This window comes from Leisingera caerulea DSM 24564 (assembly GCF_000473325.1).
GTDB classification, from domain to species: domain Bacteria; phylum Pseudomonadota; class Alphaproteobacteria; order Rhodobacterales; family Rhodobacteraceae; genus Leisingera; species Leisingera caerulea.
In genome coordinates, this window is the sequence record NZ_KI421513.1 from 1,993,217 (window position 1) to 2,048,508 (window position 55,292).

The following is a 55,292-nucleotide window of genomic DNA, read 5'->3' on the forward strand; positions in this document are numbered from 1 at the left end:
GGGGCACAAACCAGGGGGTGGCGACTGTTTATTAAAAACACAGGGCTCTGCGAAGCCGCAAGGCGACGTATAGGGTCTGACGCCTGCCCGGTGCCTGAAGGTTAAAAGGAGGGGTGAGAGCTCCGAATTGAAGCCCAGGTAAACGGCGGCCGTAACTATAACGGTCCTAAGGTAGCGAAATTCCTTGTCGGGTAAGTTCCGACCTGCACGAATGGCGTAACGACTTCCCCGCTGTCTCCAACATCGACTCAGCGAAATTGAATTGCCTGTCAAGATGCAGGCTTCCCGCGGTTAGACGGAAAGACCCCGTGCACCTTTACTACAGCTTCGCACTGGCATCAGGATTGTGATGTGCAGGATAGGTGGTAGGCATCGAAGCCGGAACGCAAGTTCCGGTGGAGCCTCCCTTGAGATACCACCCTTCGCACTCTTGATGTCTAACCGCGGTCCGTTATCCGGATCCGGGACCCTGCGTGGCGGGTAGTTTGACTGGGGCGGTCGCCTCCTAAAGAGTAACGGAGGCGCGCGAAGGTTGGCTCAGAGCGGTCGGAAATCGCTCGTTGAGTGCAATGGCAGAAGCCAGCCTGACTGCAAGACTGACAAGTCGAGCAGAGACGAAAGTCGGCCATAGTGATCCGGTGGTCCCGCGTGGAAGGGCCATCGCTCAACGGATAAAAGGTACGCCGGGGATAACAGGCTGATACTGCCCAAGAGTCCATATCGACGGCAGTGTTTGGCACCTCGATGTCGGCTCATCTCATCCTGGGGCTGGAGCAGGTCCCAAGGGTACGGCTGTTCGCCGTTTAAAGAGGTACGTGAGCTGGGTTTAGAACGTCGTGAGACAGTTCGGTCCCTATCTGCCGTGGGTGCAGGATACTTGAGAGGAGTTGCCCCTAGTACGAGAGGACCGGGGTGAACGATCCACTGGTGGACCAGTTGTTATGCCAATAGCAGTGCTGGGTAGCTATGATCGGACAGGATAACCGCTGAAGGCATCTAAGCGGGAAGCCCCCCTCAAAACAAGGTATCCCTGAGGGCCGTGGAAGACCACCACGCCGATAGGCCGGAGGTGTAAGCGCAGCAATGCGTTCAGCTGACCGGTACTAATCGCCCGATAGGCTTGATTTGATCCAGTAACAGACAGTGTTACTCGAACCAAATAAAGCAAACCATCCAAAACAAAAAACTTGGACAAACGTTGATTGTATTGCCTTCCGCTTGTGGAAACGTCCTGTGACGTAACTCAGGTGCGGCAACGCGCATTTGCTTTGCAAATACGCTGCCTGCCGCTAACCGAGAAAAATCCACCTGCCGAAGGCATCTGGATTTTTCTCGGTTTGGTGGCCACAGCACAAGTGAAACACCCGGTCCCATCCCGAACCCGGAAGTTAAGCACTGTCGCGCCGATGGTACTTGGGCTCAAGCCCTGGGAGAGTAGGTCACCGCCAAACCTAGTAAAATCCAAATAACTCTCTTAAACGGGTCAATAACACCTGTCGCGGGATGGAGCAGCCAGGTAGCTCGTCAGGCTCATAACCTGAAGGTCGCAGGTTCAAATCCTGCTCCCGCAACCAACACTAATTCCTCAGAAATATCAAAGGCTTCGGATAAACCGTCCGGGGCCTTCTTCGTGTCCGGGCCTTGCGCACCCGACGCAAGCCGCAGCAGCCCGGCCAGATCCCCCTCCAGCGTCAGATCCAGGCCAGAGCCCTCCGACGCTGGCGTCAGCACGATCCGCTCCACCAATGCGCGCAGCGCCTCCTTGGCGTCTTCCATGCCTTCGGCGGAGCCAAGGGTCCGGATCAGCCGTGACACCCGTTCGCGGTAGGCCTCTGCCATCGACGGGTGAAACACCACCGTGTCCGGGGCAGGGGTCTGCTCCAGCTCCCGTTCCAGCTGCTGGCGCCGGGTGTCGAGCTCGATCATCCGGTCCTTCACCTGGTCTGCGGGAATGCCCGCAATGATCGCATCCACCAGCTTCTGGTGGTCCCGTTTGGCGCGGGCCAGTGCCTGTTCCTTTTCCTTGCGGTTCCCGGCGGCTGCGGCCTTCAGCCGGTTGCGCTCGGCAGTGTATTCCTCGCAGAAGATCTGCACCGCGTCCGGATCCATCAGGTGGTTGGCCAGCGCATCCAGCACCCGGGCTTCCAAGTCGGCCTGTTTGATGGTGCGCTTGTTGCTGCAGACCGCGGCCCCCTTGTTCCGGGCCGGGGAGCAGCCAAAGCTGTCCTTGGAGATCTTGGCAAAGCCGCCGCCGCAGCAGCCGCAGGCCATCAGGCCGGAGAACAGCGTCTTCGGGCGGCGCCGGTCCCAGACCGGCACATTGGTGCCCGCGGTCTTTAGTTCGCCCTGGCGGGCCCGGACCGCATCCCAGAGATCCTGTTCGACGATCCGCAAATACGGGACGTCGGTGACCGTCCAGTCGCTTTCCGGGTTCAGCCGCGAGATGCGCTTGCCGGTCTGCGGATCCTTCACGTAGCGAAGCCGGTTCCAGACTTGCCGGCCGATGTAGAGCTCATTGTTCAGGATGCCGGTGCCGCGCTGGCGGTTGCCGTGAATGGTGGAGGCACCCCAGTGGCGGCCGGACGGGGCAGGCACGCGCTCCTTGTTGAGCGCTTCGGCGATCTTCTTGGGGGACAGGCCACTGGCATAATCCTGGAAGATCCTGCGCACGATCTTGGCCTCTTCAGGATTGATCTCGCGCTCGCCGCGGATCGGTTCACCATCCTCTCCGACCTGGTTCCTGATACTATAGCCGTAGGACTTTCCCCCGGCGGACTTCCCTTTCAGTGCCCTTCCCTTGAGGCCGCGGCGGGTTTTGTCGGCGAGATCCTTGATGAAGAGAGAGTTCATTGTCCCTTTGAAGCCGACATGGAGGAGATCAATCTCGCCTTCCGAGACCGTAAAGATCGGCACATCCAGGAAGTTCATCTGCTTGTAGAAACTAGCCGTATGTTCGAGGTCCCGCGCAAGACGATCCAGGAACTCGGTCACGATCACGTCGAAGGCGCCGCCACTTGCGTCTTGCTGCAAGCGCTGAAACTCGGGCCGGTGCTGTGTTTGGCCAGAGACCGCGTGGTCAGAATAGATGCCTTCAACACTCCAGCCACGTGCTTCGATCATGCTGCGGCAGAGGCGAATTTGATCCTCGATCGAAGTGTCGCGCTGCAATTGCGTTGAATAGCGGGTGTAGATGGCAGCTCTGAGCTTGGGCTGGGACATGGCGGTGTTCTCCGGTGGTTTGATGTTAACCGGGAGTTTTGCCGTCCCGGTGGTCGGCGCGGGCTGCCTCGCGGGCGAGGGCGCGCAGGAGTTCGTGAAGTGACGCGCGGGTGCTGGCGTCCTGCCGGCAGGAGCCGTTTTGCGGGCGGCCGGGTGTTTCCGGCGCCTGCTGGCATTCGGCATGTCTCTTCCGGTCCCGTGCCATTGGCCGAGGTCTCCTGTCTCCGGTGGGCGGTGGCCGCCCGCGTGTGCTGATGGAGACAGTTTACTGCGCCGGATTGGGTTGGAGCGACCCGGGTTGTAACCCTGCGGAGACGGAAATTGTGGATAAGGGCCTCGAAATACGGAACTTTCCCTCTGCAGAGGGAGCTGGGCAGGGATGCGGGGCATAGACCGCTCCGGCGGGGCTTTGGGACAAAGTATTTCCGGAAGGGAATTATCCGGATTTTGGATCAACCGGAGCCTGCACCGCGGAAGTTTGCGCATAAGAATTGTGCAAACCTCGCGGCGGTGCGGCTTGGTTGGCGGGCGCATCTACTGGTCCAGGACCGGGTCTGGGCCATTTTTGCGCGGCACATCGCGCAGCCAGGACCGGACCGCCTTGGTATCGAGCTCTCGCTCACGGACCAAAGCTTTAGCCATGTCCTGCAGCAGCTGCTGATGGGGGTACAGCAATGCACGGGCGTGGTCCTCGGCGTAGTCGAGCCGCTCCTGCAGGCGCTGGCGTTCGCAGGCCGTCAGGCGGGAGGGATCCTGCGGCCCAAACCAGCCGTTGCCGTAGGCGCCGAGTCCCAGCTCGTGGTCCACTGCCAACGCAATCCGCGCAGCCTGTGCCAAGTCGGACGTGGCGCCCCCGCCGGCCCCGGCAGAAACAGTATTGAAGACGAGCCGCTCCGCTGCCCGCCCTGACAAGTGGATATACAGCTGGCGTTCAAAGTCCGCCGGCAGACCTGCGTTCGGGGGAACATCCCGCTCAATTGTGCCGCCAGATGGAGACAGGCTGATCCTCGTGATCGTCTCGCCGTAGCTCCACGAGGTGATGGCGTGACCGACTTCATGAATGGCGATGCGGTACAAGAGGTCTTGGTTCTCCTCCTGCGCCATGACCCCGAGATGGCGGCGCAGAAGCTGCAGATCGAGCGCGCAGCCGCTGTGCCGGGCTTCACTGCGAGCAGAGCGCACCGCGGCGTCCACGTCGGCGGCGGTCTTGCCAATGCAGTCCCGCGCCAGCTGCTGCAGATCCCCCTCTTGGATTGCGTCCTGCAGCCGCTCAGCAAGGAGGTGCTGCAGCATCGCCATGTTTGGCAGCGGCATCTCGATCTTGATGTCAAACCGCCCGGCTCTCAGCACCGCGGGGTCGATGTGCTGCGGGTGGTTGCAGGCACCAACCACCATGATCCCTTCCTCCAGACCGATGCGGTCCATCTGCTCCAGGAGACCAGCGATCACCTGCGATCCATATCTGCTGCCGTGGGTGTCGCCGCTGGTGCGCGAGCTGATCGCGTCGATCTCATCGATGAACAGGATACAAGGCGCATTCTTCCGGGCTTCATCGAAGCTTCTTCGCATCGCGAGCAGCAGGTTGCCCAAATGACCTGCGCTTTGCCATTCCGCGCAGCTTGTTTGGACGTAATTGACCCCGGCGCTCCGGCCCATCGCGCGGGCGAGATGGCTTTTGCCTGTGCCGGGTACGCCGTGCAACAGCAAAGAATGGGGGATCTGGTCCCAGGCAATGCTGCCTTCGGCCCACATGTGCAGGTCTGCAACCAGTTGCCGGGCGGTGTCATAGGACCGGCCAATGCCTGTGATCTCCTCCCTCGGCGCGTGGGCTTCGGGTGGTGAAGCGGCAGCGGCAGCAAGCGCCTGGGACAGGCGTTGCGCCATCTTCTTCGCTGTGGGCGCACGCAGGGCAAAAGAGAGTGCGGGGGTGGAGAGCTCTTGCAACTGGCCGTTCGGGGGCAGCGCGGCGCGGGCGGCGGCTTCATCAATGCGGCCCGTGCGGCTGTGGGTCCGACGCAGCAGGGCGATCAGAAAATCTGCGTCCACCTGTGGCACTGTCAGCTGATGGCAGTGCTCCGCCACCAGCGGCGCCGGCAGTGCCATCTCATCCGGCAGGCAGATCCACAAAGGCTGGCTGTGCGCCAGACCCTTGATGATCAGATCCTGCAGCTCATCAATGTGTTGCTGTTCAATCGCACCATCGCGGGCACTGGGGACAGCGAGGGTCACGCGCTGAGGCAGCTGCACCTGGCGCCGGGCGTCATAGGCCTGCCAGCCCGGCGGCAGCAGGGCGTGGTTGAGGAGATTTTCCATGTTTGCAAAGTCGCGGGGAGGAATGTTGCGCAGGATCAGCACGGTGCCACGGGCAAGCTGCGCATCCACTGCAGCCGGGGAGCCGAAGGTCGCGGCGATCCGCAGCAGCAGAAGCAGCTTGTCTGCCGGCAGGTCTGTGCCCGGCAGCCAGCGGCCCGTGTCATCACAGGCATATGGGTCGGCACCTTCCTGCTCCAGCGCTTCCCAGAGTTCCGGCGGCAGATGCCGCGCGTCCGGCTGCTCGCTCAGATGCTGCAGCAAAGAATGGGGGTGATCCGGTGCAGGGGGCACAAGGGGCTCCTCGGCGCCAGCACTGTCGTCTGGCGCGTCTTCTTTGAGTGTCTTGCGCCGAGTTTGCTGCAGCTCTCTGTGATAGAGATGATAGCGGCGGGCGCAGTCTTCGGCGAACTGCCACCAATCGGGGCGCGCGGGGGAGTGGTTGAATTGGTTCATGGCAAACCTCCAGTGAACAGGCAAAGAGGATCGGGCGCCTGGCAGAGCCGGGCGTGAAACAGTTCGGAAATTGAAGAGGGGGCGCTTAGCTGTCTTCTTCTGCCTCGATGGCGTCGAGCATCGCGAAGATCACCTGGGCCGCATCGGCGAAATAGACCTCACTTTTGACCCTCAATTCATGGGCGTAGAGGTCTGGCGGCGCGACGCTGTCGGGGTGCTCTGCCTTCAACCGCGCATGCAGGCCTTTTTCAATTTGCACAGCTGTGTGGCCGGAGCTGATGGGAACCGTCCGCAGGACCTGCGCTTCCGTCTCTTTGGTCTTCAAGAGCTGATGGTAAAGGCGGGAGACGGGATCGCGGCTGTAGCCGAGTTTGATCAGCTTGGCACCTTTGGCGAGTTTGAGCTGCATGACGTAGAGAAAGCTTGGCGCACTGCTCCAGCCCTCACTGCAATTGCTGCATTGAAACCGGCCAGTCTGCATGTTGGCTCGTGCGATCCGCTGAACATGGCCGCAGGACGCATGCCGGTACAGACGGTAGTTCTGGTTCCTGTTCGGATCCGGTCCAATCAGCTCCCAACCCTGCGCGGAGGCTTCTTCTTGCTCCTTATGCTGCTGGCAGAGTTCGCAGCGTACGTCGCAGACGCCTTCGGCGGCACGCTTCACCATCTCAAATTGCCGGCGCAAGTTATGGCCGCAGGGGGCGATATAGTGGGCATAGTGACGGTCTTCCGGATCGCGGCCTGCCCACTTCAAACCTGCGGCCACAGCGTCGGCCTGCCACCGGTTTTGAATGCAGTGCGGGCACTGCGGCTGGCTGTTCATAAGAACAAAGATCTTGCTGGCATGTGCCCGTCGGCAGGTGTGGCAGGATAGGAGCAGGTGATAGCGGTCCTTGATGCGCTGCAGGATGCCGAAGCCCTTGGCTTCGGCGGCGGCGCGCCAATGGGGATGGACCGTTTGCGGGAAATGTTCGCAGGTTGAGTGGGGCATGGCAGCCTCCGCATGGCAAAATTGGGCAGGGCAGGCGCCGGGACTGGCGCTTGCTGAAACTTCAGACATGGCATGGCTGAGCCGGGCGCAGCGGCGTGTCCGCCGCGGGCCGGGGTCAGAAGAATGCTGGGATGGTGGGCTTAGTTGGGCAGGAAGTTCTGCGCTTCAGCCGCTAAGGAGAGTTCGACGAGTGCGTTCATCTGACGTGCGGCTGTCTGCAGCAGGGCCTGGCAATCACCATCTTCGACGGTGAACAGCTCCTGGTTCTCATGGAATAGCTGCTGAAATCTGAGAGCCTCTTCCGGCCCCGTGGACTCGATGAGGAAGTGCAGCAGCATGCTCATGCGCTGCATTGGCAAATCTTCGGCACTGACCACCGGCGCAGTCAGGATGTCACCGCTGAGTTTAAGGCAATCCTGCCATTTGGCTTCTACGGCCTCTTGGATATCGGTGGATGCCGGATCCCAGGACAGTGCGTGCGACAGATCACGCTCCAGTTCGAGGGCTTCGTCCACTGCCTTGGTCAGTGTGTCGAAGGTGCAGGTGATGAAGGTGGGGCTGTCATCTGCGGCTGATGCGGACCACAGGGCTTTTGCCGCGCCGGGGCGCGTGATAACGGGAGTGGTAGTCATGCTGGTCTCCTAGTCGAGGTCAGTGTGGTTAGGGCGAGGTAAGAGGTTCCAGCTCTTGCCTCGCCTGAACAATGTGCGATAATGCCATCATGATGTCAACATCAAAATGGTAATATCGGAATGGCCCCTCCCAAGAAAGACACAGAAGCGCTAACGCTCAGATTGCCGCGAGAACTCATAAATGCAATCGATGACCGACGTCGTCTTGAACCTGATCTCCCAACCCGTCCGGAAATGATTAGGCGCGCATTGATTGACTGGCTGGAGAAAACAAGCTGATCGGCAACAGGCTACGGAAGCGAAACAACCTTCACCCCTTCCAGATTATCGAAAAACAACAAGTCATCCCAAGCCCCCGGCAGGGCGGGTCCAGCAAGCTGCTGGCCGCAGGAAGCATGTTTGGGCGGAGCCTGGACTGCGACCGAGGAGGGGATCGAAGGGTGTAGGGTAAGCATCGGACATTACAGGGTGGTGATTGCCCGCTCGCGCTAAGCTGTGCGGACGGGGTTGACTGACCGATTTCTATAGATCTGCAGGTTGCCGATCTCTATCTCCAAGCTTGTATGTATCCAAAGACCAGCAAATCTGTGAAGCCGCCGTTCGTCTTTTCTTCAGCATCCGTCGCTGCGAGCTCTGACCGGGCATTCGCCGTGCCAGGCGTGAATGACGGTAGACAGCCCAAGCACTAAATCGCTCCGCGATAGGGGTTCTGTGTGGCAGGCGTCGCGCTGAACCGGGATTTGTTTCGCGGTTTTCGATGTCGGGTGTGTGCTGTTGGTCGAGGTGATTTTACCTCGATTGACAGAGGGTTTTGCCATGACCATTCAGCATCCTACACCGACGACACCGCTTCGTGGCCGCATGATCGCGGATATGTCCGCACGCAATCTCGGACCTGCGTCGCAGACCAGCCACCTGCGGGCCTGCAAGCGGTTTGCCTCCTGGCTCGGGCGATCTCCGGAGACAGCTTCACCGGATGACGTGAAGCATTTCCAGCTGCATCTGATCGAGAGCGGGACCAGTATCTGCACCCGCAACCAGACCATGACCGGGCTGAAGTTCCTGTTCCGGGTCACCCTGCGCCGGCATGACCTTGCGGCCGAAGTGTTCCACCTCAAAAAGCCCGTGAAGGTTCCCCTCGTGCTGAGCCGCAACGAGGTCAAACGCGTTCTGGCCATGGCGCCCGGCCTGAAGGCGCGCGTAATGCTGTCACTCGCCTATGGATGCGGCCTGCGGGCAAGCGAGGTCGTCCGGCTGAAGGTCGGCGACATCGACGGGGAACAGAACATTATCCGCATTGTGCAGTCGAAGGGACGCAAGGACCGCAACGTGATGCTGCCCGTTGATATTCTGAGCCTGTTGCGAGTCTGGTGGACCGAACGCCCGACCGTCAACGACAGGGGGGTGTCCGGGCCTGATCGCGCGCTCTTTCCCGGCTATTGCGGGCGGCATCTTTCGGCCAGACAGATCTCGCGGCTGTTCAAGCAGGCAGTGCTGGCCGCCGGGATCACCAAGCCGGTCACTCTGCACACCTTGCGTCACAGCTTCGCGACGCACCTGCTGGAACGCGGCGTGGATATCCGGATCATTCAGGCGCTGCTCGGGCATGCCAAACTCACCACGACGGCGCACTATGCCAGCGTTGCCACCGGCATGATCTCGGCGGTGGAGAGCCCGCTGGACGGCCTGACCGCGGCGAAGCGCAGGAAAGGCGCCTCATAGACTGCGTTGTCCCGGCCGAAGCTGGAGGTTGCGGATATCTTCCGGGTCCATGGTTCTGCCTGGCGGGCGGCCAATGCAGGCCATATCAGCCTCGACCAGTTGAAAGTGATGCACGCCATCACGCGCTGCCGCACGGCAGCGCTCGGCGGCCATGCCGCGCGGTGTGAAGACTGCGGGCATGAACACATCGCCTATAATTCCTGCCGCAATCGCCATTGTCCCAAATGTCAGGCGGGTGCGGCAAAGGTCTGGCTGGCGGCGCGCGAGGCCGAACTGCTGCCCGTGCGGTATTTCCATCTGGTCTTCACCCTACCGAAGCCGATCGCCGACATCGCGCGCACCAACAAGCGGGAGATCTACAACCTGCTTATGCGGGCGAGCGCGGATACGGTGATCCGGGTCGCCGCCGACCCCAAGCACCTCGGCGCCCGGGTCGGCATCACGTCCGTGCTGCACACCTGGGGCTCAGCAATGACGCACCACCCGCATGTCCACATGATCGTGCCCGGCGGCGGCTTGTCTGCGGACGGGGCGCGGTGGATCGACTGCCGCAGGAACTTCTTTTTGTCCGTCCGGGTTCTGTCCCGCCTGTACCGGCGGCTTATTCTGGACGGACTTGCCCGGCTGCACGATGCCGGAACGCTTCAGTTCTTCGGCGATCACGCCGAGCTCGTCGATCGCGCGGTCTTCAACGCCTTCCTGCGACCGCTGCGCAAGATCGACTGGGTCGTCTATGCCAAGGAACCGTTCGCCGGGCCAAAAGCCGTGTTGGCGTACCTATCGCGCTACACGCACAGGATCGCGATCTCAAACAGCCGACTGATCCGGTTCGATGCACACAGCGTGACATTCAAGGTCAAGGATTACCGCGTCAACGGTCCCGGGAGGCATACCACCATTACCCTGAAGACCGGCGAGTTCATTCGGCGCTTCCTGATCCATGTCCTGCCCAAGGGGCAGCATCGCATCCGCCACTACGGCTTCTTCGGGAATGGCAACCGTGCGGCCAATATCGCCAGGATCAGGGAACTGCTCGGGAACGGACAGCCAGGTCCGGATCTCGGGCACGACGGCACGGCCGGTGACACCGATGCACCCGCCCGCGTCCTCGCGCTGCCATGCCCCTGCTGTGGCGGGCGGTTGATCATCTCCGAAACCATTGCGCCAGAACGGTACCCCAGAGCGCCGCCAGGAGCAGCGAGGGCCGCTGCATGACACGCGCGCCAAAGACCGGAAGTCCAATTGCCGCTGCTCACGTTACCGCTTGCGGCCAAGCCGGAATGCCTGCAACCCGGATAGCAGTGGTGCGAAGGTTGTCGGCCCCCGCAAGACGCGGCGCATGCCCATCAAAGCTCGCAGAATCCGTACCGAAGCTGCCTGCAACGAGCGCGCTTGGGCCAACCTGCAGAGCAATAACCAAGGCAATCAACCCCTTCAAATCCCCATAGACCCAGCTGGTCTGCCCAATTCCAACACCGCGATTTCCCGCTTGCGCGCTTCTCCGACGCCAGGCAATGCCGCGCATCATTCAAACGTCGCGCGTGGCGTCCGAGAAACCTGCAGCAACACGGACTTAAGAAGATACCAAAGCAGCACTTGCAATGGATTGCGGCCGACAACGCAGCCGTAAGTTATCGGGCTTGAATGAAACAGTGTGCAATTACTGCTCCCGCGTTCAACGCTAATTCCTAATATATATCAGAGGCTTCGGTGTGTCATTCGGGGACTTCTCCGTCTTTGGGCCTGAAATGCACTGTCTGGATTGGTCCGACGTATTGTTTAAGAAAGGGAAGGCCGAGAACACCTGGCGATCCGGGTGCTGCGCAAGCTGAACTTAACCGAGGTCATCGGCGCCCTGACCGACCTGTTCATCCTGCGAGGACCCCAAAATATGTGCGAAGCGACAGCGGGTCTGAGTTCGCCGCTCAGGCGGTGCGGGATTGGATCGCGGCCGCCGGCGCCAAGACGGCCTGCATTGAACCAGGAAGTCCTTGGGAGAACGGCTATGTTGAGAGCTTTAACGCCCGGTTCCGCGACGAGTTGCTGAACCGTGAAATCTTCTACTCACTGCTTGAAGCACAGATCATCATCAAAGGCCGGAGAAAACACGACAATACCAAACGGCCCTCCCAGTGCCTTGGGCTGCCGACCATCGGCTCCGGAAGCCATCGTCTTGATGGACCACAGGCCTATCATGCACCAACTTTCAATTTGGACCACTTAAGAGATGCTGCTCATTGTCAGGCTCCCGGCAAATGCAATCATGCCGGTTTTTACATGCCCAACTCTGCGGCTTTCCACATAAACCTGAAATCACGGTGGCCGGATCTTGCACAGCTGCGCCAGCCATTACAAAACAACAGGTTGCGCCCACAGCGTTTTCCTCCCCAACTCAGCGGCCGGCAGGGACTTTGGTCGAATACCGCGGCTTCTGCCGATGGGTTAAGCCTTTAGGCAGCACCGGATCGAGTGCCTGCAATCGAAGGTGCATGGCTGCCAGTTCCGCTGCATTTCTTGGATCAATTCTTGGGAGGAATGGAATGAACATCCACACGAAAGGGCTGGCCAATTCGGCACTGGACACTGCGCATCTGGGCGTCGAATTTCCGTTCAAGCCCCGCTATGGCAACTTTATCAATGGCGAATTCATTGAGCCCCGCTCGGGCCTGTATTTCGAGAATACAACCCCGATCACCGGCGATGTGATTTGCGAAATCGCCCGCTCAAACGCCGAGGATGTCGAGGCGGCCCTGGATGCCGCCCATGCGGCGTTTCCGTCCTGGGGCAGGACCTCGACCACCGAGCGCGCCAACATGCTGCTGAAGATCGCCGATATCATGGAGGCGAACACCCAGCTTCTGGCCGCGGCGGAGACGCTGGACAACGGCAAGCCGATCCGCGAGTCGATCGCCGCCGACCTGGCGCTGTGTGTCGATCACTGGCGCTATTTCGCGGGCTGCATCCGCGCCGAGGAAGGCCATATCTCCGAAATCGACGCGGACACCTATGCCTACCACACCCCGGAACCGCTGGGCGTGGTGGGGCAGATCATCCCGTGGAACTTCCCGCTGCTGATGGCGGTATGGAAGCTGGCGCCGGCGCTGGCGGCGGGCAACTGTGTGGTGCTGAAACCGGCGGAGCAGACCCCGGCCTCGATCATGGTGCTGGCGGAGCTGATCGCCGACGTGCTGCCGGCGGGTGTCTTGAACATCGTCAATGGTTTCGGGCTGGAGGCGGGCAAGCCTCTGGCGTCGTCCAGCCGGATCGCCAAGATCGCCTTTACCGGCGAGACTACCACCGGGCGGTTGATCATGCAGTATGCCAGCCAGAACCTGATCCCGGTGACGCTGGAACTGGGCGGCAAGTCGCCGAACATCTTCTTTAAGGATGTGATGGCCGCCGATGACGCCTATTTCGACAAATGCCTGGAAGGCTTCACCATGTTTGCCCTGAACCAGGGCGAGGTCTGCACCTGCCCCAGCCGGGCGCTGATCCAGGAGTCGATCTACGACGACTTCATGGGCCGGGCCATCGAACGGGTGAAGGCGGTGAAGCAGGGCAACCCGCTGTCGATGGACACGATGATCGGCGCCCAAGCCTCGACCGAGCAGAAGGAGAAGATCGCCTCCTACCTGCAGCTGGGCAAGGATGAGGGCGCTGAGCTGCTGACCGGCGGCAATGTCTCCTCCCTGGAGGGGCTGGAGGGCGGCAACTACATCGAGCCGACCGTGTTCAAGGGACACAACAAGATGCGGATCTTCCAGGAGGAAATCTTCGGGCCGGTGCTGTCCGTCACCACCTTTAAGGACGACGCCGAGGCGCTGGAAATCGCCAATGACACGCTTTACGGCCTGGGCGCCGGGGTGTGGACCCGCGACACCAACCGCGCCTTCCGCTTTGGCCGCGGCATTCAGGCAGGCCGGGTCTGGACCAACTGCTATCATGCCTATCCGGCGCACGCGGCCTTCGGCGGCTACAAGCAGTCGGGCATCGGCCGGGAGAACCACAAGATGATGCTGGATCACTACCGCCAGACCAAGAACCTGCTGGTGAGCTACAGCCCCAACGCGCTGGGGTTCTTCTAAGCAACCGCGTGACGGGCGGTCCCGGAATTCCGGGACCGTTTGCTTTTCCATTCAGCCTGGGGAGAGTGCAATGACCGGAACAACCGGCATGACCGTGACAGCAACAGAGGCGGCGCTGGACCTGATCGGCGAACTGAAGTCGCGGTTCGGGGCGGATCTGCTGTTTCACCAGTCCGGCGGCTGCTGCGACGGGTCCGCGCCGATGTGCTTTCAGCAGGGCGATTACATCATCGGCGGCAGTGATGTGCTGGTTGGGGAGATCGGCGGGGTGCCGTTTTACATGAATGCCGATCAGCATGCGCGCTGGCAGCACACCAGCCTGGTGATCGACGCCATCGACGGCATTGGCGGAATGTTCTCGCTGGAAAACGGCAGCGGCAAGCGGTTTCTGACCCGCTCGGACGTCTGCCAGCGCTGAGGCGCACCGCGCCTTGCTCAGGTCAGCGCGCGCCCAAGGAAGCCGCGCAGCTCGCCGGTGTCAATCGGCTTGTGCAGCAGCACCGCGTTCAGCCTTGCGCAGGCTGCCGCCAGGTCCGGTGAGCGGTTGGCGGTTACCAGGCAGGCAGGTACTTGGCCGTGTTGCGCCCGGAGCGCAGCAATTGCATCGGTTCCCAGCGCGCCGTCGTCCAGCTGGTAATCGGCGATGATTGCGTCCGGGCCGATGTCGATTTCCTGCAGAAGCGAACTTGCTTCGGCGCAGCTGGCGCAGGGCAGCACGTTCAGCCCCCAGCCGTCGAGCGTGTTCTCCAGCGCCGCCCTGAGGCCGGCATCGTTTTCGATCAGCACCACAATCCGGTTTTTGAACGGCACCGCGGCGCCGTTACCGGGGGCGGGCAGCGGCGACGGCGCGCGCGCTGCGGTGCTCAGCGGCAGCTCCACCGAAAAGCAGGTGCCGCGCCCGACCTCTGAGGTGAGGTTCAGCGGATGTTTCAGCAGCCGACAGGCCCGCTCAACAATGGCGAGGCCCAGCCCCATGCCGTCCGACGGGCTGGCCTTGGCGTTAAGCCGCTGAAACTCCTGAAATACCCTGTCCTGATGCTCCGTCGGGATGCCAGGGCCGGTGTCACGGACTTCCAGCAGCACCCGGCTGCGGCGTTGCCGCACCCCGATCAGAACCTTACCGCTATCAGTGTAGCGCACCGCGTTGGAGGCGAGATTCTGCAGGATGCGGCGGAGGTAAGCGGCGTCGCTTTCCACCACCGCGCCGCTGCGCACGACCCGGAATTCCAGCCCTTTGAGCCGGGCAACCGGTTCCAGCTCGTCCTTCAGCTGGTCCAGCATGCCGCTCAGGCTGATGGCGGTCCGGTCAATCGCAGCCAGGCCGGAGTCGAGCTTGGAGATGTCCAGAAGGGCGCCGAGGATACGCTCGACCGCGACAAGCGCGTTGCCGGCCTTGGCCGCCCGGTCCCTGAAGCCCGGATCCTGGAGATCATCCTCCAGCGAGCCGACATAAAGCTTGGCGGCGGACAGCGGTTGCAGCAGGTCGTGGCTGGCGGCGGCGACAAACCGCGATTTGGAGGCATTGGCGCGCTCCGCCTCCGACAGCGCGTCCTCCAGCTCCAGCGTCCGTTCGGCCACCCGCTGCTCCAGCGTTTCGTTGACCTGCGAAATAGTGCGGACCGCGGCGCGTTCGGCGGTGACATCGGTAAAGCTGATGACAAATCCCTTGTCGGGCATTTGCTGCGCAAAGACCGCGAGGATGCGGTCGCGGCCCATTCCGATCTCGAATGACAGGGGTGCCCGCTTGGCGCTGCTGGCCACCCAGGCCTCGATCTCCTCCAGCCGGGTGCCGCCCAGGATGCGGATGCTGCCGGCGGCCTGGCGGTAGAGGGTCGCGAAAAACATGCCCAGCTGGAACTTGCCCGCGGGCATCGACAGCAACTCTCCGGCGCGGCGGTTCCAGCCGACCAGGCGGTTTTGGGCATCGAAGATGCAGACACCCTGGTCGAGATGCTCCAGCGTTGCCTTGATGACGCGCGACTGATCGTCCAGCAGCCGCTCGCGCTCCTGCCGCTCCAGCCGCATCATGTCGGTGATATCGGTCTGCAGGATCACGGTGCCGCCGTCGGAGGTGCGGTGCTCGCTGACCTGCAGCCAGCTGTTCCCGGCCATCATCACGTTGAACACCGCATGGTCGTCCTTGTGGCGGGCGATCCGGTAAGCTTCCCAGCCGGCGGCGGTCTCCCCCTCTGGCAGCGCCAGATGAGCGCTGGTCGCCACCAGGTTCACATAGTCGGCAAATTCCAGCCCCGGCCGCAGCAAGTGGTAGATATCGGCCAGGTGCTTGCCAAACCGGGTGTTGCACATGACGAGCACATCCTGTGCGTCAAACAGGGCAAAGCCTTCCTGCACCGTCTCAATCGCATTGGCCAGGTTGGCGCGGGCGGCCTCGGTTTCGGCATTTGCCAGCGCCAGTCTGGCGTTTGATTCATTGAGCAAGTCCAGCGCGTGCTCCAGCTCGCGGGTGCGCACGCGCACCTCCTCCTCCAGCATCACTGCGCGCTGGAACTGGGCATACGCCTCGCCGGAGGCATCCGAGCTTTGCTCGGCCCGGCGCATCAGGGTTTCGACGATTTTCAGAAGCTTCTGGTTCTGCCGTTCCGGCGGGTCACTGGGGTCGATCAGCTCATGCACCATTGCTCAGCCCTCGTCCGGCAGGTAGATCGCCACTCCGGTCAGGGTCTGGTTGACATGCATTGAATTAATCTGCTCGCCATAGGTCGAAAAGCCAACCACCCGGTTGTCGCGCAGGATGCGGGAAATGTCCTGCGAGACCTGTTTTTGCTGCGCTTCCAGCCGCCGCAGGATGCAGTCGCAGGCCAGGATGATCTCGGGGCGGCGCTTGGCGCTGAGGGCGGCCATCTCGCGCTCCAGGTGGGTCACCATGTCCTCCGGCTCTGCCAGGGTCAGCACCACGCCCTCGTCAATGGCGGAGAAGAACACAAGCTCGTCATTGTCGGCGACGCGCTGGATGGCGCGCACGTGGTGCTGGTCGCCGAATTGCACGGCGACGGGGTGCGCGGCAAAGGTGAAGGCGGTCAGCTGCTCCGGGTCCTTGCCCAGCACCCGGGCGTATTCGCGGGCAGCGGGTTCAGCATTGATTTCATGCACCACCCGTCGGGCCGGGTCAGCCCCGGTCACCACCATGCGCTTTTCCGAGGGGATCAGGTGGTCAGTTTTAAACACCTCGATCGGGCAGCGGCTGCGGATCTGGATCAGAATGGCGGCGTTGGAATGAGCCTGGCCGCCATGCAGCACAAAGGTTTTGCCAAAGTTGGTGCCGTCGCCCGCCGAGCCGCCGAAGAAGGCCACCGGCCCCAGCCCGACCGACAATTGCGAGGTCAGCGTGTCTTCCTTGGTGGAGAGCCCATCAACCAGCAGGAAGGTGAAGTCCGAGACCCAGTCCCCGGTGTTCTGCGCCATGTGATTGCGGTTGCGGATCATCCGTTCGATCACGCTGTGCGGATCGAAGCTGTCGAGGTCTTCGATCAGGATGGTGCGGGTCTGGAAATGCGACTGGGCAAAGCCGATGGCGACGATCTCGCCCTCAACATAGCCGGCTGCTGAAATTTCTCCTGCAGAGGTGCAGCCGACAACCTGCGCCGGGGCAAACCGGCGCTGGGCCTCGTCGATCAGCCGCGCAACGTCGGTGTCCGGAGACAGAAACAGAACCACCAGCGATAGGCCATTCGGGTTCAGCGCCTGTGCCAGTTGCTCGACAGCGTCCGCCGCCCGGCAGTCAACCGAGCCGGACCGGACAACCTGCGGTTTCGTCATGGTTGCACCCGACGGACCATGGACAGGGCCCATCGCCTTTCTCCTCCCCGAATTTCGTCCGCCAGACTAGGCGGACGGCGGCGTGTCTTGCAAGACGTTTGCAAAACTCGCCTGCTTGGCGGCCAGCACCGCCTGGGTGCGGCTTTGCACCCCCAGTTTGCGCATGATGGCTGTGATATGCGCCTTGACCGTGGTCTCGGCGATCGACAGGTCATAGGCGATCTGCTTGTTCAGCTTGCCTTCGCAGATCAACTGCAGGATCCGGGCCTGCTGATTGGTCAGCTGCGACAGCCGTTGCAGCACGTCGTTGCTGCTGCCGCCGTTGTCTTCCAGCAATACGTATCCGTCGGGCAGGAACACCTTGCCCTGATTGATCGCCTCTACCGCCTTCTGAAACACGTCGCGCTGGCTGTGCTTGGGAATGAAGCCGTTGGCACCGGCATGGATCACGGAGCTGACAATCCGGTTGTCGGCCATCGAGGAGACGACCAGGATCGGGCAGTCCGTCACCTTGCGCAGGCGCAGCAGCCCGTCCAATCCGTTGACGTCCGGCAGGTTCAGGTCCAGCACCACCAGGTCGATGCGGATACCCCCGCCGATCATGTCGAGCGCGGCCTGCAGGGCCGGCGCGGTGTGCATGCTGCTGATCGCGGTCACCGCCTGCAAGGTCATCGCCAGGGCGTCACAGAACAGCGGGTGGTCATCCACCAGCAGCGCCGCATTGAACCTCGGAGTGGCCGGCGTGTCCGTGTGTGTTGGCATATCTGCACCAGAGCTGTTGTTTTCCTGCCAGCTTAGCAAGCGGGCAGCTGCAGGTGTATACGCCTAAAGTCGCATAAGGCAGGCGCGCCCCGCAGGAGGCGCGCCTGAGTTCGTGTAATGTGCCTTTGACCGGTGCGGGATCAGTCTGCCTGAGCCAGTTGGCGGGGCAGGCGGAAGGTCCAGAGCATGCCGCCCTGGTTCAGGTAGTTGACCTTCTTGGCCACCTCGCCGCCCCACAGCGGCACCGCACCGCCCCAGCCGGAAATGACAGAGACATACTGCTCGCCGTTCTGTTCCCAGGTGATCGGCTGGCCGACAATGCCGGAGCCGGTCTGGAACGACCACAGTTCCTCGCCGGTTTCGTCGTCAAAGGCGATGAAGCGGCCCTCGGGGGTGCCGGTGAACACCAGGCCGCCCGCAGTGGTCATCACCCCGGCCCAGAGCGGTGCGTCGTTCTTGAATTCCCACTTGATCTCGCCGGTGTCCGGGTCGATCGCCTTGAGGCTGCCGATATGGTCCTCGTAGTTCGGCTTGATTGTGAAACCCGCGCCCAGATAGGCGGCGCCCTTCTTGTAGCTGATCGGCTCGTTCCAGATGTCCATGCCCCATTCGTTCGAGGGCACATAGAAGTTGCCGGTGTTCTGCGAGAACGCCATCGGCATCCAGTTCTTGCCGCCCAGGAACGACGGCGAGGCAAAGATCACCTCGCCCTTGTTGCCATCGGCTGCGTCCGCCGGGTTGCCGGGGCGGTTGTCCTCGTTGAACACCGGGCGGCCGGTGTCGTCGATGCGCTCAGCCCAGGTGATGTCCTTGACGAAGGGCGTTGCGCTGACGAATTTACCGTCCTCGCGGTTCAGAACATAGAAAAAGCCGTTGCGGTCGGCAGTGGCAAAGCGCTTGTTGCCGCTGCGGTCGGTGTAGGCGACCACCTCGTTCACGCCGTCATAATCCCAGCCCTCGCGCGGGGTGGTCTGGAAGTGCCACTTGATCTCGCCGTTCGAAGGATCGATGCCGATGCGGCTGGCAGCGTAAAGGTTATCGCCCGCGTTGCCCTCGACCGGGGTGCCCGCGTTGCGCAGGTGGCTGTTCCAGGGCGCCGGGTTGCCGGCGCCGAAGACCAGCGTATCTGTCTCCGCATCATAGGAGCCGCCAAGCCAGGTGGCGCCGCCGCCGGTCTTCCACATGTCGCCCGGCCAGGTGGCGTTCAGGGTGCCGGTCATGGTGCTGTCCTCACCCTTGAAGGTGCCCATGTGGCCCTCGATCACCGGCCGGGTCCAGACCAGCTCGCCGGTTTCAGCGTCGCGCGCCTGCACCTCGCCGACGATGCCGAATTCGCCGCCGGAGTTGCCGGTGATCACCAGTCCGTTGACGATCAGCGGTGCCGCGGTCATCGAATAGCCGGCCTTGTAGTCGGCCACCTTTTTGCGCCATTTCACGTCACCAGTCTTCAGGTCCAGCGCCACGATGCGGGCGTCCAGCGTGCCGAAAAAGAAGGTGTCGCCATAGATAGCGCCGCCGCGGTTCACCACATCGCAGCAGGGCAGGATGCCTTCGGGCAGCCGGGCGTCGTATTGCCAGATCTCCTGACCGGTCTCGACGTCGATGGCATAAACCCGGCTGTAGGAGCCAGTGATATACATGATGCCATCATAGATCAGCGGCTGGGTTTCCTGGCCGCGCTGCTTCTCGCCGCCGAGGCTGAAGGCCCAGGCAGGCACCAGGTTTGCGACGTTGTCCTTGTTCAAAGTGTCCAGCGGGCTGTAGCGCTGCAGGTGCCGCCCCATCCCGTTGGTGACCACCTGCGTGGTGGTCGTCTGGTCGTTCTTGAGGTCGTCTTCGGTGACCCCGGCGTGGCTGACGCCCGCCATCATGGTCCCTGCGGCGACCGCCGTGATGAAGCGGTTCATGGGCTCCTCCCTTTCATTGGATCCTCAACAGCCACGGCCCGGTGCGGGCTGCCGGCCTGCCACAGTATCCAAAGCGCACCGAAAGAGCGGTATTGCACAATGGTCGTATGCGGGCGGCGGGAGGGGCAGGGCGCAACGCGGCAGAACCCGGCGCCTTGCAGCCCGGGTTTGCGGTGTAATTGCCCGCGATGCGGGCGAGGGCGGTTCAGCCCGGTTTCGCAGCCTTGCGGATCAGCCCGCGCGCCGGGTCGTAACCCCAGACCGCCAGCCCCAGCCAGACCAGCCCGGACAGCAGCACCCAGGCCAGCGCCGCAGTGTTCAGCTGCTGGTAAAGCGCAAAGCGGATCAGCTCGACCGCTTGGCTGAAGGGGTTCACGGCGCAAATGTCACGCAGCAGCGCCGAGCTTTCGGCCATCTTCCACAGCGGGTAGAGCGCGGTGGACAGAAAGAACATCGGGAAGATCACGAAATTCATCACCCCGGCGAAGTTCTCCAGCTGGCGGATCACGGAGGACAGCGCCAGCCCCAGCGCCCCCAGCATCAGCCCGGCCGGGATCAGGGCGGGCAGCAGTGCGGCATAGCCGCCCCAGCTGAAGCGGATGCCGAACATCGCCGCCAGCGCCAGGAAAACATATACCTGAAGGATTGAGATCGCGGTGCTGGCAAGCAGGCGGCAGACCAGCAGCCACCAGCGCGGCAGCGGGCTGGTCAACAGCAGCCGCATCGAACCCATCTCCCGGTCATAGACCATCGACAACGAGCTTTGCATGCCATTGAACAGCAGGATCATGCCGCACAGCCCCGGCACTATATAGACCTCGTAGGTGGTGTAGGTGGCATAAGGCGGGGTGATTGACAGGCCAAGCGCGGCGCGGAAGCCTGCGGCAAAGACAACCAGCCACAGCATCGGCCGTACCAGCGCCGCGACAAAGCGGCCGCGCTGACCGATGAACCGCAGCGCGTCGCGCTGGGTGATGGCCGTCAGGGCTGCCAGCCAGGCGGTCATGCCGCTTGACCCGTCAGCCTGAGAAAATGATCGGCCAGCCCCAGGCCGCCGCGCAGCTGGCGGGCGGTGCCGTCTTGCGCCAGCTTGCCGCGGTGCAGGATCAGCAACTGGTCGGCGTCTTCGACTTCGTCAGTCAGATGGGTCGCCCAAAGGACCGTCAGCCCCTTGTGCCGGGACAGGTCATGCACATGGGCGGTGATCGCGTGCCGGGTGGCCGCATCCAGCCCCACCGTCGGCTCGTCCAGCAGCAGCACCTTGGGATGGTGGATCAGGCTGCGGGCGATCTCCAGCCGGCGGCGGTGGCCGCCATTGAGGTCGCGCACCCGCTCGCCCAGCCGGCCGCGCATCTCCAGCCGCTCCAGCGCGGCCTCGATGCGGGCCTGCGCCCTGGCGCCGCGCAGCCCGTGCAGCGCGGCGAAATAGCTGAGGTTACGCTGCACCGTCAGGTCCAGGTCCAGCGTCGGCTGCTGAAACACCACCCCCATCTGCCGCAGCGCCTTGCGCGGGGCGCGTGCCATGTCGTGGCCGGCAACCTCAATTTTTCCCTGCGGCGCGGTGAACAGCCGGGTGAGCAGCGCAAACAGCGTCGACTTGCCAGCCCCGTTGGGGCCCAGCAGAGCGCAGAAAGTGCCGGGCTCAACCCGAAAGCCGACCCTGTCCAGAGCTTGCCGGGCGCCGTAGGTATAGCTCAGGTTTTCCACCCGCAGCCCGGTCATTGGATGGTGATCTCCAGCCGCTGGGTGTCGCCGGTGGAGCCGGGCACCTTGAGATGGTAATTCCCGGGCTTCAGAGCGATAAAACCGATCTCCATCTCGCCGGCCTCGTCGAACTCGACGCTGTCGAGCCCCAACGGGCGGATCTCAAGGCCCTCCACGACAATCTCGTCAATCCACACCGCGCGGAAGAAATCGGAGCCGGTTAGGGCCAGCTCCTGACTGCCGTCGCCCTGGATTTCGAACTCGTAATAGGTGCCGGATTTCAGCAGCCACGGCGCATCGGTCAGCGGCATCCCCGCCGACAGGGTAATCGGCGGCAGGTCTTCCTTGTTGGCGGCGGACAGCAGCCCGGCGAGGCCGAGGCTGGCCTTGCCCGGATCATCATCGTCACCGGCCAGGGCGGCGGCGGGCAGCGCCAGGCACAGCGCCGCGGCAAAAAGGCGGGGTTTCAGCATCTTGGATCCTCCTGTCAGGATGCGCCGCGCCGCCGGGGCGCGGCAGGTCTCAGGGGCGCAGCGCCGCGCCCCAGGGAAAACGGCCGACCTTGATCGATTTCAGCGCTTGGCGCTGGGCGGTGTCGATCACGGTCACATCGCCGGAAACGCCGTTGGTGGTGAATAGCAGCGACTTGTCTGGCGAAAACGCCATGTGCCAGACCCGGCGGCCGACCAGGATGTAATCCTCCACCTCCAGCGTCTCAGCATTGACCACCGCCACATGGTTGGACGGCCCCAGCGCCACAAAGGCGGTCCTTTCATCGTCGGTGAAGGCAAAGCCCACCGGCTGCACCCTGTCAGGGTGCACCCCCTTGACCTCAAAGGCGATCTTGCCAGTCTCGGCTTGGGTGGCGGTGTCAAAGACCGTGATAGTGCCGCCGATCTCGGACGAGACCCACAGTGCGCTGCCGCCGGCAGTGAATTCAGCGTGGCGCGGGCGGGAATCAACCAGCGTGTTGGCAAACAGCTGTTGCGTCTCCGTGTCGATCCAATGCGCCATGTTGGTGGTCTCGGAGGTGGTGATCGCGATCTTGCCATCAGGCGAGACCGCCATGCCCTCTGGCTCGATCCCGACATTAATCTGGGCGACCACCTTGCGGGTTTCGGTGTCGACCACCGTGGTCACGGCATCATCCTCGTTGGCGATATAAAGATGCCGGTCGTTGGGATGCAGCACGAACTGCTCGGGATCCTCGCCGGAGGGCAGCTCGTGCAGAACTTCCCCGGTAGCGGCGTCCAGAACCTGAACCGTGTCGCTGTCGGAGGCGCAGACATAGACCCGCGAGAAGTCCTTGGAGAAGGTGATGCCGCGCGGCCGCTCTCCTGTTGCGATGGTGCGGACCACCTCCAGCGTGGCGATGTCGATCACGCTGATGGTGTCGTCCTTCTCGTTGGTGACCCAGATTTCCGCGGCGCCAAGAGGCGTGGCGGCGGCCAGAAGTGCCGGAAAGGCCAGCGCGGCAAGAGGTTTAGCAGAAAATGTCATTGGAAGGCTCCGCAGCGGCTTTCGGGTTCATCAAGGCCCAGGGTGTCGAGTTCACTGTGCTGGTGCAGGAAGCCGGGCAAGGGCGCCTGCGCCGCCAGAGCGCGGGGAGTGGCAAGCGGGATCGGCTGGCGCAGCTGGCCGTTCCAGCTGCGGTAGCTGAGCGGACGGCCCTTGAAACCGGCCAGCTCGAACGCGTCCGACAGCAGGTATTGGCGCAAGACGCCCGCGTCGGCTGAGCCGGTGCGGGTCACAGCCTCTCCGATGCTGCGCACCGCGGCCCAGGCGGCGTAATCCCGTGCCAGCATTTTGCGCCCGGCAAGGTCCTGAAACCGCGATTGCAGCTGCGCGGCGCCCCATTGTTCGACAACCGGCGCCCATGTGGTCGGCACCAGGCCTTCGGAGCCGGCAACCGGCCGCGGCAGCCAAGTGTTATAAGGAAGGTAGCGGGCGAAATCCTGCAGCTCATCGGCGACCAGCAGCAGATCGTGGCGGCCCAGCCCCTGCGACATCAGCGGCACCTCCTGGGCGGCGTTGCGGCGCATGTCGGCGCCATAGTCCCAGGTCCGTTCGGCAGTGATTTTTAGCCCGAACTTGGCGGCGCTTTGGCGCAAGGCAGCGGCAAACGCCTGATCCTGCGGGTGGCCGCCGGAGATCAGCGCCAGACCAGTCCAGCGCTTGGACAGCGCAAACTGCATCAGCGCATCGCTGCGCATCAGGTCCGAGGGCAGGGTGTGCAGCAGATTGCGGCGGCAGTCGCCGCTGCGCAGGCCGGTGTCCGGGCTGGCAGTGTTGAACAACAGCGCATCCTGTGCTTCCGGCAGGGCGGCGGCGGCCAGCAGCGCCGGTTTGGGCGCATCCAGTATCAGCAGCGTGCTGCGGCTCAAAGCCGCCCGCGCCGCCGCGGCAAAATCGCCGCCCGGCGGCACCGCCACCGTCTCCAGGCTGTAGTCGTGGCCAAGGAAGCTGCCTGTGGTCCGGTTGTCCGCCAGTCCCAGCCGGGCGCCGGTTTCGCCCAGGTCCGCGGGCGGCGGGTCGAGATTGGAGAGGGTGGGGGGCTGCCGCTCCTGCTGTTTCAGGTAGATGACCGGCACCTCAACCCCGTTGGCAGCGGCAAGGGCGGCGGGCAAAAGGGCTATCAGAAGTGTGATCAGAAAACGCATCAGGGCACCCTGTTCTGGCTGCATGGGCCGAGCGTACTGCCGCCCGCAGCCCTGCGGCCATTGGACCAAGGTCGTAGGCCGCCTGCGCTGTTCTCCAACTTAAGTCGCGTATCGGGGCAGGGGTCGGGCTGGCTATGCTTGCGGCAAGCTCAAACTTACGGGAGGAACTCATGTTCAAATTGCCTCTTGCGGCCCTCGGGCTCGCGGCTCTTGCCACGGCGGCGCAGGCCCACGGAGACGTCGCGCCGCAGCCGGTGAATACCGATGCCCTGCCCGAAGTGGGCGAGGAATGGCTGACCGAAAACCCCTATCGCGGCCAGGAGACGGAGGTCTGGCAGGCGGCGATCGACATCGGCGGCAGCGGCTACAATCAGAACTGCGCCCGCTGCCACGGGCTGGGCGGCGTCTCTGGCGGGCTGGCCCCGGACCTTCGTTACTTGGAGGCCGAGGAGATGGGCGACGAGTGGTTTGTCGAGCGATTCCGCACCGGGTATACTCAGAACGGCATCACCAAGATGCCCGCTTTCGGGGAGTTGCTGGGCCAGAAGGCCGCCTGGGCAATCCGCACCTATCTGGAAACCCGGCCTGATGACGGCGCGCTGGATGAGGCCACCGGCCGGCTGCTGGAGATCCGCGATGAGCTGACAACCTTGGCCAGCGGCGGCGGCGGTGATGCGGCGGCGCTGCGGGCGGAGCTTTCAAAAATCGCGGAAGGGGTCGAAACCGGGTCCGGCGCTCCGGTGGCCGACAGCGCGCCCTACCGGGCTGCCAGCCTGATCGGCGGCGCGCAGCCGGACTTTGCCGGGGCCGCGGAGGTCCTGACTGTCGGCCTCTCGGCGGCGCACTGAGGCAGGGGGGCTGCGGCACATGAAACAGCAGCTGGCCGGATTTCTTGCGATTGCTGCGCTGGCCTGCGGCTGGGCGCAGCCCGGGCAGGCCCGCTGTGCGGATCACGTGCCGCAGCCCAAGCCGCAGAACGCCTCACGCGATATTGTCGGGCAGGACCTGGAAACCATCATCGAGCGGGGCTTCATCACCTTCGCGGCCTATGAGGAATTTCCCCCTTGGTCTTACGAGGAGGCGGGCCGCATCCAAGGCGCCGATATCGACCTCGCCCGGCTGATTGCCGCGGAGCTAGGGGTCGAGGCCCGCTTCACCCTGGTCGCGGCGGGCGAAAATCTGGACGCAGACCTGCGCAACTGGATCTGGAAGGGGCCGGTCGTGGGCGGCAGCGTCGCCAATGTCATGCTGCATGTGCCCTATGACAGCGAATTTGCCTGCCGGGTCGAACAGGTGGTGTTCACCGGCCAGTACCATGTGGAGGAAGTGGCGATTGCCTACCGCCGGGAGGCCTATACTGAAGACCCGCCGGTGCCGGCTTATTTCCGCTTCGACAGCGTCGCAGTGGAAAACGACTCGATTGCCGATTTCTACCTCTCGGCCTTTCCCGGCGGCCAGCTCAGCGGCAATATCCGCCGCTACCCGACGGCGGCGGACGCAATGGCGGGTTTGGATCGGGCAGAGACCAAGGCCGCAATGGGTCCGCTGGCGCAGCTGGAGGCCGGGCTGACTGAACAGACTGCCGTCCATACGCCGCCGCTGCCCGGCTTCTCCGCAGGCACATGGACCGCCGGGATAGCGGTGCATTTCTCCTACCGCCCGCTGGCCTATGCGGTGGAGGATGCGATTGCCGCCGGGCTGCAGGATGGCCGGATTGCCGCAATTTTTGCAGCCCACGGCCTGAGTCACCGGCCGCCAGAGCTGCGCTGATCCAGTTTACCTCAGCAATTTCACGCTGCCATCCTGCGCCAGCAGGGTGGCATTGGTGCCTGCAGGGAGGCGCGCCAGCGCAGCGGTGATTTCACCTTCGCTCATCAGGCAGAAGGCGGTGGAGGCCGCATCCGCCAGCGCGGCGCTTGCGGCCTCGGTGCTGACGGTGACCCATTTCGGCCGCCGGTCAAACGCGGGGTGCAGGATGTGCGCCGCACCGTGCAACTGCAAGGCGCCGGGGCTCGAGGTTGCCACGGCCCTGTTTTTCAGGCTGCAGGCGGCGAAGATGCCGTGCTCCGGATCGGCCAACCCGATGCGGAACGGACCGCCGAGGGCGGCAAACTCCCCGGCATTGACCAAAACCCGCTCCAGCCCCATGCGGCCTAGCGCGGCGCGGACCATGTCGGTGGCATAGCCCTGGGCAATGCCGTTGAATGTCAGCGCCTGTCCTTGCGCCAGCCGGATTGTCTGTTCTGTCACGGACACCTTGTGCCAGCCTGCGAGGCGGGCGGCCTTTCTGATGCCCTCACTGCGCGCGGCGGCCTGCCAGAGCGGCTGGACCGAAGGGTCGAAGACCCCAGCCGTTGCCGCGTGCATCCGGGTGCAGAGCCGGGCCAGATCCAGAAACCGCGGCGGCGGGTTCCTCAGAACCCCGGTCCGGTTCAGCTGGGACAATGCGGAGGCCGGATCGTAGAGGCTGAACAGCTGTTCGGCCTGCCTCAGCTGTGATAGCACGGCCGCTATCGCTTGGTCTGCCAGCAGCGGCGGCGCGTGAATGGTCAGACGCGCCTCGGCGCCCAAGGCAAATCCCCGCCAGGTTACAGGTGCTGCTTGTAGCGCCGGGGCCGTGGCACCAAGGGCGGCGGCAGAGATGGCCAGGAACCGGCGGCGGGACAGTTTGGCGCTCATTCCGCAGCCTCCAGCTGTTGTTTCTTGCGCGCTGCCAGGATCAGCGGCACGCAGCGGGCCGCATCGTCGTGGATCGACACACAGTCGAGACAGCCGAAGCATTCGTCATAGCGGACCGCGCCGGATGTTTCGATCGCGCCATAGACGCATTTCACCCGGCACAGCTGGCAGGGGCTGCCGCAGGCGGCCCGCCGGGCGATCCAGTTGCGCCGCCGCAGCAGCCCGCCCGCCGCCATCGCCGCGCCCAGCGGGCACAGGTAGCGGCAGAAGGGCTTGAAAAACATCAGTGCTGCCGCCAGCCAGAAGACGGCATATGCAGTGAAATACCACTCGCGCAGGAAATAGGTGGTGATCGCGGTCTTGAAGGGCTCAACCTCCGCCGCGGTGTCCACATGCTCCGGCGCCACGAACACCAGCGAAACCAGCCCGGCCAGCACCCCGTATTTTAGATACCGGAGCCGCCCGTCCCAGGCTGGCGGAAGCGCTGTTTGCGGCAGACCCAGCTTGCGGCCCAGATGGTGCGCGAACTCCTGCAGCGCGCCGAACGGGCACAGCCAGCCGCAGAACAGGGCACGTCCCCACAGGACAAGCCCGAGGATGGCAAAGCCCCAAAGCAGCAGCGAAAACGGGTCATAGGCGAGAAAGGCAAAGCTGCTGCCCCCAACCGCCGTGCGCAGCACGCCCAGCACGGTGACGATGGACAGCTGGCCCTGGCCCCACCAGCCGATGAACAGGGTGACAACCGCCAGCACCGACAGCCGCAGAGGTGTCAGCACCTTGCGGGCGGCGATCCGGCTCTGGGCCAGCAGCAGGGCGGCGGTCAGCGCGCTCAGCAGCAGCGTCAGAAGGATCAGATCCGTGCGGCGGCTGCGCAGTGCCTCGAGCCAGGGCGGCACAGGCGCCGGGGCCGCGTCCCGCAGGAAGAAGCGTTCGGGGGTCTGGTGCGTGACCGGAAATTCCACGGTGCCGGTCTCGGGCTGGAACATGCCGTGCTCGCGCACCGCCTGGGCGTGCAGGGTCCACTCCTGCGCCGGGTCAAAGCCGAGGCGGCGGTCGGCCCGCAGGATCATCGCCGTGCCGTCGTGCAGAGGCTGGGGCAGGTCCGGCGATAGCTCCACCAGCAGATCGCTGTCCCGCAGTGCCACCGGAAGGCCGTTTTGCGTGGCAAACACCCGGTCCGGGGCGGTGTTGCGGATGAACTCCGGGCTGACCAGCCCATGGCGGCCGGTCTCGATCAGCAAGAGCGGCTCATCATCAGGGGAGATCGCCAGGAAATCCTGCAACTCGCTGTAACCCTCGCGCGACAAAACTGCCTGCGCGATCGACGGCGGGCCGACGTCGATGATCCATAGATCCAGATAGGGCGCTTCGGGATGCTGTTGCGCCTCCGGATCGTCATCGGCCCAAAGGGTGCCGGCAAAGGCCGCGTCAACCTCCGCATTGGAGACGGTGGCTCGGGTGGCCAGCCACTGATCGACCAGCGCCGCCCAGTCCAGCGGCTCATTGTGGTCCGGGTCCGGCCAGGCCGGGGGCGCTGTAACAACACCGTGCATCTTCTCGCGCGCCACCGCCAGCGCGGCGGCCATCACCGAGTCATGCGCGATCCGCACCGACGCGGTCGCCTTACTCACTCCGTCGAGGTAGACAAGAGATGAGCCGGAACCCGTCTCACCGTAAGGAGTGCCGACGGTGATCGCCGAGAAGACCGACAGGCCGGGATACTGCTCGAAGAACCTGTGGAACGGGGCCGGGCCAAGCCCGGAAACAAAGACCGGCTCGTTATGGCTGATCAGCCGGACATCCAGAAAGGTGCCGTCCAGATCCAGCAGCACCAGCACGTTGACCGGCGCGCCGGAAAACCCGGGCAGGGGGGCCAGCGGCTCGGTTTCAAAGGCATAGCCCGCTTCCGCCCCGCCGGAGTTGAGCAGGGTATAGACACCCTTGCTGTTCACCGGCTCACCCAAAGAAAATGGCGGCATGATCAGGGCGCTGATCTCCTCGCGGGGCAATGGCGACGCCGCCAGCACGCCACCCGCAAACAGCCAGGCCTGAAGACAGAGTATGAACCGGGATACGCGCATGGCTGGCAGTCTGCCGGGCCCAAACACCCCGTGCCATAGGACCAAAGTCTGAGACTGCCCCTACGACCAAAGGCCAATACCGGGGCCGGAGGCAGGTAGCTAGGCTGAGGGGATTAAAGCCAGCAAAGGAGGATGAAATGGCCTGGTCTGCCCCGAAACTGAAAGAAATCAACTGCGGCATGGAAATCAACATGTACTCCCCGTCCGAGGACGAGGGCCGCGAATACGAACCCGATCTGTTCTGATCGCAAGACAGGAAAACGGCCATGCGGTTTCTGGTTCTTGGTGCAGCAGCGGGCGGTGGCCTGCCGCAGTGGAATTGCGGTTGCCGGAACTGCCGGGACGCACGTCTCGGCAGGATCGCTTCCGCCACCCAGTCCTCGCTTGCCGTGACACTGGACGGGCAGAACTGGGCGGTTCTGAACACCTCTCCCGATATCCGTGTTCAGTTGCAAAACTGCCCGTCCATGCACCCGCAATCGCTGCGCCACAGCCCGCTGCGCGCCGTGCTTCTGACCAATGGTGACATTGATCACATCGCAGGTCTTCTGTCCTTGCGGGAACAGTCGCCTTTCACCCTGTTCGCCACTGCCGGCCTGCTGGATGTGCTGGAGGCCAACCCGGTCTTCAACGCGCTTCCGGCAGCTGTTGGCCGTCATCCGGTGCGGCTGAGCGAGGGCTTCGAGCTGCTGCCGGGCTTGCAGGCTACAGTCTTCGCGGTGCCCGGCAAGGTGCCGCTGTTCATGGAAGACAGGCAGGTGCAGACGGATCTGATGGGCGATCAAACAGTCGGCGTCCGGCTGAGCGACGGTGCGAAAACCGCCTATTACATCCCCGGCTGTTCCGGCGTCTCCGCAGAGCTGCTGGAGATTTTGGCAGACGCTGACCACATCTTCTTTGATGGCACGCTCTGGCACGATCAGGAGATGATCCAGAGCGGAACCGGCACCAAGACCGGCCAGCGGATGGGGCATATCTCCATCAGCGGCCCCGAAGGATCCATTGCTGGTTTGCGGAGTGTGGACGCCGCCAAGACGTTCATTCACATCAACAACACCAACCCTGTCTGGCAGCCCGGCAGCGCCCAGCACGCGGAGGTTCTGGCCGCCGGATGGACAATTGCAGCGGATGGAATGGAGATTGCGCTATGAATGTCCAACCCCGGGAAATGCCGGCCAGAGAGCCGCTTGAGGGCCGCTTGCGCGCCATCGGCGCGGTGCGCTACCACGACAAGCACCCGTTTCACCACAGGCTGCACGGCGGGGAGTGTTCTCCCGACGAGGTCCGCGCCTGGGTGATCAACCGCTGGGCCTATCAGGCGGCGATCCCGATGAAGGACGCGGCCTTTCTGTCCCGCTGCACCGATCCTGCCATGCGCCGGGCCTGGCGCAGCCGGATTGAAGACCATGACGGCGGCGTCAGCGAAGGCGGCGGCATCCGCCGCTGGCTGCGGCTGGCCGAAGCGGTCGGGCTCGATCCGGACTACGTGGCCTCCGGCCGGGGCGTGCTGCCGGCCACTCAATTCGCTGTCGACGCTTATATCCGCTACGTCCGCGACATGCCGCTGCTGCAGGCGGTGGCCTCGTCGCTGACGGAACTGTTTGCGCCCTCTATTCACGAACGGCGGATCGAAGGCCTGCTGCAGCATTACGACTTCGCCAATGCCGCAAGCCTCTCATATTTCCGAAAGCGGCTGACCGAGGCGCCGAAGGACGTGAAATTCGGCTTGGCCTGGGTGCTGGAGAACGCCGGCACGCCGGACAAGGAAGACGCCGCCTGCGAGGCGCTGATCTTTAAAACCAATGTTCTTTGGGCGCAGCTGGATGCGCTCTGGGGGGCCTATGTGGAGCCGGGACGGATTCCGCCGGGCGCCTGGCAGCCGGGCGAGGGGCTGGCATGACACTGGCGCTTGCCCTCTCGGACCGCCCCTATCTGCCGCGCGGGGTGCGGATGATCACGGACAACGTGCGGGGCGGCACGGTGCTGCTCTGCCCGGAAAAGGCCATCGCGCTCGATGCCATAGGCGAGGCGATCCTGTCGCGGGTGGATAGCAGCGCTTCGTTCAAGGAAATCGTTGCCGGTCTCGCGGCGGCCTACGATGCCCCGGCGGAGCAGATCGCCGGCGACGTGCAGCGCTTTCTGGCCGGGCTGCGGGCCCGCATGTACCTGGCGGTGCACCCATGACGGTGCCGCCGCCCATCGCGATGCTGGCCGAGCTGACGCACCGCTGTCCGCTGGCCTGCCCCTATTGCTCCAACCCGCAGGACCTGCTGGGCCGCGAGGCGGAGATGACAACCGGCGAATGGGCGGAGGCCTTCCGCCAGGCCGCGGAGCTGGGCGTCCTGCAATTGCACCTGTCCGGCGGCGAGCCCGCTGCGCGCCCCGATCTGGCGGACCTCACCGCGGCGGCACAGGGCTGCGGGCTCTATACCAACCTGATCACCAGCGGCATTGGACTGACTCCCAAGCGTCTGGATGCGCTGGAGGCGGCTGGGCTGGACCATATCCAGCTGTCGCTGCAGGGCACGAATGCGGAGCTTGCGGATTGGATCGGCGGCTACAAAGGCGGGTTTTACCGCAAGATGCAAATCGCGGCGGAGATCAAGGCCAGGGGAATTCCCCTGACACTGAACGCCGTGATGCACCGGCACAATCTGGATGATCTGGAACGCACCATAGAAATGGCTGTCGAAATGGGCGCGCGCAGGCTTGAGGTCGCCTGCGTGCAGTTCCACGGGTGGGCGTCCCGCAACCGGGCGCAGCTTTTACCCACCCGCGCGCAGACAGAGGCGGCCAAGCGCATCGTCGCCGAGGCGGAACAGCGGCTGCGCGGGGTGCTGGCCTTTGATTTCGTGCCACCCGACTACTACGCGGATTACCCCAAGGCCTGCATGGGGGGCTGGGGCACAGCCGGGCTGAATATCGCGCCGGACGGTACTGTGCTGCCCTGCCATGCGGCCCAGACCATCCCGCATTTGGACTTCGACAATGTCCGCAGCAAACCGCTGGCGGCGATCTGGTACGAAGGCGCGGCGTTCAATGCCTACCGCGGCACCGATTGGATGCCGCAGCCGTGCCGCAGCTGCGACCGCAAGGAGACCGATTTCGGTGGCTGCCGTTGCCAGGCGCTGGCTCTTGCCGGAGACGCAGGGGCAACCGATCCAGTGTGCCGGAAATCACCGCGGCACCAGACTGTGGTTGAGCTTCTAGAAACAGGCAGGAGCAATTCTGAAACTACTTTTGTCTACCGGCGCGCGGCTTGCTAGGTAACGCCAGCCTTGACCTAGGTTTTCGGAGCATCCTCGTGATAGGCATTCACCCTGGTTTGCGCGAAAAAAGCGCTGGGAAGCTGGCTGCTTCGAAACTGTGACAGGTCCATAGCTGGCAGACAGCTCTTGGCCAGTTTCTCTTCCGGAGCCAAGCGATAACCCTCCACAAGGCAACCGCATTGCAGTATGGTCATCACCTTGAAGTTGAGCAGCCCGGCGGCGAATACGATCCCGCGGGTCGGATAGTTCCGACTGTCCGCGTAGCAGACACGACGCGATCCGCTTCCATTGATTTGGCGCAATGCGGCGTCTTGTAACGCGGGTATCCTGATGGCGTTGGAATTCGAAAGCGAGCAATGGCAAGGTTTCTTATCATTCTCATTGCGTTCCTGTCGGCGATGCCGGTCTGCGCGCAGGATGAATCGCGTGCCTTCATCTTCGGCGGCGACGCATTTCTTGCAGGGCGGTCGGTGACACACGACGCAGCCGGGTCCGACGATCTGTTCATGGCTGGCGAGCGGGTCGTTGGAAAGACGGCCATCACAGGATCGGCCCATCTTGCCGGCCGCGAGGTAACCATGGACGGCGGGATTGGAGGCGATGCCTACGCCGCGGGCGAGGAGATCGCCTTGCGGGGCGACGTCGTTGGTGATGCGACCCTGGCCGGCCGAAGTGTCTCCGTGGCCGGCGTTGGCGGTGACTTGCGGGTGGCCGGATCCGAACTTCGCCTTGGCGGCGCGATCGGGGGCACCGCGATGATCGCCGGTGAAGTAATTGCTTTTGATGCCGTCGTCTCCGGCGATGTCAGTCTCGCAGCCAAGCGGGTGGCCTGGGGTGAAACAGCTTCGATTGGTGGGAGACTCATCGTCTTTGAAGAAGAGCCGGGCGAAACGGATATTCCGGAGCGGGTCGTGCCGGCCGGTCGTGTCGAGCGGCGTGAAATCGAGGATTGGGACGGGCCAAAGCCGCCGAGTTGGGGCCGCGTGATTGTAAAGTTCCTTATGGGGGTGGTCGTGGTTGCGGCACTGGCCGCGCTTGTTGCAGCGCTGGTGCCTGAACGCCTCGCCGAAATGCGGCGGCAGGTCTTGGCGCGGCCATTCCACACGTTGTGGATTGGCTTCATGGCTCAGTCGGCCATCATCGGTGCAGGTGTCCTTTTCGCGCTGACCATTATCGGCCTGTTGATGACCCCGGCATTGGTGGTTCTGGCGATTGCCGCCGGCTTTGCCGGGTACGTGGTCGCCGCCTATGCGTTCGGCGTTGGCCTTCTCCTCGCCTTCGGCCGTCCCGATCCGGACAGCATTGCAGAACGGGCGCTGGCGGCGGGCGTCGGCGCACTCACGGCGGGGCTTATCGGGCTGATCCCGTTCCTGGGCTGGCTATTCGTTCTCGTGCTTGTCCTCTCCGGCATCGGGGCGATCACAGTGCGGACGATCCGGCCAGTATTCTTTGCAGACACATACTGAACCTCAAGAAACGATCGGCAGCCTGCCGATCTATGAGCGCGAACAAACTGTTGATTTCTCGCTCGTGGCGAATGTTCAGTCTGGAGGCGCTGGACCGCAGTGCCGTTCTTGACAGCGAGAGTCCGGGTCGGTCCGTCCATGCAGAACGGCCGGTTTGGGTCAGATCTCGAGCACCTCAGCTATTGCCAACGCGTTTTCCAGTTCAACGCCGGGATACCGTACGGTGATGTCCATCTTGGTGCGGCCCGGCAAGAGCTGAACCGCTCGCAGGTTTCCGGTCTTGCGGTTGATGTGTGCGACTTTGGTCCGGCGCATCAAATGCCTTGGCCTGTCGCGGTTTGCTGCCGCTCCTTTGATAGCACTTATTGCACCCAAGGAGACGAGCTACGGGAACGAAACGTGCGGACGAATTGCGCGCTGTTGCGGTGCGGGTCGCGCTGACCAGCGGACTGACACGCAATCAGGTGGCGTCTGATCTGGGCGTTGGCGTATCGACGCTGAACAAGTGGATCACGGCGCATCCGCTGCCCGGCAGTGCATGTTTACATGCACGAGAAGGGCGATACGGAAGCGGTGCCGGAGAAAGACCTGGACTTTGCCCGTGAGAACGAGCGGCTTCGACGGGAGACCCGCATTCTCAAGGAGGAGAGGGACACCCTAAAAGAAGGCCACAGCCTTCTTCGCGAGACAAAAGCCATGAGGTTCAGGTTCATCGAAGAGCATTGCACAGAATTCCCTACAGCTCGTGTGTGCCATGTTATGGATGTCAGCTCACGAGGGTTATCGGCCCCGATTGATCACGGTCATTGGAAGACTTTCGATGTCGGGTAATCTCCTAGGGGTGTCAAAGCCTGTCCGGAGGCAGAGCCATGCCGATCTTTTTGGAACCTGCGGAGGTGATCGACGATCTGAAGGAATTTCGGTCCGTCCTGATCGTATCCTGTCCGATCTGCCCGCCGATGTGCGTCTCGATCCAACAAAAAAGCCCGTTCCTGCAACCGCTGAAGCATGGGCTTAAAACCCCGGCTTTCGAGGACTACATCGCCTCGATCAGAGAGGCGCTGGCCGGTCATGGCGTCCGCTCGGAAGCTTTCACCCTTCGCTTGCCCGTCCCGATGATGTGTCTTTGGACCGCGCGGCAACGCGCTCGGATCTTGAAGCGGGCGCAGGGCTTCGGTGCGGTGCTGGTTCTGGGATGCGACTCGGCGACATACACAGCGGCCGATGCGCTCAGAGGGACCGACTGCAAGGTTTTTCAGGGCATGGAGGTCAAGACGATCACAAACGCAACCACTGCGCTTGGGCCGTCGGCGACCGTCACCCTCGATTGGCACCCGCTCCCGAAGACTCCGAAAAGCGGTCAGTTCAATGGTCCCGACTGGGGAGAAAAGAGTCAGTCGACACGTCGGTGAGCGATGCCGCCCGCAACGATTAAGTGAGAGGATACTCTGATGAGTGTGATGGAACAGATGATGGGTCTGATGATGGGCCGGATGAGCAAGGAAGACAAAGAGGCCATGATGGACAGCATGATGGAGACGTTCTTTGCCGGCATCTCACCGGAGGAAAAGCAGAAGATGATGACAGACATGATGCCCAAGATGATGCCACGCATGGAACCTGCACAGCGCCGCAATTCAGCAGAGGCAATAGTAGAAGCGCTTGTGGATGAAGGTTCCAAGGGCCTGTCCGCAGACGAGCGGCGCGCCTATCTCAACGCACTGTCCGACGTCCTCGAAACAGCGTCATGAGAGGGAGGTGAGACCATGGCTGCGGCAGGCAATGGCAATACTGACTTTCCCGCCAAGTACTGTGTCGTACAGCCGAATGCGCTGCGCCTCGGAAAGGCGCAGCCCGGGGTCATGACGGCGTTTAACGGCCTGCACGTCGCGGGAATGGCCGGTGGACCACTTGACCATAAAACTAAGGAACTCATGGCGCTTGCGATCAGTATCGTTGTGCGCTGCGACGATTGTATTGCCCATCACGTGCACGACGCGATCGAGGCGGGCGCGACCCGGGAAGAACTGGAGGACGCAATTGGCGTCGCGGTGCTGATGGGGGGCGGCCCCGGTATGATCTACGCGACCCATGCTATCGAGGCAGTTCATCAGTTTCTCGATCGCCCAGGCTAGAACATGCCGTCCCGGCTTCTGCTGACCGCGTTCGCAACTCTCAATATAGCCGGTGGGTTGGCTTGCATTCTTGCGCCCGCGTTGATGCTTCGGTCCTTTGGAGTCGTCGTTCCGCCGATGGGTATCGTGATCTACCAGTTCTGGGGCGTCGCCGTGGCTGGCACCGGCGCGCTTCTCTGGCTTTTGCGGAACAGATGCGGCGACGGAATGCCGGTTCCCTTGGTGAGCATTCTGGTCGTGATGAACACCTTGAATGCCGCCATCGCCGTTAGTGGGCAATTCTCAGGGGCGAACGCATCAGGATGGGCAATGGTCGCATTGTACGTCTTGTTTGCACTCGCGTTTCTTGCCGTCGCCATTGGAGCGATACGACGGAACGGGTGGTGAGCGCGGCGCATCATCCCCTTCGATCCCACGCGGCGGAACCGGAATCCCTGGACTTCTACGCCCGCCGGGCCGAAACTTGGCAGATCCCGTCGCAGGCACGAATAGTTACGCATCATGCAGCCAGTCCCTCTTGCGTGTTCAGGGTATGGTGGGAGTGGAACGTCGGGTACTCTCGAATCTCCGGCGCTTTCTTGAGGCAGCTGCTGTTTCCCACTCGCCCGCGTCAAGCAGGTAGCAGAAGTCCGGCCTCAGTCGCCACCCGGCGCGATGTCTATGCATCCCGGCCAGGAAAACTCCGCTACGCTGAGATACCGCAGGAAGCAGTAAAGGCCGGAATGGGGATCGTCCCGCCAAGCGGGGGAGTGGAGAATGGCGATGACTCCTGCTTCCAAGTCTGGATGTCGCTTGGCGATGTCAGCAATGACCGTTCTGAAGGCTTCTGCGGACTGGCATTCATGCCCGCTTGCGGGAGGCTAATACGCCGGATTCCTGGATAATTTCAGAGACTTGATGTTCCTTGCGGTACGCCATGACATGCACCCCGGAAACACCGGCTATGTCACGCATCTGCTGGATCAGCTCCACGCAGATCTTCTTGCCTTCCTGTCCGGGCTTTTCAGCCTTCTCCATACGGTCAATGACCGCATCCGGAATGTGGATCCCCGGTACATTCGAGCGCATCCACCGTGCCGCCCGCGCCGAGGCCAGCGGGCCAACACCGGCAAGAATGTACACTTTCTTATCCAATCCCAAATCCCGTACCCGTGCCATGAACTTTTCGAACAGGGGAACGTCGTAGATGTAATTGGTCTGAATATATTCCGCCCCTGCCTCCACTTTCTTGGCCAGCCGTTCCGGGCGCCATTCATAGGGCGGAATGCAGGGGTTCTCAGCCGCCCCCAGAAACAGCAGCGGCGGGTTGGTGATGGTGCGCCCGGACAGGAATTTACGCTCATCCCGCATGGTCCTGATGGTGCGCAGCAGCGACAGCGAATCGAAATCGAACACCGGTTTTGCACCCGGCTGATCCCCGACGCCGACACCATCACCCGTCAGGCACAGAACATTGCTGACCCCCATGGCAGCTGCCCCCAGCACATCGCCCTGAATGGCGATCCGGTTCCGGTCCCGGCAGGAGATCTGATAGACAGGGGAATACCCGGCCCGGGTCAGCAGCGCGCTGATCCCTATGGAGGACATATGGCAATTCGCGCCCGAGGCATCCGTTGCATTTATGGCGTCGGCAACCTCCCCAAGCGGGCGCGCGGCGTCATAGACATCCGCAGGGTCCGCGCTGTCGGGCGGATTCAGCTCAGCCGTGATGGCAAAGCGGCCGGAGCGCAGCACCCGTTCCAGCCGGCTGTGCGAAACGTGGCCTTCGGGCGGCGGTGAATAGGGCTGGGGCAAACTGTGGTCCATCACTTTGCCCCTTTCTGAGCGCGCGCGGGTTCTTCCGCCAGCGGCGCGGCGGAGGGCTCATTTTTGCGGGCGCCGGGAAAGGCGTCGGCGATGGCCGTGCGGCGTTTTTCCCGGGCTTCACGCAGATGCGCTGCTTTCTCGCGGCTCACCCGCAGCCAGGATGACGACCCTTCGAGGTTGCGTTCGACCGGCGGCAGCACAGTTGCAATCTGTGCGCCGCCCTTCATCCGCGACGCACCGTCCCAGGCCAGCGCCCAAACGCATTTCATTTCCGGTTTGACCTCACAATACCCGCCGGGCCGCACCCCGCCGCACGGGCCGTTGCGCAGCTGCTTGGGGCAGTTCATCGGGCAGGACATGCCGGTCGAGGACAGCACGCACTGCCCGCACATCTGGCAGTCAAAAAGCACTGTCTTTACGCATTTCTCGACGAAAGCGATGGGGCGCTCGACCCGGTCGTAGCCGATTTTTCTCAGGACTGGGTCCAGGGCGATCATGACCTGCTCCACCCGCTTGTATATCCACTCAAAGCTGCGTGAGTGACGAATGGCGAACAGGCGAATCCGGTACATCAAGCTTCCCTTTCTCCAGGCACTTACATCGTCTTATCGTTTCCTTCGGCAGCGCTGGCGTTGAAATAGCCTCTGCGCACCAGGTCTGCATGGTCTGTCCCGTCTCCGGGCTGACGGTACCCGCCGGACATTCCGGGTCCGGCCTGGTCCGCATCTGTGGTCCGAGCAGACCTTGCCCGGCGGCGCCGGGCGCATAGCGGCGCGGCCGAAGTCCGCGGATTGCACCAGTCCTGAGTGTACAGCCACATCGAAAAGGCTCAATGAATTGTTAGTGTATCATTGGCCTTGGGTCCATCGGCACGATGGGTTGAGCCGCCTCGGCTGGCCCGGCAAGCACCTTAATCTGCGGCAGCGTCAGAACTAACTCATCGGGCTTGTGCCGGTGCGCAGCCATGCCGATCCGCCATTTTCTGGCCAGCGCGGTTGGCCTGAATAATCGGGTCAGGGCATCGCTCCGTTGACATGAATGTTGATTCATGTTTCATATTTGCCAGGGAGAAACCAGGGAGGAGCCCTCATGCTGCGCTTGTTTGCGTTGACGGTTGCCGGTGCATTGATGTCGTCTGCAGCCTCTGCCGAAATCCGGATTGCCCATGTTTACGGTAAAACCGGCCCGTTTGAGGCCTATGCGGCCCAGTCGCACATTGGCCTGCAGCTGGGGCTGGAATACGCCACCGGCGGTACCATGGAGATTGACGGCGAGAAGATCGTGGTGATCGAGAAGGACACGCAGCTGAAGCCCGATATCGGTCGTGCCCAGCTGGAAGAAGCTTTCGGCGATGATGACGCGCATATCGCTGTTGGCCCGGTAAGTTCAGGGGTGGCATTGGCCATGCTGCCGGTTGCCGAAGAGTATGAGCGCGTTCTGATCGTCGAACCCGCAGTTGCGGACTCGATCACCGGCGCGAATTGGAACCCCTACATTTTCCGCACCGGCCGCAACTCCTCGCAGGACGCAATTGCGAATGCGGTGGCGCTGGGCGGGGAGGGCGTGACCATTGCGACCCTGGCGCAGGATTATGCCTTTGGCCGTGATGGTGTGGCGGCCTTCAAAGAAGCGCTGGAAGCCACAGGTGCTTCGATCGCCCACGAGGAGTATGTGCCGACCGACACCACCGATTTCACGGCGGCGGCTGAGCGGATTTTCACCAAGATGGGCGAGGTTGAGGGCGAGAAGAAGCTCTTCATCATCTGGGCCGGCGGCGGAAACCCGATGGGCAAGATCAATGCCATGGAGCCAGAGCGCTTTGGCATCGAGATCGCGACCGGCGGCAACATTTTGGCCGCGCTGAAGGCCTACAAAGAGCTTCCGGGCATGGAAGGCGCGACCTATTACTATTACGAAATCCCTCAGAACCCGGTGAACGAATGGCTGGTAAAAACCCATTTCGAGCGGTTTGACAGCCCGCCGGACTTCTTCACTGCCGGCGGGATGGCGTCCGGGCTTGCGATTGTCGAAGCGATCAAGAAGGCGGGGGGCGCAGAGGACACAGAAGCGCTGATCGAGGCGATGAAAGGCATGGCCTGGGAAACCCCGAAAGGCACAATGCAGTTCCGCGCCGAAGACCACCAGGCCATGCAGGCCATGTATCACTTCCGCACCGAGATTCAGGACGGCAAAGACTACGGCGTGCCGGTTCTTGTGCGTGAGATAGGCATGGATGAAATGAATATCCCGATCCGCAACCAGTAAGCTGCGGGATGTTTCCCGCCCATCCTCCGGGGCGGCCGCTGCGGCCGTCCCGGGGCAGGGATAGAGATCAATGACCCAGACACTTCTTGAAACGGACGCGCTGACCGTGCGCTTTGGCGGCCATGTGGCTGTCGATGCGGTCTCCTGCAGCTTTCACGCGGGCGAGCTGACTGCCATCGTCGGGCCGAACGGCGCGGGCAAGACCACCTATTTCAATCTGATTTCGGGCCAGATCCCGGCCAGCTCCGGCACGGTCAGGCTGATGGGCGAGGACATCACCCGTCTTGGCGTGGCCAGCCGCTGCCGCCGCGGGCTGGGGCGGGCGTTTCAGCTCACCAATCTGTTTCCCAGCCTGACGGTGCTGGAAAACGTGCGCCTGGTGATCCAGTCGCGCCAGCACAAAGGGTTCGGGCTGTTTTCGATGGCGGACAGCCACACGGAACTGACCGTGACGGCAATGGCCATTCTGGAGCGGGTGCGGCTGGACACGCAGAAAGACCAGCTAGTGTCTGAGCTGCCGCACGGCGATCAGCGCAAACTGGAAGTGGCGCTGCTGATCGGCCTGGATCCGACGGTTTACATGTTCGACGAACCGACGGCGGGGATGAGCGTCGATGAAGCGCCGGTGATCCTGGACCTGATTGCGGAAATCAAGGCGGACCGGGAACGCACGGTTCTGCTGGTCGAGCACAAGCTGGACGTGATCCGCAGCCTCGCCGACCGCATCATCGTTTTGCATAATGGCGCGCTGGCTGCCGACGGCCCGCCTGCCGAGGTCATGGCCTCAGCCGTGGTGCAGGAGGCCTATATGGGCAAGGAGCTGGATCATGTCTGACCCGATCCTGTCGCTGCAAGCGGTGCATACCGACATCGCGCAGTATCATATCCTCCAAGGGGTAGATCTTGAGGTGCCGCGCGGCCAGGTGACCATGCTGCTGGGCCGGAACGGCGTTGGGAAGACCACGACGCTGAAAACCATCATGGGTCAATGGGCCGCCAAGTCAGGCAATATTCTGTATGACGGCCAGGACATTACCCGTCTGCCCGTGTCAGCGCGCGCAAGGGGCGGTATCGGCTTTGTGCCGGAGGACATGGGGATCTTCAGCGACCTGACGGTGGAGGAGAACATGGTGCTGGGCTGTACCTCCGGGCCGCTGGATGGCGCACGCAAGGAATGGCTGCTGGGTGCCTTTCCGGCCTTGGGCACCTTCTGGAACAGCGAGGCGGGCAACCTGTCAGGCGGGCAGAAGCAAATGCTGTCGATTGCCCGCGCCATGGCCGAAGACCGCCAGCTGTATCTGATTGATGAGCCAACCAAGGGGCTTGCACCGGCGATCGTCTCGACCATGGCCCAGGCGCTGCGGGAGCTGAAAGGGCAGGGAGCGTCGATTTTGCTGGTGGAGCAGAATTTTTCGGTCGCCAGGGCGCTGGGCGATAGCGCCGCGGTCATGGATGACGGCCGGGTGATCTGGACGGGACCGATGGCGGAGCTGGCAGAAAACAAGGACCTTCAGGAACGCCTGATGGGTCTCAGCATGGAGGCGCACTAAGATGACCGCAGCCCCTGATCATAGACCGACTTTTGCCAGCGTCAGCCTGGCAGAGCGGTTGGATGGCGCGTTGCCGGTATTGCTGGTCCCGGTACTGGTTGTTCTCGGCTTTTTCGCCATAGGCGTGCCCTCATCCTGGCTGACACTGACTGTCTCCGGTTTGGCCATGGGAATGATGATCTTCATCATGGCTTCGGGGCTGACCCTGGTTTTCGGCCTGATGGACGTGATCAACTTCGGACACGGGGCCTTTATTTCGGTCGGTGCCTTTGTCGGGGTTTCCGTGCTCATTGCGCTGGGCGAGTGGACCGGGGCGGCATCGCTGCTTTTGAACATGTCCGCGGTCTTTCTTGCTGTGGTGGCCGCTATGGCCGTGACCGGCGCACTGGGCTGGGGATTTGAGCGGATTATCGTCAAGCCTGTTTACGGCGCGCATCTCAAGCAGATCCTTGTGACCGTTGGCGGCCTTATTGTGATCGAACAGCTGATCCATGTGGTCTGGGGCCCGGATGAGATCTTCTTCAACCGCCCCGAAACCCTGAAGGGTGCTGTCACCTTTGCCGGGGCTGCGATGGAGAAATACCGCCTTCTGGCCGTGGGTGTCGGGCTGGTCCTGTTTATTGCCATGCGCATGGTTCTGCGCCGCACCAAGATCGGCCTGATCGTGCGGGCCGGGGTGGAGAACGGGCCGATGGTCGAAGCGCTCGGCTACCGGCTGCGCCTTGTGTTCGTCGGCGTTTTCATCGCCGGGTCCGCCTTGGCCGGGCTGGGCGGCGTGATGTGGGGCCTATATCAGGAGGTCATCACCGCCGGGATGGGCGAAAAGATGATGGTCCTGGTCTTCATCGTCGCAATCATTGGCGGGCTGGGGTCTGTCGAAGGCGCCTTTATCGGTGCGCTTCTGGTTGGGCTGATGCAGAACTACGTGGCCTTTCTGGAGCCGAAGCTGGCGCTGGTGTCGAACATCGCGCTGATGACCGCAATTCTGATGTGGCGGCCGCAAGGCATGCTGCCAGTCGTGAAGGCGAAATAAGATGATCGTTAAACTGCTCTCCGGCGATAAGCCGCGCTCTGCTGTTCTGACCGCCGTGCTGCTGGTGATCCTGATCTGCCTGGCCGGTGCGCCGTTCATCTTTGACGGCGTGCGCCCGCTGGATACAGCAGCACGGATCTGCATCTTCATCCTGCTGGTGGCAAGCTATGACCTTCTGCTGGGCTACGGGGGGATCGTCAGCTTTGCTCACACGATGTTTTTCGGCCTTGGCGCCTATGGGGTCGCGCTTGCATCAACGCATATGGGACGCGGATTTGATGCCCTTCTGGCCGGATCGTTCGCCGGTGCGCTGGCAGCCGTTGTCTTGGCGCTGCTGATCGGCCTGTTCAGCCTGCGGGTGCGGGCGATCTTCTTTGCCATGATCACGCTGGCCGTGGCGTCGGCTGTCGCGGTCCTTGTGTCGCAATTCTCTGCCATCACCGGCGGCGAGGACGGCCTGACCTACAAGATACCGCGGGTTCTGACCTCGGCCAACCGCATGGGCGAGTTTCTAGGCACACGGGTCAGCGGCAAGATCCTGAATTACTATCTGGTGTTCACCGCCTCGCTCCTCTTGTTCCTGCTGCTTCTGCGCATCGTGAACTCGCCGTTCGGCCGCGTGCTGCAGGCGATCCGCGAGAATGATTTCCGGGCCGAGGCGATCGGATACCGCGTGGTGTGGTACCGTACCGTTGCCACCTGCCTGTCGGCGGCTACGGCTGCGCTGGCGGGTAGCCTCTTTGCCATCTGGCTGCGCTATGTCGGGCCAGATACCACGCTCAGCTTCGAGATCATGCTCGACATCCTCTTGATGGTCGTGATCGGCGGCATGGGAACGATGTATGGCGCGGTGATCGGGGCGACCCTGTTCATCCTGGCGCAAACCTATCTGCAAAACCTGATGGGCAGCGCCTCTGAGTCAACCGCCGCCCTGCCGCTGATCCCCGATCTGCTGGATCCGGACCGCTGGCTGATGTGGCTGGGCATCCTGTTCATTCTCAGTGTCTATTTCTTCCCGTCCGGTATTGTCGGCCGGTTGCGCGAACGGCGCGCGTCATGACAATTCCTGTTCTCTTTCTCCATGGCTGGGCGATGAACGGGGCAAAGTTCAACGACACGGCAGAGCGGCTGGGGCCAGAGTTCGACTGCTATGCCCCCGATCTGCCGGGGCACGGCGGACGGCTGGGAGACGAGGCGAGCCTTGACGCCTGCGCGGCCGTTGCAACGCAGTGGATCGAGAGTCTGGACCGGCCCATCCTGGCCGGCTGGTCCATGGGGGCAGGGGCCGCATGGCGCCATGTGGCGAAGCATGGAACGGCGGGACTGCGCGCGCTGATCACCATCGACATGAGCCCCCGGATGCTGCCGGATGAGGATTGGGATCTGGGCCTGATCGGGCAAAGCGCCGAGGCCATTCTGGCAACCTCTGGAAAAATCGTACCGGAGTGGCCCCGCATGGCCAGCAGTATCGCGCGCAATATGTACGCCCTCTCCAGCGATCCGGTCCCAAGCCGCGAGGACATAATTGAACTGCTGCTGGCACAAGATCCTGCACGCCTGCGCCCGCTGTGGGACGATCTGGTTGCCATGGATGAGCGGGAAACGATCGCAAAGATCGCCGTTCCCTACCTTGTCTGCTCTGGGTCGCAGAGCAGGCTATACAGCCAGGAAGCTGCGCAATGGATCGCGTCGCAGGCCAAGCACACCCGGGTGGAAAGTTTCGCGTTTTCAGGGCATTCGCCCCATCTGGAAGAGCCTGAGGCCTTTTGCGATGCCATCAGGCGCTTTGTTGCGGCAGAAGGGCTCGCGACACCAAATCAAGACCAAGAAGTGACCCGATGACCAAGCCGACAACCGCCAAACCCAAAACCAAACGCGGACAGGAACGCCGGGCCAAGATCCTGGCCGCAGCCGAACAGGTGATCGGCCAGAAGGGCTTTGCCGCAGCCTCCATCGCGGACATTACCCGAGCCGCCGAAACCGCGCTGGGCACCTTCTACATCTATTTCTCGGGCAAGGACGAAGTCTTTCGGGAACTGGTTCAGGACATGGGCCACGCCACCCGGTCCCAGGCCGCAGAGCGGGTCGCCGGGGCTGCAAACCGGCTGGAGGCTGAGCGCGCAGGTTTGGAGGCCTATCTGACCGTGGTGCGCGACCGCCCCTTGCAATACCGCATTGTCGAGGAAGCCCGCTTTGTCGATCCGGAAGCCTACCGCGAATATTACACCGAGTTCGGCAAGGCATACGCGGATCAGCTGGATCAAGCAGCCGGAAACGGAGAGATTTCTCCGGGCGACGCCGAGGTGCGCGCCTGGGCTTTGATGGGAATCGCCAAGACCCTGGGTGAGCGGTTCGTTCTTTGGGAGGACGAGGCTGACATCGAACGGGTTGTTGCCGAGGCCCACAAGTTCATTTGCAACGGATTGGCGCCATGAGCGGATCAGTCTCCTGCGACGAGGTAGTTCTGCCAAACGGCGAACCTTGCTTCCGGATCACGATGAAGGCTCCTCGCGCAAATGCGCTGGAACCCGGTCTTTTGCGGGACTTGCACCGTGCGTTCGACACAGTGGAGCAATCCGGCGCCCGAAAGGCTCTGATCACCGGCGGTCGCAACTTCTCAACCGGGGGCGATGTTCGCCGGTTTTTCGAGGCGGCACAGAATGGCCGCGCTGAGAGCTACGCTGATGAAGTGGTCCCGGTCCTGCAAAACCTGATCATGCGGATAATCGCAATGCCCGTGGTGATTGCGTCAGCGGTGCGCGGGGCCGCAACCGGCGGATCGGCTGGTATTCTGTTTGCATCCGACATCGCCGCCGCTGAGCAGGGCGCCTTTGTGCAACCCTATTACGGCGTCATGGGCTTTGCCCCGGATGGCGGGTGGACCGCGCTGCTGCCTGAGTTGATCGGTGCCAGACCGGCGCAGAGCTGGCTGATGGCAAACTGCCGCCGCGACGCAGCGGAATTACAGCGCCTCGGACTGGTTCAGGCGGTTGATGCAGATCCGGAAACCCGGGCGCTGGCGCTCTTGGCGGGCATTGACGCAGGCTCTGCGCTGGCAGCAAAGTCGATAATTTGGAACAGCCCGCGGCTGACCGCTGTCCGGGCGGGGCTGGACGCGGAGACAGCCGCCTTCCGCAAGTTGATCGGGCGGCAGGAAACCCTGTTGCGCATGACAGATTTTCTTCACTCAACCGGATAAGCGTGATGTTTGATTTAATCCCGGATATGGCCGCAAAACGGGCAGAGATTACGCCCGGTGAATTGGCTTTTCACGATACCACGACCGGACGCGGCTGGAGCTTTGCCCGGATAAATGATGCGGCGAATGCGGTCGCGGCGGGCTTCAGGGCGCGGGGCCTGGTTGAAGGCGACCGCGTCGCTATCATTTGCCAGACCCGGGTGGAGTTCTTTATTTCACTGTTCGCCTGCCAGAAAACCGGGGTCATTCTGTGTCCGCTGAACTGGCGGCAGCCGGCGCTGGAATTGGTGGAAATCCTGGCTCAGGCCGGGATCTCCTTGATGCTGACGGACGCGGAGTTTTTGGACACGGCCCGCGAAGCGGCGGCGGGTATGGGCGCGCCGGTCCTGACAATAGAGGATGATCTTGCCGGCTGGATCAGAGACGGGGGGCCGGCACTGAAGGCTCCAGTGCCCTCTGAGCGTCCATGGTACCTGCTGTTCACCTCCGGCACCACCGGCTTGCCCAAGGCGGTCATCCAAACGGCGCGCATGGCCTGGGCCAATACCGTCAATATCGGACAGGCCATTGATATTGCTTCAACGGACAGGGCGGTTTGTTTTCTGCCCCTGTTTCACACCGCTGGTATCAATCTGTACACTTTGCCGGTTTTTCTGACCGGCGGCAGTTCAACCATTCTGCCGAAATTCGAGGCCGAAGCGGTCCTGGGCCTGCTGGCATCCGGGCGGATCAATCAGTTCTTCGCTGTGCCGGCGGTTTACCAGGCCCTGTCGCTGATGCCGGGCATCGAAGATTTGGATTGGTCTTCGATCCGCTGCGGCTGCGGCGGGGCGCCTCTGCCCGAACCGCTGATCCGCTTCTTTGGCGCGATGGGTGCCAATGTGCTGAACGGCATGGGGATGACCGAAACCGGCCCGACCGTTTTCCTGATGGATCCAGCTCATGCGGCGCAGAAAATCGGATCCGTCGGGAGACCTCAGAGCCTTGTCGAAGTGCGCCTGGACGGAGTGGCGGATGGTGCCGAAGGGGCGGGTGAACTGCAGGTTCGCGGACCAGGGGTCACACCCGGCTATTTCGGCAACCCGTACGCGACGGAGAAGACACTTGCCGGGGACGGCTGGCTGGCCACCGGCGATGTCGCGCGGCGCGACGCGGATGGCTATTACTTTATCGTCGACCGTATCAAGGACATGTTCATCTCGGGCGGCGAAAATGTTTACCCCGCCGAAGTCGAGAGGGTGCTGAATGCCCACCCTGCCATTCTGGAAACAGCGGTTGTGGGCGTGCCGGACGAAAAGTGGGGCGAAGCAGGCGCGGCTTTCGTGATGCTCCGGCCGGATCACACGCTTGCACCGGAAACCCTGCGCCCGTGGTGCCGGGAGCGGCTTGCCGGGTACAAGGTGCCTGCACATGTGAGGATCGTTGAAGATTTTCCCCGCACGGCCGCCGGCAAAGTATGCAAACCCAAGCTGCGCGAGGCATTCAGCTATGATTGACCTTCAGGAATACTGGACCCCGGCGCAAGCAGAGTTCGACGCTTTTGCGGACGTTTCCGGCGATGACAACGCGATCCATGTGGACCCCGTGTTCTGTGCTTCCACGGCCTTTGGACGCACGGTGAGCCACGGGATGCTGATCTATTCCAAGCTTTGGGGGATGCTCAAGCGGCACGACGAAGATCTTGCTCAGGTCAGCCAGAGCCTGATGTTCCCGAACCCGGCTTTTGCGGGCGAGGAGCTTAGCTTGCGGATTGCGCAAGAAGCGCCGGGCCGCGTGAAGATGCTGGTCACGCGGGTGTCGGATGGCGCGGAATGCTTAGTCGGGGAGGCAGAGATCACATGCTGACTGTAGGGCAATCGGCGCGGATCACACGCAGCTACACCCGGAAAGACCTTGCGGCTTATGCGGCGTTGAGCGGTGCCAGTGCGGAAAGCGTGCCAGAGCCGCTGATCGCGGCCCTGTTCTCTTATCTTCTTGGGGTAGAGCTGCCGGGGTCGGGCACCAACTATCTGAAACAGGATCTGGCGTTTAAAGCCCCCGCACCGCTGAATACTGCGCTGGAGGCCAAAGTTGAAATCACCCGGCTGCGGCCGGAGAAACAACTTGTGGATCTTTGGGCCAGTTGCACCGCGCCGGATGGCACGGTCCTTTGCGAAGGACGCAGTCTGGTGAAGGCCAAGGACGTTCCGGGCGCCTTTCCCGCCTGAAACACCAGGGAAGAGCCGTACTGGGCCGTTCGGCCCTGGCACTGAATTGCTGATCGTTGAGCGGCCCGCCAAGGGTGCGCTGTACAAATCCCCGTCTCTTGCAACGGATGCTTATATGGCTGGTGGTCTGGATGCGGGCAGGCCGGAGCAGGCGCCGGACGTGCCTGTCCCGTTAGGACGTCAACTCCCTTGCCTGCTCGCGCAGGGCGAATTTCTGGATCTTGCCGGTTGAGGTTCTGGGTATCGCCGTAAACACGAACCTGCCCGGAACCTTGTAGGGGGCAAGACGGGTGCGGCACCAGCTGCGCAAGACCTCCGCGTCAGCCTCCTGCCCATTGGCCAGCTCGACAAAGGCGCAGGGGGTTTCCCCCCATTTATCGTGCGGCATTGCCACCACAGCCGCCACCGCAACAGCCGGGTGGCAGTACAGCGCCTCTTCGACCTCGATCGAGGAGATGTTCTCGCCGCCGGAGATGATGATGTCCTTGGAGCGGTCCTTGAGCTGGATGTAGCCGTCAGGATGCATGACGCCCAGATCGCCAGAGTGGAACCAGCCGTCGGCAAAGGCTTCCTCTGTGGCCTTGGGGTTGCGGAAATAGCCCTTCATCACCACGTTGCCGCGGAACATCACTTCGCCCATGGTCTGGCCGTCGCGCGGCACCGGCTGCATCGTTTCCGGGTCCAGCACGTCCAACTGCTCCAGCGGCAGGTAGCGCACGCCCTGGCGCGCCTTCAACGCGGCCTGTTCGGCGGGCGGCAGATCCGACCAGCTGTGGTGCCAGTCATTCACCACCGCAGGGCCGTAGGTTTCCGTCAGCCCGTAAAGATGGGTCACGTCGAAGCCTGCGGCCTTCATGTCTGCCAGCAGGCTTTCCGGCGGTGGCGCGGCGGCGGTGAAGAATTGCACGGTTCGGGCGAGATCGCGTTTGGTCTCTTGCGGTGCCGAGATCAGCAGCGACATCACGATGGGCGCGCCGCACAGGTGGGTCACGCCCTCATCCGCCAGGGCGTTCCAGATCGGTTCCGCCCGCACCTGCCGCAGGCACACATGGGTGCCGGCGATCGCGGACAGTGTCCAGGGGAAACACCAGCCGTTGCAGTGGAACATCGGCAGAGTCCAGAGATACACCGCGTGTTTCTGCATCGAGGTGGTCAGCGCATTGCCCTGCGCCAGCAGATAGGCGCCGCGGTGGTGCGAGACCACGCCCTTGGGGTCGCCGGTGGTGCCGGAGGTGTAGTTGATCGAGATCGCATCCCATTCGTCCTCGGGCATGGCCCATGCGAACTCCGGGTTGCCGCGGGTCAGGAACACCTCGTAGTCGGCGGCCTCCGATTCTGTTTGCGCGCCGTCATATTCCGCATCGTCGTACTGGATCAGCACCGGTGACACCGCGGCAAGCGCCAGCGCCTCCAGCATCAGCGGCATGAACTCCCGGTCCACGATCACCAGCTTCGACATCGCATGGTCGAGCTGGAACGCGATCACAGCCGCATCCAGCCGTGTGTTGATCGAATGCAGCACCGCTCCGCACATCGGCACACCGTAGTGGCACTCCAGCATCGCCGGCGTGTTGGGCAGCAGCGCCGACACAGTGTCGCCGCGCCCGATCCCGTTTTTGGCCAGGGCCGAGGCAAGCCGCCGCGACCGCGCGTAGAACTCCGCATAGCTGCGCCGCAAGGACCCGTGCACGATTGCTGTACGGTCGGGAAAGACGCTCGCGGCGCGTTCGAGGAAGGTCAGCGGCGTCAGCGGCTGATAGTTCGCGGGAGTGCGGTCAAGACCGGTGTTGTACGGGTTCTCCGTCATGGTCTTAATGATCCTGCCATTGGGGGCTGCGTTTTTCGAGGAAGGCGCTGATGCCTTCCTGCGCGTCACGGGCCAGCATGTTGTCGACCATCACGCCGGAAGCATAGGTATAGGCGTCGGCCAAGGGCATCTCCCGCTGCGCATAGAAGGCGCGTTTGCCGGTTGCCAGGGTCATCATCGACTTGGAGGCGATCTTGCGGGCCATGTCCATCGTGGCCTCCCGCAGCTCTGCCGCCGGAACGGCCCGGTTTACCAGGCCGATCTCCTCTGCCCGGCGGGCCGGGGTCATGCCGCCGGTCAGCAGCATTTCCATCGCGTGTTTATTGGAGACATTTCGCGACAGGGCGACCATCGGCGTTGAGCAGAACAGGCCGATATGAACCCCTGGCGTGCTGAACTGCGCGGTGTCCGCGGCGAGGGCGAGATCGCAGCTGGCCACCAGCTGGCAGCCCGCCGCGGTGGCGATCCCGGTGACCTCGGCAATCACCGGCTTGGGGCAGTTGACGATGGCCTGCATAGTGGCAGAGCACATCGCCATCACCTTGGCGAAATAGGCCCGCCCGCCGTCCGCAGCCGCACGCCCGGCGGTCATCTCCTTCAGGTCGTGGCCTGCGCAAAAGGCAGGGCCGTTTGCGGCCAGGACAACGACGCGCACCTGCGGGTCTTCCCTGGCTTCCGCAAAGGCCTGGGCAAGCGCTGCCAGCATCGCCTCGGACAGGGCATTGCGCCGACCGGCATCGTTCAAGGTCAGGCGCAGGATGCCGGCGTCATCCAGATCGCGCAGCAGAATATCAGGCTGTTGCACAGGACATCTCCTTTTCCGAGGCTTAACGGATGTTGATTTCAACGCTGTCAGCCAGCGTGTTGGCGATGAAGCAGTAGCGGTGGGCGCGGTCCTGCATCTCCTCCAGCTCCTTGCCGCTGACGGAGAATCCGGTGTCGAACCGCACCACCGGGTGCAGGTCGATGCGAGTCACTGACATCTGCCCCTTGGGGTTCTTTCCCAGATGCGCCTCGGCGTAGTCGTGGTAGGTGGCCACCGGCCAGCCGGCCTTGGCCGCCAGCGCCAGAAAGGTCATCATGTGGCAGCTGGACAGAGCTGATGCCAGCGCCTGTTCCGGGTTGGTGTTGCCCGGATCTCCGCCCCAGTCGGGGGCGGAGTCCACTTGGACATCATAGCTGTTGTTGTACTGCACCGTGTGGGCATTCGAATACTGGCCGGATTGCAGCACAGGTTCGGCCCGTTGCCAGTGCAGCTGGATCGAAAGGTCTGACATCGTGGTATCCCTCATTGTCTCCGCCGCCTGCACTCAGGCCGCAGCGAGAGTTTTTTTCGGGTCATAGAACGGCCGTTCCACGATGGTGGCACGGGCCGGGCCGGTGGCGGCCATGACTTCGACGGTTGCGCCGATGACGGCCTCTTCCGCGGAAACCATCGCCAGCGCGATATTCTGCTTCAGCCGCGGCGAGTAGACGGCGGATGTGACCTTGCCGATGGCAGCGCCATCTTTGCTGACCGGCCAGAAGGTGGTGTTGGGCCCGGACAGCGGGTCCCCCTCAAAGATCAGCCCAACCTGTTTGCGGCTGACGCCTCCGTCCTTGATACGGCGCAGAGCAGCTTTTCCGATGAACTCGGCCTCCATGTCCAGGTTCACCAGACGGTCAAAGCCCAGCTCAAACGGGTTGGTGCTTATATCGGCGTCGGCGTGATAGGATAGCATGCCGCCCTCAATGCGGCGGATCGAGGAGGTGTGGCCGGGTTTCAGGCCGAAGGGTTTGCCCGCGGCCATGATCTTTTCCCACAGCTTATCGCCGCGCGATCCGTCCTGCAGATACAGCTCATAACCCAGCTCGCTGGACCAGCCGGTGCGCGACACGATCAGCGGAATGCCGTCCAGAACCACCTCGCGCAGCCAGTAGTACTTCAGGTCCATAATGCTGTCGCCGAACAGCGCCCGCATGATCTCACCGGACTTCGGTCCCTGCAGCTGCAGCGGCGACACGTCGGGTTCGCAGATGGTGACGTCCATGCCGGAATGCACCGCCACACCCTGCGCCCACAGCAGGATGTCGCTGTCGGCCAGCGAGAACCAGAAGTGGTTTTCCGCCAGCCGCAGCAGGATCGGGTCGTTCAGGATGCCGCCGTCGGCATTGGTGATGAGCACGTATTTGCACTGTCCGACCGCCATTTTCGACAGGTCGCGCGGGGTCAGCATCTGCACGAACTTCGCCGCATCCGGGCCGGTGATCTCCACCTGGCGTTCAACCGCCACATCGCAAAGGATCGCGTCGTTCACCAGGTTCCAGAAATTCTGCTCCGGATCGCCGAAATCGCGCGGGATGTACATGTGGTTGTACACCGAAAATGCCTTGGCGCCCCAGCGGACGGTGGCGTCGAAATAGGGGGATTTGCGGATCTGCGTGCCGAACCCGAAACCGTCTGATTGCATCATGTTTTTCACCCTTTGCACCGTCGGCCGGGCCGGCCGCGGACTGTTTCAACCGGGTGAAGAATTACCCGCAGATGCGGGCTGGGAGCGGACTGAAAACAGGCCGTGGACAGACCGGACGGACTGATGTCAGGCAGGCTTGCAGACCGTTCAGGCGGAACCCGTCATTTGCCGGGTCTGGCGGCCAGCCTGGCAAGATTCGGCTGCGTGGATTTGACATGGCGCGTCACGATGTAGGTCATGTAGCGGTCGACCCCCAGCTCATCCGCCAGCAGGCTGTCCATCAGATCCTGAAAGGCGGCCAGGCTGGGGGTGAAAACCTTGAGAACATAATCCATGCCGCCGCCGGTGGCGATGCATTCGGTCACCTCGTCCAGGGTCCGGATATGGGCCTCGAAGCGGTCAAAGTCGGCTTTGCGGTGATGGGTGAGCGAGACCGTCACCACCACTTGGGTGAAATCGCAGACGCGGTCGAGCGCAATGTCGGCGTGATAACCGCGGATCAAACCGGACGCCTTGAGCCTGGCCAGACGGGCCCAGCAGGGGGTCGCTGACAAGTTGACGATTTCTGCCAGCTTGGTCTTGCTCAGCTGGCCATGCTTCTGGACTGCGCTGAGAATGCGGATGTCGGTCGCATCAAGGCTGAACTTGTCCATCCATCAGAGTCTTTCGTTGCAACAGCATCATGCCCCAATACAATCACCAGCAAAAACCCGGAAGCAACATCTTGCCCGGCAGGGCAGTTTTTCAGGCACCCCGGAACATCAGGTGTCATCCGGGCTTCCGCGGCACCAATTGCGTCCATCAGCCGGGATAAAGCGACGTCCCCGGGGTTATGTGCACTTCTCCGCTGCCTCCTCCGCATTTGTCGCCTTGGAGAGGTGGCTCTCAAAGGCGCCTCGTAAGGAGGCACTGCGAAACAGCTTGGGTGGATTTCTGATCATCCCATCCGCGGGTATTACGCCGTGAACAGCAGCGGCAATGACCTTCGCGGATTTAGCACGCGACTCATGTGCAGTTCTGCAAATGTCACGGGGGATGGGTTGAAATCCTCATTTTCCCGGGGCCGGAAGTTTTTTGAAAAAACGCCTTGTTTCTCTGGTTTGCGGAACATATACGGGTCAGCGGAGACGTGGCCGAGTGGTCGAAGGCGCTCCCCTGCTAAGGGGCATGCACCCAACAGATAACACCTCTAAAACAATCGGAAAAACCAGACTACACGTACCCCTTTGCACGGATTTTGCACAGGTTTGCTCGCAGTAGGCCTACCGCACCCGGTCAGCGGATGTTCCCTGCTGGAAAGCCCATCAGTCTGTCCTGATCTTCTCATTTGAGCATGCGGAGCTGCACTGGCTGACCTCATTCATCATCACGTTGGCAGTACGGCATTCACTCCATGAAGGGGAAAGGGCGGTACTTGTTGAGTTCTCTTACTTAATCCAATGACCGGGCTGAAGGTGGCCGGGCCCGAAATAGCTGGCTTGACCGGCACGTGCATTGGGGACGGGGGACGCCGGATAGGCGTGCGACGGAGCTTCTTTTGAAGGACGTGGAAGAGCAAAAAATTAGTACTGGGGTGTGTTTTTCCGAAGCGGGTGATTTTCTGAACCATTGGCGCGGCGATGCTCAATGCGGAACCAGGATCCGGCATTTTTTGATGCGGGCAGACTGCAGGAACGTGCCGACCCGTCGGATGGAAGCTGCCGGGGAGATCAGAAACTAACTTTCACCATCCCTGCCACAACTCACATCTGTGGAGGCCCCCTTTAATGCAAGTTGTTTTTTGAGCGTTTGGGAATGTGAACGGATGCGGTCATCTGTCAGGCCTGTTTATGCGGCGTTTCAGACGCCGCTGGCCGGTATGGAGATACGCGGTTCAGTTCCACATCACAGTGGCGGGTTGATTATCCCGGTGTGAGTTCCTGGTTTTACTGAACCCGATCTTTCCGATCATTTGCCCTTACACTCAAAGACCTCCTCACATTCCCGACGTACCGGCCATCGCAACGCTTACGCGGCGGCGATAGCCGGGTCTCTGTAATCTTCGTGTTTCACCAACATGGCCCATAACCTGCGCGCCATCTTATTTGCGAGTGCAATTGCGACGACCATACGTGGTTTTCTTGCGAGCATCCTTTGGAGCCAAGATGCTTCAGGGGCACCCTTGTGAATCGCCATCCTCACTACGGACATGGCACCGATGACCAAGAGCCTGCGGATATCTCTCTGCCCCATCTTCGACGTTCGGCCCAATTTCTGCTTTCCCCCGGTCGAGTGTTGCTTCGGTACCAGCCCTACCCACGCAGAAAAATCCCGACCCCGACGAAAGATTTCCATAGGTGGGGCGAAGGCCGAGACAGCCATTGCAGTTATCGGACCGATGCCTGGCATGGTCTGGAGACGGCGTGCGTTATCGTCTCTTGTCGCTTCGATGCGTACCTGCTTTTCAAGCCTGCCTATTTGTTCTGTTAGTGTAGCGATCTGACCAAGGTAGATTGATCCAACATCTGTCACCACTTTTGGCAGACCGTTCTCGGGATCTTCCAAGATTTCCCTCAGACTTTTGATATTTGTCGTCGTTTTTGGTGCCACCCGGCCAAACTCGGCGAGATGAGCCCGCAGGGCGTTGATCAGCTGCGTGCGTTGCCTCAAAAGCAGGTCACGTGTCCGGAACAAAACCGCCCGACTTTGCTGCTCATGTGTTTTCACGGCGACTGTTCGCATCGTTGGACGTGACGCAGCCTCGGCAATCGCTTCTGCATCAGCCGCATCATTCTTATGCCGTTTGACGAAAGGTTTCACATAGATGGGCGGTATCAATTTCACATCATGGCCAAGTGCCTCGATCTGACGCCCCCAGTCATGCGCGGTTGCACAAGCTTCCATAGCAACTGTGCAATTCGGTTGTTGTACAAAAAATGCCAAAACTTGCGCCCGAGACAGCTTTTTGCGGAACAGAACACTGCCGTCAGCCGCTGCCCCATGCACCTGAAAACTACGCTTTGCTAAATCTACTCCTATGATCGCAACCATTTCCATTGTCGCCTCCTCTGTTTCTGGTCTGTTAAGACAGTACCAGCATGGCACATCACGATGCCGTCGGGAGGGGCATCCACTCCA

Annotated in this window: 52 protein-coding genes, 1 tRNA gene, 2 rRNA genes and 3 pseudogenes (1 of these 58 cut by a window edge); 33 read left to right on the forward strand and 25 right to left on the reverse strand. The window is 62.4% G+C overall.

All coding sequences use genetic code 11. From position 1 onward, the window contains the following. The 3 genes from CAER_RS0116900 to CAER_RS0116910 form a co-directional block, all read left to right on the forward strand. Positions 1 to 1,128: ribosomal RNA gene (locus CAER_RS0116900) — 23S ribosomal RNA — on the forward strand (it extends 1,700 nt beyond the left edge of the window). Positions 1,129 to 1,336: 208 nt separating this feature from the next. Beyond that, positions 1,337 to 1,451, forward strand: a 5S ribosomal RNA gene (gene rrf, locus CAER_RS0116905). Positions 1,452 to 1,497: 46 nt separating this feature from the next. Next, positions 1,498 to 1,574, forward strand: a tRNA-Met gene (locus tag CAER_RS0116910). Here the strand turns inward: CAER_RS0116910 and CAER_RS29285 are convergent. Next, complete coding sequence (locus CAER_RS29285) at positions 1,531 to 3,219, reverse strand: recombinase family protein (RefSeq protein WP_084299641.1); 1,689 nt, start codon at positions 3,217 to 3,219, stop codon at positions 1,531 to 1,533. The two genes, CAER_RS0116910 and CAER_RS29285, sit on opposite strands and share 44 nt — an antisense overlap. On the opposite strand from CAER_RS29285, the gene CAER_RS30635 reads away from it, so the two are divergent. Continuing rightward, complete coding sequence (locus CAER_RS30635; protein WP_281172282.1) at positions 3,191 to 3,322, forward strand: hypothetical protein; 132 nt, start codon at positions 3,191 to 3,193, stop codon at positions 3,320 to 3,322. The genes CAER_RS29285 and CAER_RS30635 overlap by 29 nt on opposite strands. A 431-nt stretch (positions 3,323 to 3,753) precedes the next feature. Here the strand turns inward: CAER_RS30635 and CAER_RS28140 are convergent, their stop codons facing one another. The 3 genes from CAER_RS28140 to CAER_RS0116940 all read right to left on the reverse strand — a co-directional run bounded on the left by CAER_RS28140 (position 3,754) and on the right by CAER_RS0116940 (position 7,608). Next, on the reverse strand, positions 3,754 to 5,985 hold the full coding sequence (locus tag CAER_RS28140) for an AAA family ATPase (RefSeq protein WP_051357801.1): 2,232 nt from the start codon (positions 5,983 to 5,985) through the stop codon (positions 3,754 to 3,756). Between the two features lie 85 nt (positions 5,986 to 6,070). Continuing rightward, complete coding sequence (locus CAER_RS0116935) at positions 6,071 to 6,976, reverse strand: hypothetical protein (RefSeq protein WP_027236475.1); 906 nt, start codon at positions 6,974 to 6,976, stop codon at positions 6,071 to 6,073. Between the two features lie 140 nt (positions 6,977 to 7,116). Beyond that, the gene (locus tag CAER_RS0116940) at positions 7,117 to 7,608 is read right to left on the reverse strand and encodes a hypothetical protein (RefSeq protein WP_027236476.1); all 492 of its coding nucleotides are present in this window, start codon (positions 7,606 to 7,608) and stop codon (positions 7,117 to 7,119) included. A 120-nt stretch (positions 7,609 to 7,728) separates the two neighbouring features. On the opposite strand from CAER_RS0116940, the gene CAER_RS29750 reads away from it, so the two are divergent. The 6 genes and pseudogenes from CAER_RS29750 (at position 7,729) to CAER_RS0116965 (ending at position 13,833) form a co-directional block, all read left to right on the forward strand. Beyond that, positions 7,729 to 7,887 (forward strand): ribbon-helix-helix protein, CopG family, encoded by a 159-nt coding sequence (locus CAER_RS29750; RefSeq protein WP_154667786.1) that lies wholly within the window; start codon positions 7,729 to 7,731, stop codon positions 7,885 to 7,887. Positions 7,888 to 8,424: 537 nt separating this feature from the next. Then, positions 8,425 to 9,330: a tyrosine-type recombinase/integrase gene (locus CAER_RS0116945; RefSeq protein WP_027236477.1), complete on the forward strand. Its 906-nt coding sequence runs from the start codon at positions 8,425 to 8,427 to the stop codon at positions 9,328 to 9,330. 6 nt (positions 9,331 to 9,336) lie between these two features. Beyond that, on the forward strand, positions 9,337 to 10,545 hold the full coding sequence (locus CAER_RS0116950) for an IS91 family transposase (protein WP_027236478.1): 1,209 nt from the start codon (positions 9,337 to 9,339) through the stop codon (positions 10,543 to 10,545). A gap of 580 nt (positions 10,546 to 11,125) precedes the next feature. After that, positions 11,126 to 11,554: pseudogene (locus CAER_RS29290) on the forward strand (integrase core domain-containing protein); the annotation flags it as partial. A gap of 316 nt (positions 11,555 to 11,870) precedes the next feature. Further along, on the forward strand, positions 11,871 to 13,415 hold the full coding sequence (gene adh / locus CAER_RS0116960; protein WP_051357802.1) for an aldehyde dehydrogenase: 1,545 nt from the start codon (positions 11,871 to 11,873) through the stop codon (positions 13,413 to 13,415). A 70-nt stretch (positions 13,416 to 13,485) separates the two neighbouring features. After that, positions 13,486 to 13,833 (forward strand): DUF779 domain-containing protein, encoded by a 348-nt coding sequence (locus tag CAER_RS0116965; protein WP_209320205.1) that lies wholly within the window; start codon positions 13,486 to 13,488, stop codon positions 13,831 to 13,833. A 17-nt stretch (positions 13,834 to 13,850) separates the two neighbouring features. Here the strand turns inward: CAER_RS0116965 and CAER_RS0116970 are convergent, their stop codons facing one another. The 9 genes from CAER_RS0116970 to CAER_RS0117010 all read right to left on the reverse strand — a co-directional run bounded on the left by CAER_RS0116970 (position 13,851) and on the right by CAER_RS0117010 (position 24,225). Next, positions 13,851 to 16,052, reverse strand: coding sequence for a hybrid sensor histidine kinase/response regulator (locus CAER_RS0116970; protein WP_027236481.1), 2,202 nt, complete (start codon positions 16,050 to 16,052; stop codon positions 13,851 to 13,853). A gap of 3 nt (positions 16,053 to 16,055) precedes the next feature. Further along, positions 16,056 to 17,192, reverse strand: coding sequence for an FIST N-terminal domain-containing protein (locus CAER_RS0116975; RefSeq protein WP_245597375.1), 1,137 nt, complete (start codon positions 17,190 to 17,192; stop codon positions 16,056 to 16,058). Positions 17,193 to 17,258: 66 nt separating this feature from the next. After that, on the reverse strand, positions 17,259 to 17,954 hold the full coding sequence (locus tag CAER_RS0116980; RefSeq protein ID WP_027236483.1) for a LuxR C-terminal-related transcriptional regulator: 696 nt from the start codon (positions 17,952 to 17,954) through the stop codon (positions 17,259 to 17,261). Between the two features lie 140 nt (positions 17,955 to 18,094). Then, positions 18,095 to 19,861 (reverse strand): PQQ-dependent methanol/ethanol family dehydrogenase, encoded by a 1,767-nt coding sequence (locus CAER_RS0116985; protein ID WP_027236484.1) that lies wholly within the window; start codon positions 19,859 to 19,861, stop codon positions 18,095 to 18,097. A 205-nt stretch (positions 19,862 to 20,066) separates the two neighbouring features. Next, a complete protein-coding gene (locus CAER_RS0116990; RefSeq protein ID WP_027236485.1) occupies positions 20,067 to 20,867 on the reverse strand; it encodes an ABC transporter permease in 801 nt (266 codons plus the stop codon). Next, complete coding sequence (locus tag CAER_RS0116995; protein ID WP_027236486.1) at positions 20,864 to 21,583, reverse strand: ABC transporter ATP-binding protein; 720 nt, start codon at positions 21,581 to 21,583, stop codon at positions 20,864 to 20,866. The genes CAER_RS0116990 and CAER_RS0116995 overlap by 4 nt, the downstream gene beginning before the upstream one ends. After that, positions 21,580 to 22,038 carry a cupredoxin domain-containing protein gene (locus CAER_RS0117000; RefSeq protein WP_027236487.1) on the reverse strand — a complete coding sequence of 153 codons (459 nt, stop codon included), beginning with the start codon at positions 22,036 to 22,038 and terminating at the stop codon, positions 21,580 to 21,582. Before CAER_RS0117000 ends, CAER_RS0116995 begins: the two co-directional genes overlap by 4 nt. A 49-nt stretch (positions 22,039 to 22,087) precedes the next feature. Then, entirely contained in the window at positions 22,088 to 23,065 is a 978-nt protein-coding gene (locus tag CAER_RS0117005; RefSeq protein ID WP_051357803.1) for a YVTN family beta-propeller repeat protein, read from the reverse strand. Next, positions 23,062 to 24,225 (reverse strand): ABC transporter substrate-binding protein, encoded by a 1,164-nt coding sequence (locus CAER_RS0117010; protein ID WP_027236489.1) that lies wholly within the window; start codon positions 24,223 to 24,225, stop codon positions 23,062 to 23,064. Before CAER_RS0117010 ends, CAER_RS0117005 begins: the two co-directional genes overlap by 4 nt. Positions 24,226 to 24,395: 170 nt before the next feature. Between CAER_RS0117010 and pedF the strand changes: the two genes are divergently transcribed. Both pedF and CAER_RS0117020 read left to right on the forward strand, forming a co-directional pair. Then, a complete protein-coding gene (gene pedF / locus CAER_RS0117015; RefSeq protein WP_027236490.1) occupies positions 24,396 to 25,073 on the forward strand; it encodes a cytochrome c-550 PedF in 678 nt (225 codons plus the stop codon). 19 nt (positions 25,074 to 25,092) lie between these two features. Further along, positions 25,093 to 25,995 carry a substrate-binding periplasmic protein gene (locus CAER_RS0117020; RefSeq protein WP_027236491.1) on the forward strand — a complete coding sequence of 301 codons (903 nt, stop codon included), beginning with the start codon at positions 25,093 to 25,095 and terminating at the stop codon, positions 25,993 to 25,995. A gap of 6 nt (positions 25,996 to 26,001) precedes the next feature. Here the strand turns inward: CAER_RS0117020 and CAER_RS0117025 are convergent, their stop codons facing one another. Together CAER_RS0117025 and CAER_RS0117030 are read right to left on the reverse strand one after the other, a co-directional pair. Then, positions 26,002 to 26,904 (reverse strand): FAD:protein FMN transferase, encoded by a 903-nt coding sequence (locus tag CAER_RS0117025; protein ID WP_036797381.1) that lies wholly within the window; start codon positions 26,902 to 26,904, stop codon positions 26,002 to 26,004. Continuing rightward, positions 26,901 to 28,985 (reverse strand): 4Fe-4S binding protein, encoded by a 2,085-nt coding sequence (locus CAER_RS0117030; RefSeq protein ID WP_027236493.1) that lies wholly within the window; start codon positions 28,983 to 28,985, stop codon positions 26,901 to 26,903. Before CAER_RS0117030 ends, CAER_RS0117025 begins: the two co-directional genes overlap by 4 nt. Before the next feature lie 137 nt (positions 28,986 to 29,122). On the opposite strand from CAER_RS0117030, the gene pqqA reads away from it, so the two are divergent. The 6 genes from pqqA to CAER_RS0117060 all read left to right on the forward strand — a co-directional run bounded on the left by pqqA (position 29,123) and on the right by CAER_RS0117060 (position 33,720). After that, positions 29,123 to 29,230, forward strand: coding sequence for a pyrroloquinoline quinone precursor peptide PqqA (gene pqqA / locus CAER_RS0117035; protein ID WP_027236494.1), 108 nt, complete (start codon positions 29,123 to 29,125; stop codon positions 29,228 to 29,230). A 21-nt stretch (positions 29,231 to 29,251) separates the two neighbouring features. Then, positions 29,252 to 30,136, forward strand: coding sequence for a pyrroloquinoline quinone biosynthesis protein PqqB (gene pqqB / locus CAER_RS0117040; RefSeq protein WP_027236495.1), 885 nt, complete (start codon positions 29,252 to 29,254; stop codon positions 30,134 to 30,136). Beyond that, positions 30,133 to 30,885 carry a pyrroloquinoline-quinone synthase PqqC gene (gene pqqC, locus CAER_RS0117045; protein WP_245597376.1) on the forward strand — a complete coding sequence of 251 codons (753 nt, stop codon included), beginning with the start codon at positions 30,133 to 30,135 and terminating at the stop codon, positions 30,883 to 30,885. Before pqqB ends, pqqC begins: the two co-directional genes overlap by 4 nt. After that, positions 30,882 to 31,169 (forward strand): pyrroloquinoline quinone biosynthesis peptide chaperone PqqD, encoded by a 288-nt coding sequence (pqqD, locus tag CAER_RS0117050; protein WP_027236497.1) that lies wholly within the window; start codon positions 30,882 to 30,884, stop codon positions 31,167 to 31,169. The genes pqqC and pqqD overlap by 4 nt, the downstream gene beginning before the upstream one ends. After that, complete coding sequence (pqqE, locus tag CAER_RS0117055; protein ID WP_027236498.1) at positions 31,166 to 32,251, forward strand: pyrroloquinoline quinone biosynthesis protein PqqE; 1,086 nt, start codon at positions 31,166 to 31,168, stop codon at positions 32,249 to 32,251. The genes pqqD and pqqE overlap by 4 nt, the downstream gene beginning before the upstream one ends. Before the next feature lie 359 nt (positions 32,252 to 32,610). After that, positions 32,611 to 33,720: a hypothetical protein gene (locus tag CAER_RS0117060; protein ID WP_027236499.1), complete on the forward strand. Its 1,110-nt coding sequence runs from the start codon at positions 32,611 to 32,613 to the stop codon at positions 33,718 to 33,720. Positions 33,721 to 33,879: 159 nt separating this feature from the next. Here the strand turns inward: CAER_RS0117060 and CAER_RS30195 are convergent. Further along, positions 33,880 to 34,041 (reverse strand): annotated as a pseudogene (locus tag CAER_RS30195) (integrase); the annotation flags it as partial. A 44-nt stretch (positions 34,042 to 34,085) separates the two neighbouring features. On the opposite strand from CAER_RS30195, the pseudogene CAER_RS30525 reads away from it, so the two are divergent. The 4 genes and pseudogenes from CAER_RS30525 to CAER_RS28150 all read left to right on the forward strand — a co-directional run. Next, positions 34,086 to 34,509, forward strand: a pseudogene (locus CAER_RS30525) (transposase); the annotation flags it as partial. Between the two features lie 80 nt (positions 34,510 to 34,589). Continuing rightward, positions 34,590 to 35,132, forward strand: coding sequence for a hypothetical protein (locus tag CAER_RS0117075; protein WP_027236501.1), 543 nt, complete (start codon positions 34,590 to 34,592; stop codon positions 35,130 to 35,132). Positions 35,133 to 35,171: 39 nt separating this feature from the next. Then, positions 35,172 to 35,471, forward strand: coding sequence for a hypothetical protein (locus tag CAER_RS0117080; protein ID WP_027236502.1), 300 nt, complete (start codon positions 35,172 to 35,174; stop codon positions 35,469 to 35,471). A gap of 15 nt (positions 35,472 to 35,486) precedes the next feature. Beyond that, positions 35,487 to 35,855, forward strand: a complete 369-nt coding sequence (locus CAER_RS28150; RefSeq protein ID WP_027236503.1) for a carboxymuconolactone decarboxylase family protein — start codon at positions 35,487 to 35,489, stop codon at positions 35,853 to 35,855. 131 nt (positions 35,856 to 35,986) lie between these two features. Here the strand turns inward: CAER_RS28150 and CAER_RS29755 are convergent, their stop codons facing one another. From CAER_RS29755 to CAER_RS0117100, 3 genes are all read right to left on the reverse strand, one after another. Then, a complete protein-coding gene (locus CAER_RS29755; protein WP_154667787.1) occupies positions 35,987 to 36,358 on the reverse strand; it encodes a hypothetical protein in 372 nt (123 codons plus the stop codon). Positions 36,359 to 36,695: 337 nt separating this feature from the next. After that, entirely contained in the window at positions 36,696 to 37,661 is a 966-nt protein-coding gene (locus CAER_RS0117095) for a methylenetetrahydrofolate reductase (protein ID WP_027236505.1), read from the reverse strand. Beyond that, the gene (locus CAER_RS0117100) at positions 37,661 to 38,233 is read right to left on the reverse strand and encodes a methylenetetrahydrofolate reductase C-terminal domain-containing protein (RefSeq protein WP_027236506.1); all 573 of its coding nucleotides are present in this window, start codon (positions 38,231 to 38,233) and stop codon (positions 37,661 to 37,663) included. The genes CAER_RS0117095 and CAER_RS0117100 overlap by 1 nt, the downstream gene beginning before the upstream one ends. A 517-nt stretch (positions 38,234 to 38,750) precedes the next feature. Here CAER_RS0117100 and CAER_RS0117110 point away from each other — a divergent pair. The 11 genes from CAER_RS0117110 (at position 38,751) to CAER_RS0117160 (ending at position 47,915) form a co-directional block, all read left to right on the forward strand. Next, positions 38,751 to 39,926, forward strand: a complete 1,176-nt coding sequence (locus tag CAER_RS0117110; protein WP_027236507.1) for a substrate-binding domain-containing protein — start codon at positions 38,751 to 38,753, stop codon at positions 39,924 to 39,926. A 70-nt stretch (positions 39,927 to 39,996) separates the two neighbouring features. Further along, positions 39,997 to 40,761, forward strand: a complete 765-nt coding sequence (locus CAER_RS0117115) for an ABC transporter ATP-binding protein (RefSeq protein ID WP_027236508.1) — start codon at positions 39,997 to 39,999, stop codon at positions 40,759 to 40,761. After that, positions 40,754 to 41,476, forward strand: a complete 723-nt coding sequence (locus CAER_RS0117120; RefSeq protein WP_027236509.1) for an ABC transporter ATP-binding protein — start codon at positions 40,754 to 40,756, stop codon at positions 41,474 to 41,476. The genes CAER_RS0117115 and CAER_RS0117120 overlap by 8 nt, the downstream gene beginning before the upstream one ends. Position 41,477: 1 nt before the next feature. Next, positions 41,478 to 42,509, forward strand: a complete 1,032-nt coding sequence (locus CAER_RS0117125) for a branched-chain amino acid ABC transporter permease (protein WP_027236510.1) — start codon at positions 41,478 to 41,480, stop codon at positions 42,507 to 42,509. Position 42,510: 1 nt separating this feature from the next. Further along, a complete protein-coding gene (locus CAER_RS0117130; protein WP_027236511.1) occupies positions 42,511 to 43,569 on the forward strand; it encodes a branched-chain amino acid ABC transporter permease in 1,059 nt (352 codons plus the stop codon). Next, positions 43,566 to 44,351, forward strand: a complete 786-nt coding sequence (locus tag CAER_RS0117135; RefSeq protein WP_084299579.1) for an alpha/beta fold hydrolase — start codon at positions 43,566 to 43,568, stop codon at positions 44,349 to 44,351. Before CAER_RS0117130 ends, CAER_RS0117135 begins: the two co-directional genes overlap by 4 nt. Beyond that, on the forward strand, positions 44,348 to 44,944 hold the full coding sequence (locus CAER_RS0117140) for a TetR/AcrR family transcriptional regulator (protein WP_027236513.1): 597 nt from the start codon (positions 44,348 to 44,350) through the stop codon (positions 44,942 to 44,944). The genes CAER_RS0117135 and CAER_RS0117140 overlap by 4 nt, the downstream gene beginning before the upstream one ends. Beyond that, positions 44,941 to 45,708 (forward strand): enoyl-CoA hydratase/isomerase family protein, encoded by a 768-nt coding sequence (locus CAER_RS0117145; protein WP_084299581.1) that lies wholly within the window; start codon positions 44,941 to 44,943, stop codon positions 45,706 to 45,708. Before CAER_RS0117140 ends, CAER_RS0117145 begins: the two co-directional genes overlap by 4 nt. 5 nt (positions 45,709 to 45,713) lie before the next feature. Further along, positions 45,714 to 47,204, forward strand: a complete 1,491-nt coding sequence (locus CAER_RS0117150; RefSeq protein ID WP_027236515.1) for a class I adenylate-forming enzyme family protein — start codon at positions 45,714 to 45,716, stop codon at positions 47,202 to 47,204. Further along, a complete protein-coding gene (locus CAER_RS0117155; RefSeq protein WP_027236516.1) occupies positions 47,197 to 47,553 on the forward strand; it encodes a MaoC family dehydratase in 357 nt (118 codons plus the stop codon). Before CAER_RS0117150 ends, CAER_RS0117155 begins: the two co-directional genes overlap by 8 nt. Continuing rightward, positions 47,547 to 47,915, forward strand: a complete 369-nt coding sequence (locus CAER_RS0117160) for a hotdog family protein (RefSeq protein ID WP_027236517.1) — start codon at positions 47,547 to 47,549, stop codon at positions 47,913 to 47,915. Before CAER_RS0117155 ends, CAER_RS0117160 begins: the two co-directional genes overlap by 7 nt. 172 nt (positions 47,916 to 48,087) lie before the next feature. Here CAER_RS0117160 and CAER_RS0117165 read toward each other — a convergent pair whose 3' ends face one another. The 6 genes from CAER_RS0117165 to CAER_RS0117190 form a co-directional block, all read right to left on the reverse strand. Next, the gene (locus CAER_RS0117165; RefSeq protein ID WP_027236518.1) at positions 48,088 to 49,722 is read right to left on the reverse strand and encodes an acyl-CoA synthetase; all 1,635 of its coding nucleotides are present in this window, start codon (positions 49,720 to 49,722) and stop codon (positions 48,088 to 48,090) included. Between the two features lie 4 nt (positions 49,723 to 49,726). After that, entirely contained in the window at positions 49,727 to 50,527 is an 801-nt protein-coding gene (locus tag CAER_RS0117170; RefSeq protein ID WP_027236519.1) for an enoyl-CoA hydratase, read from the reverse strand. A 22-nt stretch (positions 50,528 to 50,549) separates the two neighbouring features. After that, positions 50,550 to 50,999: an OsmC family protein gene (locus CAER_RS0117175; protein ID WP_027236520.1), complete on the reverse strand. Its 450-nt coding sequence runs from the start codon at positions 50,997 to 50,999 to the stop codon at positions 50,550 to 50,552. A gap of 33 nt (positions 51,000 to 51,032) precedes the next feature. After that, positions 51,033 to 52,175 (reverse strand): glycine cleavage T C-terminal barrel domain-containing protein, encoded by a 1,143-nt coding sequence (locus tag CAER_RS0117180; RefSeq protein WP_027236521.1) that lies wholly within the window; start codon positions 52,173 to 52,175, stop codon positions 51,033 to 51,035. A gap of 161 nt (positions 52,176 to 52,336) precedes the next feature. Continuing rightward, on the reverse strand, positions 52,337 to 52,828 hold the full coding sequence (locus tag CAER_RS0117185; RefSeq protein ID WP_027236522.1) for an Lrp/AsnC family transcriptional regulator: 492 nt from the start codon (positions 52,826 to 52,828) through the stop codon (positions 52,337 to 52,339). Between the two features lie 1,354 nt (positions 52,829 to 54,182). Next, positions 54,183 to 55,211: an IS110 family RNA-guided transposase gene (locus CAER_RS0117190; RefSeq protein WP_027236523.1), complete on the reverse strand. Its 1,029-nt coding sequence runs from the start codon at positions 55,209 to 55,211 to the stop codon at positions 54,183 to 54,185. Between the last annotated feature and the right edge of the window lie 81 nt (positions 55,212 to 55,292).

Bases quoted from the DNA above. Each gene is read 5' to 3' on its own strand.
- CAER_RS30635 (WP_281172282.1), top strand. From the start codon at position 3,191: ATGGCAGCTCTGAGCTTGGGCTGGGACATGGCGGTGTTCTCCGGTGGT.
- CAER_RS29285 (WP_084299641.1), bottom strand. From the start codon at position 3,219: ATGTCCCAGCCCAAGCTCAGAGCTGCCATCTACACCCGCTATTCAACG.
- CAER_RS28140 (WP_051357801.1), bottom strand. From the start codon at position 5,985: ATGAACCAATTCAACCACTCCCCCGCGCGCCCCGATTGGTGGCAGTTC.
- CAER_RS0116935 (WP_027236475.1), bottom strand. From the start codon at position 6,976: ATGCCCCACTCAACCTGCGAACATTTCCCGCAAACGGTCCATCCCCAT.
- CAER_RS0116940 (WP_027236476.1), bottom strand. From the start codon at position 7,608: ATGACTACCACTCCCGTTATCACGCGCCCCGGCGCGGCAAAAGCCCTG.
- CAER_RS29750 (WP_154667786.1), top strand. From the start codon at position 7,729: ATGGCCCCTCCCAAGAAAGACACAGAAGCGCTAACGCTCAGATTGCCG.
- CAER_RS0116945 (WP_027236477.1), top strand. From the start codon at position 8,425: ATGACCATTCAGCATCCTACACCGACGACACCGCTTCGTGGCCGCATG.
- adh (WP_051357802.1), top strand. From the start codon at position 11,871: ATGAACATCCACACGAAAGGGCTGGCCAATTCGGCACTGGACACTGCG.
- CAER_RS0116965 (WP_209320205.1), top strand. From the start codon at position 13,486: ATGACCGGAACAACCGGCATGACCGTGACAGCAACAGAGGCGGCGCTG.
- CAER_RS0116970 (WP_027236481.1), bottom strand. From the start codon at position 16,052: ATGGTGCATGAGCTGATCGACCCCAGTGACCCGCCGGAACGGCAGAAC.
- CAER_RS0116975 (WP_245597375.1), bottom strand. From the start codon at position 17,192: ATGACGAAACCGCAGGTTGTCCGGTCCGGCTCGGTTGACTGCCGGGCG.
- CAER_RS0116980 (WP_027236483.1), bottom strand. From the start codon at position 17,954: ATGCCAACACACACGGACACGCCGGCCACTCCGAGGTTCAATGCGGCG.
- CAER_RS0116985 (WP_027236484.1), bottom strand. From the start codon at position 19,861: ATGAACCGCTTCATCACGGCGGTCGCCGCAGGGACCATGATGGCGGGC.
- CAER_RS0116990 (WP_027236485.1), bottom strand. From the start codon at position 20,867: ATGACCGCCTGGCTGGCAGCCCTGACGGCCATCACCCAGCGCGACGCG.
- CAER_RS0116995 (WP_027236486.1), bottom strand. From the start codon at position 21,583: ATGACCGGGCTGCGGGTGGAAAACCTGAGCTATACCTACGGCGCCCGG.
- CAER_RS0117000 (WP_027236487.1), bottom strand. From the start codon at position 22,038: ATGCTGAAACCCCGCCTTTTTGCCGCGGCGCTGTGCCTGGCGCTGCCC.
- CAER_RS0117005 (WP_051357803.1), bottom strand. From the start codon at position 23,065: ATGACATTTTCTGCTAAACCTCTTGCCGCGCTGGCCTTTCCGGCACTT.
- CAER_RS0117010 (WP_027236489.1), bottom strand. From the start codon at position 24,225: ATGCGTTTTCTGATCACACTTCTGATAGCCCTTTTGCCCGCCGCCCTT.
- pedF (WP_027236490.1), top strand. From the start codon at position 24,396: ATGTTCAAATTGCCTCTTGCGGCCCTCGGGCTCGCGGCTCTTGCCACG.
- CAER_RS0117020 (WP_027236491.1), top strand. From the start codon at position 25,093: ATGAAACAGCAGCTGGCCGGATTTCTTGCGATTGCTGCGCTGGCCTGC.
- CAER_RS0117025 (WP_036797381.1), bottom strand. From the start codon at position 26,904: ATGAGCGCCAAACTGTCCCGCCGCCGGTTCCTGGCCATCTCTGCCGCC.
- CAER_RS0117030 (WP_027236493.1), bottom strand. From the start codon at position 28,985: ATGCGCGTATCCCGGTTCATACTCTGTCTTCAGGCCTGGCTGTTTGCG.
- pqqA (WP_027236494.1), top strand. From the start codon at position 29,123: ATGGCCTGGTCTGCCCCGAAACTGAAAGAAATCAACTGCGGCATGGAA.
- pqqB (WP_027236495.1), top strand. From the start codon at position 29,252: ATGCGGTTTCTGGTTCTTGGTGCAGCAGCGGGCGGTGGCCTGCCGCAG.
- pqqC (WP_245597376.1), top strand. From the start codon at position 30,133: ATGAATGTCCAACCCCGGGAAATGCCGGCCAGAGAGCCGCTTGAGGGC.
- pqqD (WP_027236497.1), top strand. From the start codon at position 30,882: ATGACACTGGCGCTTGCCCTCTCGGACCGCCCCTATCTGCCGCGCGGG.
- pqqE (WP_027236498.1), top strand. From the start codon at position 31,166: ATGACGGTGCCGCCGCCCATCGCGATGCTGGCCGAGCTGACGCACCGC.
- CAER_RS0117060 (WP_027236499.1), top strand. From the start codon at position 32,611: ATGGCAAGGTTTCTTATCATTCTCATTGCGTTCCTGTCGGCGATGCCG.
- CAER_RS0117075 (WP_027236501.1), top strand. From the start codon at position 34,590: ATGCCGATCTTTTTGGAACCTGCGGAGGTGATCGACGATCTGAAGGAA.
- CAER_RS0117080 (WP_027236502.1), top strand. From the start codon at position 35,172: ATGAGTGTGATGGAACAGATGATGGGTCTGATGATGGGCCGGATGAGC.
- CAER_RS28150 (WP_027236503.1), top strand. From the start codon at position 35,487: ATGGCTGCGGCAGGCAATGGCAATACTGACTTTCCCGCCAAGTACTGT.
- CAER_RS29755 (WP_154667787.1), bottom strand. From the start codon at position 36,358: ATGATGCGTAACTATTCGTGCCTGCGACGGGATCTGCCAAGTTTCGGC.
- CAER_RS0117095 (WP_027236505.1), bottom strand. From the start codon at position 37,661: ATGGACCACAGTTTGCCCCAGCCCTATTCACCGCCGCCCGAAGGCCAC.
- CAER_RS0117100 (WP_027236506.1), bottom strand. From the start codon at position 38,233: ATGTACCGGATTCGCCTGTTCGCCATTCGTCACTCACGCAGCTTTGAG.
- CAER_RS0117110 (WP_027236507.1), top strand. From the start codon at position 38,751: ATGCTGCGCTTGTTTGCGTTGACGGTTGCCGGTGCATTGATGTCGTCT.
- CAER_RS0117115 (WP_027236508.1), top strand. From the start codon at position 39,997: ATGACCCAGACACTTCTTGAAACGGACGCGCTGACCGTGCGCTTTGGC.
- CAER_RS0117120 (WP_027236509.1), top strand. From the start codon at position 40,754: ATGTCTGACCCGATCCTGTCGCTGCAAGCGGTGCATACCGACATCGCG.
- CAER_RS0117125 (WP_027236510.1), top strand. From the start codon at position 41,478: ATGACCGCAGCCCCTGATCATAGACCGACTTTTGCCAGCGTCAGCCTG.
- CAER_RS0117130 (WP_027236511.1), top strand. From the start codon at position 42,511: ATGATCGTTAAACTGCTCTCCGGCGATAAGCCGCGCTCTGCTGTTCTG.
- CAER_RS0117135 (WP_084299579.1), top strand. From the start codon at position 43,566: ATGACAATTCCTGTTCTCTTTCTCCATGGCTGGGCGATGAACGGGGCA.
- CAER_RS0117140 (WP_027236513.1), top strand. From the start codon at position 44,348: ATGACCAAGCCGACAACCGCCAAACCCAAAACCAAACGCGGACAGGAA.
- CAER_RS0117145 (WP_084299581.1), top strand. From the start codon at position 44,941: ATGAGCGGATCAGTCTCCTGCGACGAGGTAGTTCTGCCAAACGGCGAA.
- CAER_RS0117150 (WP_027236515.1), top strand. From the start codon at position 45,714: ATGTTTGATTTAATCCCGGATATGGCCGCAAAACGGGCAGAGATTACG.
- CAER_RS0117155 (WP_027236516.1), top strand. From the start codon at position 47,197: ATGATTGACCTTCAGGAATACTGGACCCCGGCGCAAGCAGAGTTCGAC.
- CAER_RS0117160 (WP_027236517.1), top strand. From the start codon at position 47,547: ATGCTGACTGTAGGGCAATCGGCGCGGATCACACGCAGCTACACCCGG.
- CAER_RS0117165 (WP_027236518.1), bottom strand. From the start codon at position 49,722: ATGACGGAGAACCCGTACAACACCGGTCTTGACCGCACTCCCGCGAAC.
- CAER_RS0117175 (WP_027236520.1), bottom strand. From the start codon at position 50,999: ATGTCAGACCTTTCGATCCAGCTGCACTGGCAACGGGCCGAACCTGTG.
- CAER_RS0117180 (WP_027236521.1), bottom strand. From the start codon at position 52,175: ATGATGCAATCAGACGGTTTCGGGTTCGGCACGCAGATCCGCAAATCC.
- CAER_RS0117185 (WP_027236522.1), bottom strand. From the start codon at position 52,828: ATGGACAAGTTCAGCCTTGATGCGACCGACATCCGCATTCTCAGCGCA.
- CAER_RS0117190 (WP_027236523.1), bottom strand. From the start codon at position 55,211: ATGGAAATGGTTGCGATCATAGGAGTAGATTTAGCAAAGCGTAGTTTT.